General features: G+C 71.9%; 49 protein-coding genes, 2 pseudogenes and 1 riboswitch (1 of these 52 running past the window's edge). Of the genes and pseudogenes, 5 read left to right on the plus strand and 46 right to left on the minus strand.

The window, feature by feature from the left end; all coding sequences use genetic code 11:
- Nucleotides 1-136: 136 nt before the first annotated feature.
- Nucleotides 137-1,405, plus strand: coding sequence for an activator-dependent family glycosyltransferase (locus E1286_RS05555; RefSeq protein WP_281282623.1), 1,269 nt, complete (start codon nucleotides 137-139; stop codon nucleotides 1,403-1,405).
- Nucleotides 1,406-1,474: 69 nt separating this feature from the next.
- Nucleotides 1,475-2,791 (plus strand): MFS transporter, encoded by a 1,317-nt coding sequence (locus tag E1286_RS05560; RefSeq protein ID WP_132609352.1) that lies wholly within the window; start codon nucleotides 1,475-1,477, stop codon nucleotides 2,789-2,791.
- Between the two features lie 108 nt (nucleotides 2,792-2,899).
- Here E1286_RS05560 and E1286_RS05565 read toward each other — a convergent pair whose 3' ends face one another.
- From E1286_RS05565 to E1286_RS05590, 6 genes are read right to left on the minus strand one after another with little or no spacing between them, the layout of a single operon-like run.
- On the minus strand, nucleotides 2,900-3,913 hold the full coding sequence (locus tag E1286_RS05565; RefSeq protein WP_132609354.1) for an NAD-dependent epimerase/dehydratase family protein: 1,014 nt from the start codon (nucleotides 3,911-3,913) through the stop codon (nucleotides 2,900-2,902).
- Nucleotides 3,910-4,506, minus strand: a complete 597-nt coding sequence (locus tag E1286_RS05570; RefSeq protein WP_132609356.1) for a dTDP-4-dehydrorhamnose 3,5-epimerase family protein — start codon at nucleotides 4,504-4,506, stop codon at nucleotides 3,910-3,912. Before E1286_RS05570 ends, E1286_RS05565 begins: the two co-directional genes overlap by 4 nt.
- A gap of 45 nt (nucleotides 4,507-4,551) precedes the next feature.
- Complete coding sequence (locus E1286_RS05575; RefSeq protein ID WP_132609358.1) at nucleotides 4,552-5,265, minus strand: class I SAM-dependent DNA methyltransferase; 714 nt, start codon at nucleotides 5,263-5,265, stop codon at nucleotides 4,552-4,554.
- Between the two features lie 43 nt (nucleotides 5,266-5,308).
- On the minus strand, nucleotides 5,309-6,430 hold the full coding sequence (locus tag E1286_RS05580; protein ID WP_132609360.1) for a DegT/DnrJ/EryC1/StrS family aminotransferase: 1,122 nt from the start codon (nucleotides 6,428-6,430) through the stop codon (nucleotides 5,309-5,311).
- Nucleotides 6,427-7,779: an NDP-hexose 2,3-dehydratase family protein gene (locus E1286_RS05585; RefSeq protein WP_246074477.1), complete on the minus strand. Its 1,353-nt coding sequence runs from the start codon at nucleotides 7,777-7,779 to the stop codon at nucleotides 6,427-6,429. The genes E1286_RS05580 and E1286_RS05585 overlap by 4 nt, the downstream gene beginning before the upstream one ends.
- Complete coding sequence (locus E1286_RS05590) at nucleotides 7,776-8,990, minus strand: FAD-dependent oxidoreductase (RefSeq protein WP_132609362.1); 1,215 nt, start codon at nucleotides 8,988-8,990, stop codon at nucleotides 7,776-7,778. The genes E1286_RS05585 and E1286_RS05590 overlap by 4 nt, the downstream gene beginning before the upstream one ends.
- A gap of 94 nt (nucleotides 8,991-9,084) precedes the next feature.
- On the opposite strand from E1286_RS05590, the gene E1286_RS05595 reads away from it, so the two are divergent.
- A complete protein-coding gene (locus E1286_RS05595) occupies nucleotides 9,085-9,996 on the plus strand; it encodes a UbiA family prenyltransferase (RefSeq protein ID WP_223189573.1) in 912 nt (303 codons plus the stop codon).
- On the opposite strand, the gene E1286_RS05600 is transcribed toward E1286_RS05595, so the two are convergent.
- The 17 genes and pseudogenes from E1286_RS05600 to E1286_RS05680 form a co-directional block, all read right to left on the minus strand.
- A complete protein-coding gene (locus tag E1286_RS05600) occupies nucleotides 9,989-10,840 on the minus strand; it encodes a phytanoyl-CoA dioxygenase family protein (protein ID WP_132609366.1) in 852 nt (283 codons plus the stop codon). The two genes, E1286_RS05595 and E1286_RS05600, sit on opposite strands and share 8 nt — an antisense overlap.
- 28 nt (nucleotides 10,841-10,868) lie before the next feature.
- On the minus strand, nucleotides 10,869-11,708 hold the full coding sequence (locus tag E1286_RS05605) for a phytanoyl-CoA dioxygenase family protein (RefSeq protein ID WP_132609368.1): 840 nt from the start codon (nucleotides 11,706-11,708) through the stop codon (nucleotides 10,869-10,871).
- 31 nt (nucleotides 11,709-11,739) lie between these two features.
- Entirely contained in the window at nucleotides 11,740-12,936 is a 1,197-nt protein-coding gene (locus tag E1286_RS05610) for a cytochrome P450 (protein ID WP_132609370.1), read from the minus strand.
- A gap of 25 nt (nucleotides 12,937-12,961) precedes the next feature.
- The gene (locus E1286_RS05615; protein ID WP_165969591.1) at nucleotides 12,962-14,149 is read right to left on the minus strand and encodes a nucleotide disphospho-sugar-binding domain-containing protein; all 1,188 of its coding nucleotides are present in this window, start codon (nucleotides 14,147-14,149) and stop codon (nucleotides 12,962-12,964) included.
- Nucleotides 14,149-15,408: a cytochrome P450 gene (locus E1286_RS05620; RefSeq protein WP_132609374.1), complete on the minus strand. Its 1,260-nt coding sequence runs from the start codon at nucleotides 15,406-15,408 to the stop codon at nucleotides 14,149-14,151. The genes E1286_RS05615 and E1286_RS05620 overlap by 1 nt, the downstream gene beginning before the upstream one ends.
- 25 nt (nucleotides 15,409-15,433) lie before the next feature.
- Entirely contained in the window at nucleotides 15,434-16,621 is a 1,188-nt protein-coding gene (locus E1286_RS05625) for a cytochrome P450 (RefSeq protein ID WP_132609376.1), read from the minus strand.
- 26 nt (nucleotides 16,622-16,647) lie between these two features.
- On the minus strand, nucleotides 16,648-18,045 hold the full coding sequence (locus tag E1286_RS05630) for a cytochrome P450 (RefSeq protein WP_132609378.1): 1,398 nt from the start codon (nucleotides 18,043-18,045) through the stop codon (nucleotides 16,648-16,650).
- Nucleotides 18,045-19,754 (minus strand): prenyltransferase/squalene oxidase repeat-containing protein, encoded by a 1,710-nt coding sequence (locus E1286_RS05635; RefSeq protein WP_132609380.1) that lies wholly within the window; start codon nucleotides 19,752-19,754, stop codon nucleotides 18,045-18,047. The genes E1286_RS05630 and E1286_RS05635 overlap by 1 nt, the downstream gene beginning before the upstream one ends.
- A 60-nt stretch (nucleotides 19,755-19,814) precedes the next feature.
- A complete protein-coding gene (locus E1286_RS05640; RefSeq protein ID WP_132609382.1) occupies nucleotides 19,815-20,900 on the minus strand; it encodes an NAD-dependent epimerase/dehydratase family protein in 1,086 nt (361 codons plus the stop codon).
- Nucleotides 20,890-21,861: a polyprenyl synthetase family protein gene (locus E1286_RS05645; protein WP_165969592.1), complete on the minus strand. Its 972-nt coding sequence runs from the start codon at nucleotides 21,859-21,861 to the stop codon at nucleotides 20,890-20,892. Before E1286_RS05645 ends, E1286_RS05640 begins: the two co-directional genes overlap by 11 nt.
- Before the next feature lie 379 nt (nucleotides 21,862-22,240).
- Nucleotides 22,241-22,438: a ferredoxin gene (locus E1286_RS05650; protein WP_132609386.1), complete on the minus strand. Its 198-nt coding sequence runs from the start codon at nucleotides 22,436-22,438 to the stop codon at nucleotides 22,241-22,243.
- Between the two features lie 2 nt (nucleotides 22,439-22,440).
- Nucleotides 22,441-23,634 carry a cytochrome P450 gene (locus tag E1286_RS05655; RefSeq protein WP_132609388.1) on the minus strand — a complete coding sequence of 398 codons (1,194 nt, stop codon included), beginning with the start codon at nucleotides 23,632-23,634 and terminating at the stop codon, nucleotides 22,441-22,443.
- A gap of 54 nt (nucleotides 23,635-23,688) precedes the next feature.
- Nucleotides 23,689-24,858 carry a cytochrome P450 gene (locus E1286_RS05660; protein ID WP_246074479.1) on the minus strand — a complete coding sequence of 390 codons (1,170 nt, stop codon included), beginning with the start codon at nucleotides 24,856-24,858 and terminating at the stop codon, nucleotides 23,689-23,691.
- Entirely contained in the window at nucleotides 24,858-25,994 is a 1,137-nt protein-coding gene (ispG, locus tag E1286_RS05665) for a flavodoxin-dependent (E)-4-hydroxy-3-methylbut-2-enyl-diphosphate synthase (protein WP_132609392.1), read from the minus strand. Before ispG ends, E1286_RS05660 begins: the two co-directional genes overlap by 1 nt.
- A 166-nt stretch (nucleotides 25,995-26,160) precedes the next feature.
- Nucleotides 26,161-28,008: pseudogene (gene dxs, locus E1286_RS05670) on the minus strand (1-deoxy-D-xylulose-5-phosphate synthase); the annotation flags it as partial.
- Between the two features lie 73 nt (nucleotides 28,009-28,081).
- Entirely contained in the window at nucleotides 28,082-29,038 is a 957-nt protein-coding gene (locus E1286_RS05675; protein WP_132609396.1) for a 4-hydroxy-3-methylbut-2-enyl diphosphate reductase, read from the minus strand.
- Between the two features lie 217 nt (nucleotides 29,039-29,255).
- Nucleotides 29,256-30,296: an LLM class F420-dependent oxidoreductase gene (locus tag E1286_RS05680; protein WP_132609398.1), complete on the minus strand. Its 1,041-nt coding sequence runs from the start codon at nucleotides 30,294-30,296 to the stop codon at nucleotides 29,256-29,258.
- A gap of 93 nt (nucleotides 30,297-30,389) precedes the next feature.
- Here E1286_RS05680 and E1286_RS05685 point away from each other — a divergent pair, with 93 nt between their 5' ends.
- Nucleotides 30,390-31,277 carry an endonuclease/exonuclease/phosphatase family protein gene (locus E1286_RS05685; protein ID WP_132609400.1) on the plus strand — a complete coding sequence of 296 codons (888 nt, stop codon included), beginning with the start codon at nucleotides 30,390-30,392 and terminating at the stop codon, nucleotides 31,275-31,277.
- Here the strand turns inward: E1286_RS05685 and E1286_RS05690 are convergent.
- From E1286_RS05690 to ribD, 10 genes are all read right to left on the minus strand, one after another.
- Nucleotides 31,263-31,823: a nucleotidyltransferase family protein gene (locus E1286_RS05690; protein WP_132609402.1), complete on the minus strand. Its 561-nt coding sequence runs from the start codon at nucleotides 31,821-31,823 to the stop codon at nucleotides 31,263-31,265. The genes E1286_RS05685 and E1286_RS05690 overlap by 15 nt on opposite strands.
- The gene (locus E1286_RS05695; protein WP_132609404.1) at nucleotides 31,820-32,911 is read right to left on the minus strand and encodes an XdhC family protein; all 1,092 of its coding nucleotides are present in this window, start codon (nucleotides 32,909-32,911) and stop codon (nucleotides 31,820-31,822) included. Before E1286_RS05695 ends, E1286_RS05690 begins: the two co-directional genes overlap by 4 nt.
- Nucleotides 32,904-33,980, minus strand: a complete 1,077-nt coding sequence (locus E1286_RS05700; RefSeq protein WP_132609406.1) for a vWA domain-containing protein — start codon at nucleotides 33,978-33,980, stop codon at nucleotides 32,904-32,906. The genes E1286_RS05695 and E1286_RS05700 overlap by 8 nt, the downstream gene beginning before the upstream one ends.
- Nucleotides 33,973-34,851, minus strand: a complete 879-nt coding sequence (locus E1286_RS05705) for an AAA family ATPase (protein WP_132609408.1) — start codon at nucleotides 34,849-34,851, stop codon at nucleotides 33,973-33,975. The genes E1286_RS05700 and E1286_RS05705 overlap by 8 nt, the downstream gene beginning before the upstream one ends.
- Nucleotides 34,852-34,920: 69 nt before the next feature.
- Nucleotides 34,921-35,373: a PH domain-containing protein gene (locus tag E1286_RS05710; protein WP_132609410.1), complete on the minus strand. Its 453-nt coding sequence runs from the start codon at nucleotides 35,371-35,373 to the stop codon at nucleotides 34,921-34,923.
- 19 nt (nucleotides 35,374-35,392) lie between these two features.
- Nucleotides 35,393-35,860, minus strand: coding sequence for a 6,7-dimethyl-8-ribityllumazine synthase (gene ribH / locus E1286_RS05715; RefSeq protein ID WP_132609412.1), 468 nt, complete (start codon nucleotides 35,858-35,860; stop codon nucleotides 35,393-35,395).
- Nucleotides 35,857-37,074 (minus strand): bifunctional 3,4-dihydroxy-2-butanone-4-phosphate synthase/GTP cyclohydrolase II, encoded by a 1,218-nt coding sequence (locus E1286_RS05720; RefSeq protein WP_132609414.1) that lies wholly within the window; start codon nucleotides 37,072-37,074, stop codon nucleotides 35,857-35,859. Before E1286_RS05720 ends, ribH begins: the two co-directional genes overlap by 4 nt.
- Nucleotides 37,071-37,730 (minus strand): nicotinamide mononucleotide transporter family protein, encoded by a 660-nt coding sequence (locus tag E1286_RS05725; protein WP_132609416.1) that lies wholly within the window; start codon nucleotides 37,728-37,730, stop codon nucleotides 37,071-37,073. Before E1286_RS05725 ends, E1286_RS05720 begins: the two co-directional genes overlap by 4 nt.
- The gene (locus E1286_RS05730; RefSeq protein WP_132609418.1) at nucleotides 37,727-38,317 is read right to left on the minus strand and encodes a riboflavin synthase; all 591 of its coding nucleotides are present in this window, start codon (nucleotides 38,315-38,317) and stop codon (nucleotides 37,727-37,729) included. Before E1286_RS05730 ends, E1286_RS05725 begins: the two co-directional genes overlap by 4 nt.
- Entirely contained in the window at nucleotides 38,317-39,513 is a 1,197-nt protein-coding gene (gene ribD / locus E1286_RS05735; RefSeq protein WP_246074481.1) for a bifunctional diaminohydroxyphosphoribosylaminopyrimidine deaminase/5-amino-6-(5-phosphoribosylamino)uracil reductase RibD, read from the minus strand. Before ribD ends, E1286_RS05730 begins: the two co-directional genes overlap by 1 nt.
- A 105-nt stretch (nucleotides 39,514-39,618) precedes the next feature.
- A riboswitch (FMN riboswitch) is annotated at nucleotides 39,619-39,749 on the minus strand.
- A gap of 227 nt (nucleotides 39,750-39,976) precedes the next feature.
- On the opposite strand from ribD, the gene E1286_RS05740 reads away from it, so the two are divergent.
- Nucleotides 39,977-42,655: an RICIN domain-containing protein gene (locus E1286_RS05740; RefSeq protein WP_187368120.1), complete on the plus strand. Its 2,679-nt coding sequence runs from the start codon at nucleotides 39,977-39,979 to the stop codon at nucleotides 42,653-42,655.
- 99 nt (nucleotides 42,656-42,754) lie between these two features.
- Here the strand turns inward: E1286_RS05740 and E1286_RS05745 are convergent, their stop codons facing one another.
- From E1286_RS05745 to rpoZ, 13 genes and pseudogenes are all read right to left on the minus strand, one after another.
- A complete protein-coding gene (locus E1286_RS05745) occupies nucleotides 42,755-43,564 on the minus strand; it encodes an oxygenase MpaB family protein (RefSeq protein WP_132609420.1) in 810 nt (269 codons plus the stop codon).
- A 30-nt stretch (nucleotides 43,565-43,594) separates the two neighbouring features.
- Nucleotides 43,595-44,260 carry a ribulose-phosphate 3-epimerase gene (gene rpe / locus E1286_RS05750; RefSeq protein WP_132609422.1) on the minus strand — a complete coding sequence of 222 codons (666 nt, stop codon included), beginning with the start codon at nucleotides 44,258-44,260 and terminating at the stop codon, nucleotides 43,595-43,597.
- Nucleotides 44,261-44,303: 43 nt separating this feature from the next.
- Nucleotides 44,304-45,296 (minus strand): phosphatase PAP2 family protein, encoded by a 993-nt coding sequence (locus E1286_RS05755; RefSeq protein WP_165969594.1) that lies wholly within the window; start codon nucleotides 45,294-45,296, stop codon nucleotides 44,304-44,306.
- A 648-nt stretch (nucleotides 45,297-45,944) separates the two neighbouring features.
- A pseudogene (locus E1286_RS05760) lies at nucleotides 45,945-47,426 on the minus strand (RsmB/NOP family class I SAM-dependent RNA methyltransferase); the annotation flags it as partial.
- A 313-nt stretch (nucleotides 47,427-47,739) separates the two neighbouring features.
- Nucleotides 47,740-48,666, minus strand: coding sequence for a methionyl-tRNA formyltransferase (gene fmt, locus E1286_RS05765; protein WP_132609428.1), 927 nt, complete (start codon nucleotides 48,664-48,666; stop codon nucleotides 47,740-47,742).
- A gap of 4 nt (nucleotides 48,667-48,670) precedes the next feature.
- Nucleotides 48,671-49,219 carry a peptide deformylase gene (def, locus tag E1286_RS05770; protein ID WP_132609430.1) on the minus strand — a complete coding sequence of 183 codons (549 nt, stop codon included), beginning with the start codon at nucleotides 49,217-49,219 and terminating at the stop codon, nucleotides 48,671-48,673.
- 61 nt (nucleotides 49,220-49,280) lie between these two features.
- Nucleotides 49,281-50,627 carry a hypothetical protein gene (locus E1286_RS05775; protein WP_132609432.1) on the minus strand — a complete coding sequence of 449 codons (1,347 nt, stop codon included), beginning with the start codon at nucleotides 50,625-50,627 and terminating at the stop codon, nucleotides 49,281-49,283.
- A 37-nt stretch (nucleotides 50,628-50,664) separates the two neighbouring features.
- Entirely contained in the window at nucleotides 50,665-52,134 is a 1,470-nt protein-coding gene (locus E1286_RS05780) for a hypothetical protein (RefSeq protein ID WP_132609434.1), read from the minus strand.
- A gap of 49 nt (nucleotides 52,135-52,183) precedes the next feature.
- Nucleotides 52,184-54,436, minus strand: coding sequence for a primosomal protein N' (locus E1286_RS05785; protein WP_132609436.1), 2,253 nt, complete (start codon nucleotides 54,434-54,436; stop codon nucleotides 52,184-52,186).
- Between the two features lie 136 nt (nucleotides 54,437-54,572).
- Nucleotides 54,573-55,760: a methionine adenosyltransferase gene (gene metK, locus E1286_RS05790; RefSeq protein ID WP_132609438.1), complete on the minus strand. Its 1,188-nt coding sequence runs from the start codon at nucleotides 55,758-55,760 to the stop codon at nucleotides 54,573-54,575.
- 128 nt (nucleotides 55,761-55,888) lie between these two features.
- Complete coding sequence (locus E1286_RS05795) at nucleotides 55,889-56,251, minus strand: hypothetical protein (protein WP_165969595.1); 363 nt, start codon at nucleotides 56,249-56,251, stop codon at nucleotides 55,889-55,891.
- A gap of 125 nt (nucleotides 56,252-56,376) precedes the next feature.
- Entirely contained in the window at nucleotides 56,377-57,588 is a 1,212-nt protein-coding gene (gene coaBC, locus E1286_RS05800) for a bifunctional phosphopantothenoylcysteine decarboxylase/phosphopantothenate--cysteine ligase CoaBC (protein WP_132609440.1), read from the minus strand.
- 8 nt (nucleotides 57,589-57,596) lie between these two features.
- Nucleotides 57,597-57,671, minus strand: partial view of a DNA-directed RNA polymerase subunit omega gene (rpoZ, locus tag E1286_RS05805; RefSeq protein WP_043638590.1) — the end only. Its footprint extends 195 nt past the window's final position; 75 of the gene's 270 nt are visible here — the last part of the coding sequence; its start codon lies beyond the right edge, outside the window; it ends in the stop codon at nucleotides 57,597-57,599.

Genomic DNA, 57,671 nt, shown 5'->3' on the forward strand with positions numbered 1-57,671 from the left:
GTTAGGGGGCGATTAGGGGTGGGTCGCCACATCTTTGATCGATAGCCTGTTCGCGCAGGTGAAAGCCCGGAATCGGGCCGCATCCCACCTTCGCCGGTTTCCGGCGGCGAAGCAACGGCAAGGTTTGGAGTAAGTGGTGCGCGTACTAATCACATGCTATCCGGTGACTTCGCATTTCTATGTGCTGGTCCCGCTCGCCTGGGCCCTGCGCACGGCCGGCCACGAAGTGGTCGTGGCCGCCCGCCCGGACATCCACGACGACATTGTCAAGGCGGGTCTGACCGCCGTGACGGTCGGCGACGAGATGGACATGACGCGACTCGTCAGCTCGCTCGATGAGCTGCCGGACGACGGCACGCCGTACGGCATGGGCTACGACATCGCCGAGACCCGGCCGGAGCTGCTGACGCTCGACTACGTCAAGGGCGCGCTCGGCCTCCACTGCTGCATCATCCCCGACTACCTGGCCAACGAGGCGATGCTCACCGATCTCGTCGCGTTCGCCGAGCACTGGAAGCCGGACCTGGTGATCTGGGACTTCCTGACCTTCCCCGGCCCCATCACCGCCAAGGCCGTCGGCGCGGCGCACGCCCGCGTGCTCGTCGGCGTCGACCATGCCATGCGGATGCGCGCGCGGTTCCACGAGCTGCGCGCGCAGGATCCCGACGGGCCGCAGGACGACCCGGTGGCAGACTGGCTGGCCGCGCGGGGCGCGCCCTTCGGGGTGGACTTCGACGAGGAGCTGCTGACGGGCCAGGTGACGCTCGACCCGTACCCGCCGTTCCTCAGCATCCCGCTGGACCTGCCGACCGTACCCGTCCGGTTCACCTCCTACAACGGGTCGTCCACGTACCCGGACTGGCTGCTCGAACCGCCGACCCGCAAGCGCGTGTGCCTGTCGCTCGGGGCCAGCTCGCGCGTCGCCGGCGTCCACGACACCGACAAGATCCAGCAGCTGCTCCGGGCCATGGGAGAGCTGGACGCCGAGGTGATCGCCACTCTCAACGCAGACCAGCTGCAGGGCGTGACCGTGCCGGACAACGTCCGCGTCTTCGACTTCGTGCCGCTGAACGCCCTGCTGCCGAGCTGCGACGCCATCGTCAACCACGTCGGCTACGGCACGATGGGCACCGCCCTGATTCACGGCGTGCCCCAGGTCATGGCCCCGGAGAATCTGTGGGGCGAGTCGATGCTGGCGCGGCGCATCGAGGAGCGCGGCGCCGGCATCTGCATCCCGCCGGACGAGGTGACGCCCGAGTCGATCGCCGGCGCCCTGCGCCGCGTGCTGGAGGACCCGTCGTTCAAGACCGCCGCCGAGCAACTGCAGAAGGACCAGCAGACGGTGCCGACACCCGCGGAAGCCGTCCACGAGCTGGAGCGGCTGGTCGAACGGCGCCGCCGCTGACGTGACCGCGGGCGGGCCGGCCCGCCCGCGGTGCTCTCGACGAACCGTCGCGTCCCCCTGAGGAGCCTCATGTCATCGACCGTCCCACCCTCTCCAGCGTCCTCGCCCGCCGCGTCGTCCGCCCGCCCGTGGCGGACCGCCTTCCTGGCGGGAATGGGCGCCTACCTCGACGCCGGCGCCACCATCAGCACCGGCACGGTCCTCGTCCTGTACCAGTCAGCTCTGCAGCTCGACGACGCGACCATCGGCATGATCTCCGGCCTGCTCACGTTCTGCTTCGCCGCCGGCGCGGTCGTCGGCGGCCGGCTCGGCGACCGGTTCGGCCGGCGCCGGGTGTTCATCCTGACGATGTCGCTCTACGTGGTCGGCATGGCGGTCCTCACCGGCGCCGCCGCGCCGGCCATGCTGTACGCCGGCGTGGTGCTGGTCGGCTTCGCCATCGGCGCGGATGTGCCGGTGTCGCTGGCCTTGATCGCGGAGGAGGCGCCGAAGGGCAAGAAGGGCCGGATGATCGGGCTGTCCGGCCTGCTCTGGCTGATCGGCACGATCGTGCCCGGCATCCTCACCATCGTGGTCTCCCACATGGGCGCGATGGGCGCCCGGATCCTGTACGGACAGCTGCTGGTCACCGCGGTCATCGTGCTGGTGTTCCGGCTGGGCCTGCGCGAGTCGGCCGAGTGGTCGGCCGCGCAGCGCCGCACCGCGGACCTGATCGATGCCGGCCGCTCGGAGGAGATCCAGTTCGCCGCCCTGCGGCAGCTCTTCGCGCCGCCGGTGGTCATCACCGTGCTGGCGACGGGCCTGTACTACGCGATCTGGAACCTCGACGCGAACACCTTCGGCCAGTTCAGCACCTTCATCTGGGTCAACCTGGCGCACCAGAGCGTCGAGTCGCTGGCGATCTTCGGCTTCGTCGCCCTGCCGATCTCCCTCGCCGGCATGCTGATCTTCCTGCGCGTCGTGGACCGGCCGGCGCGCCGGGGCTGGTTCGTCTTCGGCACGGTCGTCTCAGTGATCGGCTTCGCGTTGCCGCTGCTTCTCGGGCCCACGGCGGTGGCCATCGCGGGAACGCTGATCCTGTCGGCGGTGGGCGCGTCGTTCTCCGGGGACCTGATGTACAAGGTGTGGACCCAGGAGCTGGTGCCCACCCTGCTGCGCAGCACCGCTCAGGGCATCACGCTGGGGTTCGCGCGGGTGCTCGCGGCGCTGTTCGCGGTGGTGACGCCGACCCTGGCGACCAACAACCCGACGGTGCTGTTCTCGCTGCTGCTGAGCTTCTCCGTGGTGGCCGCGGGCATCGGCCTGTACTGGATCCCGCGCCTGCCGAAGGCGACCGAGCTGGAGAGTCCGGTCGCCGCCACCCCGCCCGCCGGGACGCCGGTCTGATCCCGCTCACGGTACGGCCCTGGACAGGGGGTGTCCCGCCCGGCGACATGCGCACCGGGCGGGACACCCGCGTGCCGGCACCCCGCGGTCCCCGCCCGGCCGGCTCTGTCATCGGGTAGGAACGGACGATGACGCGAGGGCGGCGACGGTGCGGGTCAGGGCCTCGCGCAACGGCACCTCCGGGCGCCAGCCGGTGACCCGGCGAAACGCCGAGGAGTCGACCTCCACGCTGTGGAAGTCGGTGCTGCGCGCCGCGCCCGCGGGCGGCTCGACGACCGTCACCGGCACCGGCGGCAGGCCGGTGTGCTCGGACACCACCTCGGCGATCAGCGCGAACACGTCGCCGAGCCGCCGGGCCGCGCCGGTGCCCAGCAGCCAGTGCCTGCCTGCCAGCGGCTCGACGTTGTCCAGCGCGGCGGCGAAGGCGCGGACCACGTCGTCGACGTAGAGCAGGTCACGCAGGACCGAGCCGTCGTTCCACATCGTCAGCGGCCGGCCCTCGAGCGCGCGGCGCGCCATCGCGGACACCACTCCCCTGTCGGCCGCCGTCGAGTCCGCGCCATGGCCGAACACTGTGGGCAGTCGCAGGGAGATCCCGCGCACCGCGCCCTCGGCCGTGGCCTTCTTGACGACCTCCTCGGCACGCAACTTCTGCCGGTCGTAGGCCGTCTCCGGCAGGTCCGGCTCCGTGCCGTCGATCCGTATCCGTTCCGTCGCGCCGGCCTGCGCCGTCGTCCCGGCGAACAGCACGGCCGGCGGTCCGGCCGTGCTGCCGGCCGTGCCGTCCGCGAGCACGTCCACGAGGTCGCGGACGAGGCCGACGTTGACGCGCTCGGACTCGGGGTCGTCGTCGGCGCCGCGCCAGCTCTTGCCGCCTGACAGTGCCGCGACCAGGTGGACGACCGCGTCCGCGTCCCGTACGGCCTCAGCGAGCCGGTCCTTGACGGTCAGGTCGGCCGAGCGCGACTCGACGTCGGCGACCGGGGCGGAGGGCAGGAGCGGCGGCCGCCGTGCCACGGTCCGCAGCCGGACCGGCCGCTTGGCCAGCTCCCTGGTGACGGCCGAGCCGATGAACCCGGACGCGCCGAGGACCACCACCAGCGGCCGGTCGGCCGCCGTCACGACCGGCCCTCGATCGCCAGGCAGGTGGCGTACTCGGGCAGCATGCCGCGGACACGCGCCTCGGCCAGCGTGGGGGCGGCGGTGTCGCGCTCGGACATGATCGGCGCGGGCTCGGCGGGGATCGGCAGTCCCAGCGCCGGGTCCAGCGGCGTCAGGGCCAGCTCATGTTCCGGCACGTATGCGCTGGAGACGAGGTACGACATGACCGTGTCGTCCTCCAGCGCGACGAAGGCGTGGCCGACGCCTACGGGCAGGTACGTGGCACGGAAGTCGTCCTGGTCGAGCGTCACCGAGTCCCAGCGGCCGAACGTCGGCGAGCCCACCCTGATGTCGACGACGATGTCCAGCGCCCTGCCGCGCGGGCAGTACACGTACTTGGCCGAGCCCGGGGGCGTCACGGTGAAGTGCACGCCGCGGACCACGCCCCGGCGTGACCTGCTGTGGTTGCTCTGCGCGACGCGGAACAGCGGCCGGCCCACCGCCTCGGCGAACGCCGCCTCCTGGAACGGCGACAGGAACAGCCCCCGCTCGTCCGGGAAGACCTGGGGGGTGAACTCGAACGCGCCGTCCACGTTCAACGCACGTGCCTTCATACTCGCCCTTCCTCGACATCCGTGGCTTGCTGCGACGACCGTGGCTCAGCCACGGCAGGCGACGAAGAGGCCGCGGCCGGAGTGCAGGCCCTCGATGTACTCGACGGCGAGACCGGCCCCGGCGAACGCCGCCTCGTACTCCGCCCGGCTGAACAGCCGGCCCAGGTGAACCTCCGAGAAGTGCCGCACGCCATCGCCCGGGGTGGCGATCACGTGGTGCACCTCCGTACGCGAGCAGTCGCCCTCGCGCCTGCCGTGAGACACCCGGGCGACGGTCCGCTCGCCGACGGTCACCACGTCGCCCGCGACGTAGCCGTCACTGAAGGTCTCGGGGAACCACCACGGGTCCACCGCGACCACACCGCCCGGCGACAGGTGACGGGCGAAGCATTGCAGGGTCCGCGTCAGCTCCGCGGCGGATTCCACATGCCCGATCGCCCCGGTCATGCAGGTCACCACGTCGAAGCGACGACCGAGGTCGAAGGCGCGCATGTCGCCGTGGTACCAGACGCACGGCAGGTCCTTGACCCGGGCCACGGCCAGCATGTCCTGCGACAGCTCCAGCCCGGCCACATCCTCGAACAGGTCCGCGAACTCCTCCAGGTGGGCGCCGGTGCCGCAGCCGACGTCCAGCAGCGACCGGGCGTCCGGCAGCAGCGAGCGGGCGCGGCGGGCGACCTCCTCGGCCTCCGCCCGGTAGTCCCGGCCGCGGCCCCGGTACATCAGGTCAGAAATCTCCGCATAGTCCGTGCCGTACACGTTTCTCCTCTTCCATTCGATTTCCGGTCGTGTCCCGCACCGGTCAGAGCCGTTCCAGCACCTGGCGGAGCGCGCTGATCACCTTGTCCTGCAGGTCCGGGGTGAGGGAGGCGTACATGGGCAGGGAGAAGATCTCCTTGGCCAGCGACTCGGTGACGGGCAGCGACCCGGTGGCGTAACCGAGGTGGGCGAAGCCCGTCATCGTGTGGACCGGCCACGGATAGCTGATGTTGAGCGAGATGTCGTAGCCCTTGAGCGCCTCGATGATGGCGTCCCGCCGTGGGTGGCGGACCACGTAGACGTAGTAGACGTGGTCGTTGCCCGGAGCGATGGCCGGCAGCACCAGGCCGCTCTCCCCCGTCAGGTCGCCCAGTCCTTCGGCGTAGCGACGGGCGACCTCGCGCCGCGCGGCGATGTAACCGTCGAGACGGCGCAGCTTGCGGCGCAGGATCTCGGCCTGCACGGCGTCCAGCCGGCAGTTGTGCCCTGGGGTCGCCACCACGTAGTAGGTCTCCTCCATGCCGTAGTAGCGCAGGCGGCGCAGGTTCCGGTCGACGTCGTCGCGGGCCGTGACGACGGCGCCGCCGTCGCCGTAGGCGCCGAGGACCTTCGTCGGGTAGAAGGAGAAGGCCGCCGCGTCGCCCATGGTGCCGGCCAGCCGGCCGTGATGGCGCGCACCGTGAGCCTGGGCGCAGTCCTCCAGCAGCGCCAGCCCGTGTGCCTCGGCCAGGCGCCGCAGCGGCGCCATGTCGACGCACTGCCCGTACAGGTGCACCGGCACGACGGCCCGCGTGCGCGGGGTGACGGCGGCCTCGACCTGGGCGGTGTCCATGAGATACGTGACGGGATCGACGTCGACGAAGACCGGGGTGGCACCCGCCTCGTCGATGGCCACGACGGTGGGCGCGGCCGTGTTGGACACGGTGATCACCTCGTCACCACGGCCCACGCCGAGCGCCTCCAGGCCGAGCTTGACCGCGTTGGTGCCGTTGTCCACGCCGACGCAGTGCGGCAGGCCGTGGTAGGCGGCGTACTCCCGCTCGAACCCCTCCACGCTGGGGCCCAGCACGAGCCGGCCGGAGCCGAACACGGTCTGCACGGCGTCGAGGATGTCCTCGCGCTCCTCGTGGTACTCCTCCAGGTAGCCCCACACGTAGGTGGTCACTGTTCAGCCTCCCGTGCTGTCTCGTCGGCCGCGGCGAAGCCCAGGAGCGTGAGCAAGGTGCGCACCTGGACGTTGAGGTGGTTGGCGTAGCACACCAAGGTCGTCAGCTGCCGCGCGGTCACCCACGCGAAGCGGTCGGGGACGTCGAGCGGGAAGTCCTCGCCGACGTCCACGATCAGGTAGCGGTTGCGAGCGTGGTAGAAGCGCCCGCCCTCCTCCGACTGGACGGTGTCGAGGAGGATCCGCTCGGGTGGGGCCGACAACACCTCGCCCAGGAACGCCGGCCGGCGGTTCGCGGGCAGGCCCGCGTAGCTGCCGGGCTGGCACTGGACGGTGGGCGCCATCTCGACGGCGTCGAGGCAGCCCGCCTCGGACCGGGCCTGGACGAGGTAGTGCCGGGTGCCGTCGACGCGGCGCGACAGCAGGGCGACGACCCCGGTGCCGGTCGGCGCCAGCATGGGCTGTGACCAGCGCTCGACCTCACGGCCGGTGGCCTCCACGTCGACGCCGATGACCGCGAAGTGCCGGTGCTCGCAGTGGTGGATCGACTCGGGGGTGCGCACCCAGTCGCGGACCTCGCGCAGCGGGATGCGCCGCCGGACGGTGGCGTCCCCGGCCTTGGCCTCGGTGAACCAGCTCAGCAGCTCGCGGTCGTCGTGGTGGGGGCGTTCTGGACCGCTGGGCAGCCGTGCGGCGACCAGGCCGGACAGCACGCTGCGGGCGTCCATGCCGACCAGGTCGTCACGCCGCAGCAGCGGGCCGAGGTCGTCCAGCGGCACCCAGTGGTGGCCGGGGAGCACGGGCACGTCGTCGCCCGGGGCGAGCAGGACGGCCATGTTGCGATTGCGCTTGGCGAGGAACCAGGACGCCTGCTCCGACTGGAGGGAGTCGAACAGGATTCGCCCGCGCCGGCGGCGGGTCGTTCCGAGGAACCTGTCGAGGTAGGGCACCGGCAGGCCGCCGTGGACGCGGGTGTAGTTGCTCCGGGTGGCCTGCACGGTGGGGGCGAGCTGGGTGCCGCCGGCGTTGCCCGGCTCGACCTTGGCCTGGAACAGGCCGTGCAGCCGACCGTCGACCTCCTTCAGCAGCAGCCCGAGCACGCCGTACTCCGGCTGGACGACCAGGGGCTGGTCCCAGGCATCGAACTCCAGTGACGAGTCGCGGATCCGGATGCCCTCCACGGTGAAGAACCGGCCGCTGCGGTGCCGCAGGTCGCCGGTCTCCGGGTCGGTGCGCCACTCACGCAACGTGTCCAGGGGGACCCGGCGCACGCGCAGCGTGTTCTCCCGGCGGCGCTCGGCGAGCCACGCGTCCACCGAGGGCACCTCCAGACGCGCCGGCGCCGTCACCGCGCGGTCCTGGCCGCCGGAGGGGTCCAGCCGGCCATGGAGTCCATGAAGCGCCGGGAGACCACCTCGGGCAGGAAGCCGCCGAGCCAGACGCCGCCGTTGCGGGCGGCCACGGCGAGCGGAGCTCTCATCTCGGCGAACCGGCCCATCCGGCGCGACATGCGGCTCATCCGGATGGTGCGGGGACGCCGGACGCGGTCGTAGCGGGCGAGGCCGGCGCGCAGCGCGTCCCAGTCGCCGGCGTCGCCGACGGTGTGGGCGAGCTCCACGGCGTCCTCCAGCGCCAGGTTGGCCACGCCCACGTTGGGCGCCATCGGGTGTGCGGCGTCGCCGACCAGGACGACCCGGCCGCGGGCGAAGCCGTCCAGCGGACGCGGCAGCTCCTCGATCTGGTCGAAGTAGGTGGTCTCGTGGGTCGCCCGGCACAGCATGAGCGGGATGGGGTCGTGCCAGTCTCCGAACAGCCGAGCCGGCCCGTCCGGGGAGTCGCGGACCGAGCGCCAGAGCGAGGAGCAGGCCAAGGCGGAGAAGTGCACCCGGTCGCCGGGTAACGGCAGGATCGACAGGCGCAGTCCCGCGCCCCACGTCTCAGCGGCGACGGGCGCCATCCCCGAGGCGGGGACGACGGCGCGCCAGCTGACGGCGCCGCAGGAGCGGACCGGAGGGTGGTCCGGGTACAGGCAGCGCCGCACGGCGGACCGGATGCCGTCGGCGCCGACGACCAGGTCGGAGGTCAGGGACTCGCCGGCGACGATCAGCTCGGCCGGGGTGGCCGCGTCGCCGGGCCTGATGTCCTCCACGCGAGCTCCGTAGCGCACGGTCCCCTCCGGCAGCGCCGCCTCCAGCGCCTGTGCCAGGTCGGTGCGCAGCAGGGAGCGGATCGACTCGCCGTAGCGCCGTTCGACGAACTCCAGCCGGCTGCGGGCGATGAACCTGCCGCTGGGCGCCCGCACGCCGCCTTCCTCCTGGACCACCGAGCACCGCCGCACGCTCTCCCCCACGCCGAGGGCGTTGAGGGCGTGCAGGCCGTTGGGGGTCAGTCCGATGCCGCCGCCGGTCGTCCGCAGGACGGGGCTCCGCTCGAATACGCGCACGGACCATCCCCGATTGGCCAGACCTATCGCAGTGGCGAGGCCGGCGATACCGGCCCCGACGATATGCGCGGTCCGCGTTTTTTTATTCATCCGAGAAACTCCCGTTCCCAGCGGCATATCGGTATAGTACTCAGTTATGTCTGGTTCTTTCGGTATTCGCGTGCGATTCTTCGCCCATCTGGAGGCGTGCCGACCCGACACAGTTTTCTACGTGGGATTAGTGGGAATGAGCGGCGCCATTCTTACCGATCCGGGAGCGGGGCCGGGCAGCCTATTACTCGCCTGGCTCGTCCCCACCCTCGCCTGGATAGCCTCGTTGTACGGCGGCGACTATTTCGACCGCGAACTCGACGCGAAAGTCAAGCCACACCGCCCGGTACCGTCCGGGCGCATTCCCGCGGCCACCGCCAAATACCTCATGATGGCGCTGATCGGGACCGGGGCGGTCCTCGCGGCGCTGGCCAATCCGTTCACCTTCCTCCTGGTGATCCCCGCCACCGTCTTCGGCATCGCGTACGCGAAGGTGCTGAAGGGGCGCGGCCTGTGGGGGAACGTCAGCCGCGGCCTGCCGACCGCGCTGACGCTGCTGTTCGGGTCGATGATGGTGCAGCCGCTGCCGGAGCCCGTGCTGCTGCCGCTGGCCCTGATGTTCTGGGTGCACGACTCGGGCTCCAACCTGCTGGGGGCGCTGTGCGACCGCGACGGTGACCGCGCCGGCGGCTACTTCAGCTACCCCGTCAAGCGTGGCGACGACGCGACCGTCCGCGCGCTGACGATGTTCTATCTCGGCTGGGTGTCCATCGGGCTGGGCTGGCCGCTGATCTCGCCGGCCACGAGCGGCGTCGATCTCCCCGTCTATTACCTCGCCCTTCTTCCGGCCGTGATTCTCGGCGGAATATCGCTCAAGCGGATCCTGGAGGCGCCCCGGCCCTTTCCGCGCCAGGTCGGGCTGCGCGCCCATGAGATCGTGGTTCTCGACCGGATATTCCTGGGTTCCTTCTTGATGGCGGCCGCCGGGCAGGTGGCCTTCGCCGTCGCCGTGGCGGCGCCATCGTTGCTTGCCACCGTCGTCGCGCGGCGGCTGATGCGGAGCCGGTACGAGCCGACTCCGCAGGTCAGCTGACGCGCAGCGCGTTCTTCGGGTCGCCCCCCTTGTACAGGCCGAGCACCAGCTCGTGGGAATAGCCGAGCAGTTCCTGGACGTCTTCCGCCAATTCCGCCGCCACGCGCGGCGGAACGCTGAGCGTGCTGTTCTCGATCGGGCGCAACCAGGCGACCTGGTAGGCCATCGAGAAGAAGTGCCGCACGTCGGAGTCGGTGGTGTTCGCGCCGCCGGCGTGGAACAGGTCGGCGCGGAACAGCAGCACGTCGCCCCGGTTCATCTCGGCCTGCACCGCGCCCTCCCAGCCGGGCGCCGCGTCGCTCGCCAGGCCGCCGTGGCTGTCGAGCACCACCCAGGTGGCCCCGTTGGCGGCGGTGAAGTCCGTCATCGCGGCGATGGCCGTCAACATGATCGGGTGCTCGCCCACCGGCATGTGCGGCCAGGCGACCGTGTCGCGGTGCAGCCCCTGCGCGGGCGCTCCGGGCCGGCGCTCGATGTACTCCGTCAGCGTCAGCAGGACGGTGTCCGACAGCGGCTTGAGCAGCCTGCGGGCACAGCCCAGGATGTCCGGATGGACGACCATCCCGGCGGCGCACGGGATGGCGCCGACGAGCAGGTGCAGCGCCGTGGCCGTGTCGGGACCCTGGTAGGTGCCGAGCATCGAGCGGGTCGTGTACTCCCACTCCTCCGGGTGGCTGCGCTTGTGCTCGGCGATCTGCCCGAGCAGGGTGTCGCACTCCTGCTCGGTGTAGGCATCGCAGAGGATGACCGCGCCGCGGTTCTTGACCGCGTCGTCCAGCTCCGCCGGGTCGTAGGGCGGCTTCAGGCGTGGGATGACGGCCGTGCCCGCGGTCGTTTCTGTCATGACAGTGCCTCCGTTGTCTCCATGGTTTTCAGCGGGCGGCCAGCGCGTTGCCGGGGTCTCCGCCCTTGTAGAGGCCGAGCACGTCTTCCGGCACGTAGCCGAGCAGTTCCCGCAGCTCCTCCGGCAGCTCGGCCGCCATGTCCGGCGGAACGCTCAGCGTGCCGTTGTCGACCGTACGCAGCCAGCCGACCTGGTATCCGGTCGAGAAGATGTGTCGCACGTCCGAGTCGCTGTGGTTCGCGCCACCGGCGTGGAAGAGGTCCGCGCGGAACATCAGCGCGTCGCCCTGTCCCATCTCGGCCTGCACCGCGCTGCTCCAGTCCGGCGCCGGATCGGTGGCCGGACCGCCATGGCTGTCGAGAACCGCCCAGGTCCCGCCGTTCTCGGCGGTGAAGGGGCTCATGGCGGCCATCACCGTGAGTGCGATCGGGTGCTCGCCGACGGGGACGTGCCGCCAGGAGAAGGTGTCGCGGTGCAGCTCCTGCCGGGGCGCGCCAGGCCGGCGGGCCATGTACTCGGCCACGGTCATCAGCACGGTGCTCGACTTGGGGCGCAGCAGCCGGCGCGCGCACCCCAGCAGGTCCTCGTGCAGCACCATGGAGGCCGCGCACGGCACCCTTCCGATGAGTGCGTGCAGCGAGGAGGTCGTCTCGCCCTGGAAACTCGCGAGGACGGAACCGGCCGCGTAGTCGGCCTCCTCCGGATGGGTCCGCAGGAATGCGGACACCTGGGTGAGGAACGTCTCGCACTCCTCGCGCGAGTACGCCTCGACGAGGATCGCGGCGCCGCGGTTCTTGACCGCGTCGTCCAGCTCCTCCGGGTCGTAGGGGCGCTTGAGTCGCGGGACCGCGCCCGGCTGGGTACTCATGCTGTTCACAACGGCCTCTCGGTTCGGATGTTCACCAGGTGACGGGGAGCCGCTTGATGCTGACGTCCATCCCGTCGCAGCTCCACTCAAGTTCGGCGGGCGGCACGGCCAGCCGGATGCCGGGGATCTTCGTGATGAGGGTGCCCAGCGCCACCTCCAGCTCCATGCGCGCCAGCGCGGCGCCGAGACAGTGATGGATGCCGTGCCCGAACGCCAGGTGCGGCCCGCGCTCGGCGCCCGCGGAGATCGCGGTGGGGTCCGGGAAGGCCCCCGGGTCGCGGTTGGCGCCGGCACGCGAGATGATCACGGTGTCGCCCCGGGCGATGCGCACGCCGCAGATCTCCACGTCCTGCTGGGCGATGCGGTTGATGCCGACCTCCTCGTCCTGCAGGCGCAGCAGCTCCTCGACAAGCCGGGTCGTCTCGATCTGGCCGGCCCGCACCTGAGCCATCACCTGCGGGCTGCCCAGCAGCCTGAGCAGCGCGTGCGAGATCGCCGAGGCCGTGGTGACGTACCCGGCCATGAGCAGGCCCATGGCCATGGCCGCGATCTCCAGCCGGGTGAGCCCGTCCGGCTCGCCCGAGTGCCGGGCGAGGTCGCTGACGAGGTCGGTGCCGTCCGGCTTGCCGTCCACGAGCTTGACGACGAACTGCTGCAGGTCGAGGAAGGCCGCGCCCATCTCCTCGTCCGAGCCGCCCTCGACGGAGCGCAGGATGAGGTCCGACCAGCGGCGGAACCGTCCCCGGTCCTCGGCGGCGATGCCGAGCAGCTCGGAGATCATCGTGATCGGCAGGGGGTAGGCCAGCGCCTCCATGACGTCGGCCTCCGGTCCCCTGGCCAGCATCTGGTCGACGAGGTCGGCGGCCACCGGCATCGCGCGCCGCCGCAGCTCGGCCACCCGGCGGGCGGTGAACGCCCGGGTGACGCTGCGACGCAGCCGGGTGTGCTCCGGTGGGTCCTTCAGGAACATGAACCCGGCCGCGAGGTTGTCCTCGCTCTCGGTCATCGGCACCGTACCCGGGTACTGGGTGCCGAAGGCCGGGTGCCCGAGCAGCGTCCTGACCTCGTCGTAGCGGGTGACCAGCCAAGCCTGTCGGCCGTCGGCCAGCTGGACCCGGTGCAGCGGCCCTGCCGCGCGCAACTCCGCGAGGGCCGGCGGCGGCTCGATCGCCGAGGTCCGGGGGAACGGATAGGCGGGCAGGGGCGTTGCCGCGTGTTCGTCCTGCATGATGTGCGTTACCTGTCCCCTCGTCTCAGCTTTCCGCTTGCCCGGCCAGCTCGCGCTCGACCGTGTCGGCGAACTCGCCGCCGCGTCGGTCGCTGAGCAGCGTGCGCCGGAACTCCGCCAGCCGGCGTGCCATGTCGGCGTCGTCCACCACGCTCTTGACGGTCTTCGCCAGTTCCGCACCGGTGAACGGCTCGCGCAGCCGTACGCCCAGGCCGAGCCGCTCCACACTGTCGGCGACGGCGTGCTGCTCGCCGATCTGCGGCGCGATCAGCACCGGCACGCCCTGCGCGAGCGCCTCCACCGTGCTGGTCAGACCGCCATGGGAGATGGACACCGCCGCGTGCTGGAGCGTGTCGATCATCGGCAACCTGGCGCGCATCAACACCCGGCCGGAGACCGGCCCGACGTCCTCGGGCCGCACCTTGTCACCGAGCGCCACGGCGGCATGCCAGCCGAGCTGCTCGAGGCCCTCGACGCAGGCCCGGAAGAAGCCGGTCTTGTTCTGCTCGTTGAACACCGTGCCGAGCGAGACCGCGGCCAGCGGCCTGGCCGCGCGCAGCCACGGCACATCCGGCGACTCCTCGGGCGGCCGGATGCACGGCGCCACGAACGTGTAGCGGGAGTCGAACGTCTCGCCGCGCGGCTGCAACGAGCGCGGGAACAGCGCGATGTTGCGCTCGGCCTGGCTCTCGAAGAATTCCATCGGCGAGATCGAGCCGAGGCCGACGCCGTCGAGGAAGTCCGCCGCCTCCGCGAAGAAGCCGCGCATCGACTCCTCGTCGTCGGTACGGGACTGGTAGTCCTGGTGCAGCGAGAAGTGCTCGTTGGAGGCGAAGATCGGCCACGTGCGGACCAGCGGGAGGTCGAAACGACGGCTGACGAGCCAGCCCGCCATGTTGAGCACGTCGGAGACCAGCAGGTCGGGCGGGTCGGCGCGGACGACTCGTTCCAGGGCCGCGAACGAGGCCCTGGTCTCCTGGAGCATGAGCCGCAGCACCTTGCTCATGTCGGCCAGCTCGGCCCGGCCGACGTCGGAGTCCATCGGCGAGTCGTACGGGACGGGGTCGGCGACCTTGGCCACCTCTGCGGCGAAGCGCGGCGAGGCCAGGCAACTCACCCGGTGACCGCGCCGGCGCAGCTCGGCCGCGCCGTACAGGACGGGGTAGGTGTGGCCCCACGCCGGGATCGTGGCGAACAGGATGTGACGTCCCATCACACCTCTCCCCCGGCCGGGGCGAGGCTCACGCCCACCATCAGACGCTCGGGGAAGCGGTCGCCCAGCATGTTCTGCCGCCACGGGACCTCGTCCCAGCGCTCCAGCAGCTCGAAGCAGATGCCTGACTCCACCAGGGCGTCCACCGCGATCTGCAGTTCGAGCCGGGCGAGGTTGGCGCCCAGGCATCGATGGATCCCGAAGCCGAAGGCGATGTGCCGGGACAGGCCCTCCCGGTGCGGATCGAACGTGCCGGGCCGGTCGAACATCGACTCGTCCCGGTTGGCGGCGATCAGCGGCGCCACCACGATGTCGCCCTTGTTGATGGTGGTGCCGCCGACCTCGAAGCTGCCGGCGGCGAAGCGCGGCATGGACTCGCCGTTGTCGCCGGACTGGATCCGCAGCACTTCCTCGACGAACAGCTTGGATTGCTCCCGCACGTCGGGCGCGGCCCGCAGCCGGTCCATCCAGCCGTCCTCGACCAGATGCCGGACGGCGACCGCGATCGCGTTGGCGGTGCTGACGTAGCCGGCGACGGGCAGCCCGAGCACCATGGTGGTGACCTCGACGTCGGTCAGCTTCTCGTCGACCGTCTGGGAGCTGATCAGGTGGCCGATGAGGTCGGCACGCGGGTCGTGGTTCTCCCGGCGCCTGCGGGCGATCAGCGCCATCACGTAGTCGTTGAGCGTGTGCCAGCCCTCTCTCGCCTCCGCGCCGCCGTTCTCGTGCATGGGGACGAGGAGCTTGTCGGACCCGCGACGGAACATGTCGCGGTCGGGGGCCGGCACGCCGACCACCTCGCCGATGACGTTGATGGTCAGCGGCTTGGCGAAGCGCTCCATGAGGTCGATCGGCCCGTCCGCGGTCTTCATCGACTCGATGAGCGCGTACGCCGTCTTCTGGATGGCGTCCCGATACTGCTCGACCCGGCCGACCGCGAAGGGACCGGCGACCAGGCCGCGCAGCCGGGTGTGCTCGGGCGGGTCCTGGAAGATCGACTCGTTGGCCTCGTAGGTGCCGCTGCCGCTCTCCATGTCGATCGGCTGGACGCTGAACGTCTGACTGCCCAGCACGGCCCGGATGTCCTTGTACCGAGTCACCAGCCAGGCCGGCTCGCCGCCCGCGGTCCGCACGCGGGAGACGGGACATTCGGCGCGCAGGGCGCTCCAGTCCATGTGATCGATGTCGACGGGCCGGAACCGCTCGACCGGCGGCGGCTCACGGGACATCTTGACCTCTGCTGGCTCTTCCGATGCCATCGTTGTCTCCTTAATCCACCGTCAGTCACTGCACCGTAAGCATCAGTTTCGAAGGCCCGCGGACCATCATCCCGGCCTTCCACTCGACGGATCCTGGCTCGTCCGGCAGCCGCAGCGCCGGCAGGGCGGCCGTCAGCACCTCCAGCGCGACCTGCAGCTCCAGGCGGGCCAAGGGGGCGCCGAGGCAGTAGTGGGCGCCCAGGCCGAACCCCAGGTGCGGGTTGGGGGCGCGGGTCAGGTCCAGGCGGTGCGGGTCGGCGAAGACCGCCGGGTCGCGGTTGGCGATGACCGTGGCCGCCACGACCGGGGCGCCGGCCGGGATACGGGTCCCGCTCAGGGTGACCTCCTCCAGGGTGAAGCGCGGCGAGGCGCCGTTGGCCTCCATCGGCACGTACCGCATGAGCTCCTCGACCGCCGAGGGGATGACCGACGGGCGGGAGACCAGCTCGCGGTAGCGGGATGGAGTTTCCAGCAGCACGTACAGGAAGTTGGGCAGCTCGGTGGAGGTGGTCTCGTAACCGGCGGCCAGCACGGTCATGACGACCATCACCAGCTCGTCGTCCGTCACCGCGCCGGTCTCGGACTGGGAGGCGACCATGGCGGAGATGAGGTCGCCCTGGGGGTCCGCACGCCGCTCGGCCAGCAGGCCGGAGATGTACTCCCACAGGTTCCCGGCCGCGCTCAGCCGCTCCTCCTCCGAGATGGAGGTGGTGGCGAGGCCCGCCTCGGCCCACTGCCGGAACCGGCCGCGGTCGCCGTAGGGCACGCCGAGCAGCTCGCAGATCATCCTCAAGGTGAACGGGACGGCGAAGTCCTCGACCCCGTCGAACGGCTCACCGCCGGCGATCGCCTCCTTGGCCAGCTCGGTGGCGATGACCGTGGCCCGCTCGCGCAGCCGCGCCACCCGCCGGGCGGTGAACGCGTACTGGCACACCGAGCGCACGCGCGTGTGCTCCGGCGGGTCCATGGCGACGATCCCGCCGCTGAAGTTCTCGACCGTGACTCGGGGGACGTCGCGCTCCAGCGACAACGCGCGGGAGAAGCGGCCGTCCGACAAGACGGTCCGGACGTCCTCGTAGCGGGTGACCAGCCAGGCCGGCTCGCCGTACGGGAACACGACCTGGCTGACCGGCTCCTCCGCCTGGAGCCTGGCGTACTCCGGGTCCAGCTCCAGACGCTCGGCCCGGGGAAACGGAAAGACGTGGGGTTCCATCGTGGCTCTACTCCCGTGTCGGCCTGTCATCGTTCATCGCCCGGGCCCCGCAGGGCCGGGGAGCCCTGCCGGGGCAGGCGGTTCTCCACGATCGTCACCTCCGCGCCCCGCCGCGGCACGAGCATCGGCCCCTTGGGCCGCACCCGCTCCGCGGCTCGCCGCCGCGGTTCCACCCGCACATGGCGCAGGATGCCGCTGATGACGGTGCGCATCTCCACCATGGCCAGGGACGCGCCGAGGCAACGGTGGCTGCCGCCGCCGAAGGGCATGAAGTGCGCGCTGGACGGCTCCACCGGGTGGAACCTGTCGATGGAGTAGGCGTCGGGCCGCTCGTACAGCTCCGGCGACAGATGAAGCAACCCGAGGGAGACGGCGAACATCGTCCCGGCGGGGAAGACGTAGCCGGCCTCGCGCCATTCGCCGATCGCGACGCGCCCGATGTCCATCGTGGTCGGCCGGGCGCGGATCGCCTCGTGGATCGCCGCGTCGACGACGGTCCAGTCGCCCGCCCGCACCGCGGCGACGACCCGCTCCAGCGCGCCGGGCGTGCGGGTGACCCGCTCGAAGAACCAGGCGAGCTGGGTGGCGGTCGTCTCCTGGCCGACGGTGAGCAGGGTGACCAGGTGGTCGCGCAGCTCGGCGTCCGTCACGCCGTCCCCGTCGCCGTCGTGCGCGAGCAGCAGCGACACGACGTCCTTGCCGCCAGGGCCGTGGCTGGCCCGGCGGTCGCGGATCTCCGCGTAGATGATCTCGTCGACCTCGGCCAGCAGCCGCTGGAAGCGTGCCCACGGCCCTACCCCGCCGAACGGCCGGCGGATCGCCGGCAGCAGGATGATCAGCGGGTTGATGTCCAGCAGGCGCGGCACGAGGACACGTAGCCGCTCCAGCCGGGAGGAGTCGGTGATGCCGAAGACCGCCCGCATCATGACCTCCAGCGTGACGCGCTGGAAGCAGTCGAGGAGGCGCACGGTGGAGCCAGGCGCCCACTCGCGGATCTCTTCCTCCACGATCTGCTCCATGAGCCCGACGTACTCGGCGACGTTGCCGCCGTGGAGCGGACGGATGAGGACGCGGCGGCGGGCGGTGTGCTCGTGGCCGTCGGACATCAGCAGCGAGTGCCTGCCGACCACGAACTTGATCGACTCGTTGGCGGCGGCCGCGTCGAAGTTGTCCGCGTCGTCGCGCAGGATCCGGCGGATGCCCTCGGGCGTGCAGATGTACACCACGTTGCCGAAGCCGAGGATCCGTGCGGTGAACAGCGGGCCGTAGCGCTCGGCGCAGGACCTGCCGAACCTCGTCGGCGCCGCCGCCCACAACACCGTCTGCACGACGGCGGGCAGCCGCGGCCCCGGCGGCAGGCCACCGGCCCGGCCGCGCGCCGCCGGCCGTGCCTGGCGGGCCTGCCGTCTGTCCCGCGCGAACATCACTGCGGCTCGCCTCCGGGGACCGCCATGAGCTTGAGCCACCTGCCGATGGCTCTGAGCGTGAACGTGTGGGCGATCAGGTCGTCGGTGTAGCACAGGTCGTCGAAGTAGAGGCCGACGACGCTCGGCCGCCACGTCCCCTCGTCGTCTTGATGCCGGAGCAGCCAGTCGATGCCGCGCAGGATGGCGGGGCTGCGCGGGTCCTCACCCGCCTTGAGCAGCGCGAAGATCGCCCAGCCGGTCTCCTCGGCGGTGCGCCCCTCCGGGGGGAGCTCGTGGTGGCGCGGCCAGCCGCCGTCGTCGGCCTGGTTGTCCAGCAGCCACTGCCGGGCCGCACGCGCCACGGGGTCGGCGCCCTGGCCGGTGTCGACGAACGTCTCCAGCAGGCGGCTGGTGCCGTGCGTGTTGTCGCGGAACCAGATGGACTCGATGGAGCCGTCGTCCTTCTGGTGGGCGCGCAGGTAGGCCAGCGCCCGCCCGACCGGCGAGCCGGGCGTGTCGGGCTCGCCGTACCGTTTGAGTGCCATGACGACGTGGGAGGTCACCCCGGCGCACGGGCGGTCGTTCATGATGTGGGTGTTGCGGACCCACTCCGACCAGGAGCCGTCGGTGTTCTGCTGCTTGCGCAGCCAGCCGATGCCGAGCCGGACCGCGGGGTGGTTGCGTGGCACGCCGAGGTCGGCCAGCACGCCCAGCACCACCGCGGTGTCCTCCGACTCCGGCCAGCCCGAGGGCAAGGCCCAGCTCCAGCCGCCGGCGGGCATGCCCAGCGACGGGAACGGCTTGTTCCACTGGCTGCGCAGCAGCCACTCGCGTGTGCCCTTCAGCAGCGGCTGGGCGGCGACGTCCTCGAACTCGGCGAGAGCCATGATCGAGTAAGCGGTGACGGAGATCTCGAGGTCCCGGTCGATGGCCCAGGAGCCGTCCTCGCGCTGCGTCTCCAGCAGGTAGGCGAGGGAGCTGAGCTGGACGTCCACGCCGACCCCGGCCTTCTTCAGGCCCAGGTAGACGAACCCGGCGATCATCGGGCATTCCTCGATGCCGCCGTTGGTGCCGGCCACGTCGCGCAGCCAGTTCAGCGCCATCGGCTCGGCGATGCGGCCGAGCAGCTTGCGCGGCAGCGACCGGTTCATGGTGCGGGCCTGCATGATGCCGAGCCCGAGGATCGCGGGCAGCGCGATGGAGACCTTGTTGCGCAGGTTGGCCGGCAGCAGCATGATCTCGACGGGCTGGTCGGGTTGCTGCTGGAAGTCGCGCAGGCCCACCAGACCCCAGATCGTGGGCAGCGCCGCCGGCCAGGTCTTGGGCGCCTCACCGCGCAGGCCCGGGATGACGTTCATCCCGTCGTTCTCGTCGATGAAGGTGTGGGCGCGGGCTATCGCCCCCCGCGAATCCTCCCGGTCGATCTCATGCAACGCCGCCAGCCCGAACGCGGTCATGCCGGGGCTGCTGGGCGCCTCGGCGTCGGCCATGCTCCACCCGCCGTCCTCGCGCTGGTGCGTGCGCAGCCAGCGCACCGCGGCCGCGATGCGGTCGGCGTAGGCATGCCGGTCGGCTCGGTACAGCGACAGCGCGCCGAGCGCGGTCGCGATGGTGGACGAGGAGAGCCGGTCCACCCAGGACCCGTCCTCACGCTGCCGGTCGTAGAGGTGTGTGATCGCGCTTTCGGCTGCTTTCTTGGCCCGCGTGTGCAGGTGCTCGACGTCCATCGTCTCCCCTCTCCCCTATCACCCGAAGTCACCGTCAGGTCGGCTGCCGTCGTCCGGCCGTCAACCGGAGGGCGTGGCGGCGGTCGGCTCCAGCGGGCGGGCGATCCGCCGCTCCCGCATCACCGCGGCGATCGTGCGCCGCAGTCCCTCGGCCAGGTCGACCTCGTTGCGGAAGCCCAGCAGCGTGCTGAGCTTGGTGGCGTCGCAGTGCTGATGCCGGAGCTGGCTGGCCCCGGAGCCGGCGACCACCTCGTAGCCATTGGCCCGGATCAGCTCTGCCCGTTCCGGGTCGTGCGGCCGGCACTCCTCGCTGGAGCGGCGGATCAGCTCCTCCACCAGGTCGACCGTGGTCCGGTGCGCCGCCGGCGCCATGTTGAACACCTCGCCGCGGGCCCGCGGGCTGAGCGCGATCGCGGTCAGCGCGCGGCAGACGTCGCCTACGTAGACGTAGTCACGCCGGTGCCGCAGTGAGCCCTCGTAGACGAGCGGCGGTTTGGGCTCGGCCGGGTCGAAGAGCCGGCTCAGCGAGCGCGGCACTATACGGGAGCCGGCGTCGTCGTCGCCGGGGCCGAACACATTGCACAGGCGCAGCACGGACACCGGCAGGCCGAGCTCGTCGCCGTACATCCGCACCAGGCCGTCCGCCGACAGCTTGCCGACGTCGTAGACGCCGCGGGCGCCGAGGACGGACATCTCCGTGTAGGCGTCCTCGAGCAGCTCCCCGTAGACCTTGTCGGTCGAGGCGAAAACGAACCTGTCCAGGTCGGGGCAGGCGACCCGGACCGCTTCGAGCAGGTTGATGGTGCCCGTGACGTTGGCCATGAGTGAGCCGTGCGGGTCGAGGTAACCCGAATCGACGGTGGAGGAGGCGGCCAGGTGGAACACCACGCTCGGCCGGGCCGCGCCGACGGCGTCGCGGCACTGCTCGAAGTCGGTGATGTCCAGCTGGACGTGGGCCGCCCGCGGGTCGAGCCGCCGGTTGGCCGGGCACCCGGCACGGTCGAACACGGTCACCCGGAAACCGCGCCGGGCCAGGTGGGCGGTCAGGTGGCTGCCGATGAAGCCGCAGCCGCCCGTGATCACCACGTGCCCGCGCGCGTCGTCGTCCGGTGTGTCACGCGTCCGGTCGGCCGGGTCAGCGGTCACGGTCGATCGCCTCCTCGGCGAAACGGGCCAGGCGCTCGCGGCTCAGTGTCACCGGAAGCCCGGCCAGCGCATCGACCGCCTGCCGGCTGTAGTGCGCCGCCAGCCGCTCGGTGCCGGCGAGCGCCCCCGTTCGCTCCAGGATCGTGATGAGCGCCTGCCGGTTGGCGGTCGGATCGCCTTCGCCGGACAGCCCGTCCGTGATGGCCAGCCGATCCATGGAGTCGCCGAGCTCGTAGGCGAGGATGACGGGCAGCGTCAGCCTCCCGTTGCGCACGTCGCTGGTGTCGGGTTTGCCCATGACGCCGGTCTCGCGGGTGTAGGAGAGCAGGTCGTCGTGGATCTGGAAGGCGATGCCGAGGTTCTCCGCGTAGCGGCTGAGCGCCTCGACCATGGCGTCGTCGCCACCGCCGAGCAGGGCGCCGCATTCGCAGGCGCCCTTGAAGAGCGAGGCCGTCTTGAGGCCGGCCATCGTGAGGTACGCCTCACGGTCGAAGTCCATGCGCTCGCAGATCTCGGCTTCCATGATCTGGCCGCGGCACAACTCGATGCCACGCCGGGCCACGACGTCGAACGCGGCCACGATCCGGCTGTCGGCCGCACCGGTCTTGCGGCACTCGGCCAGACTGAGGAACAGGTCGAAGATCAGGGCGTCGCCGGCGACGATGGCGTTGTCCACCCCGAACTGGTGCTGGACGGATGGTTTGCCCCGGCGGATCTCGTCGTCGTCGATGATGTCGTCGTGCACGAGACTCGCGACATGGCCGGACTCGGCGCCCATGGCCGCGGGCAGGACGACACGGGCGTCACCTCCCACCGCCAGAGCCGACTCCAGAACGAGGATGGGGCGGAACATCTTGCCGGACGGCACCAGCGCGTGGGAGCACATCGAGTCGAGGGAGCTGTGCCCTCCCGTCCACCGGCCGGTCAGGCCCGCGCTCACCTCCATGATGAGCGGCGCCACTCCGTTTATCGACGACAAGACGTTGCGGGCTTGCAGATCACCTTCTATACCACTCTTAGCCATGCTCACGCATAACCTCGTCTTCCTTAGGCCGGAAGATTTTTAAGTAGCGTATGCGAGCGGCCGTTGATCGAACCTGGATGGAAACTGCATCGCGGTTGTGCCCCGTAATGGCCTCGACCTCCGCCTTGTCACCCGGCCGTCGAGGCGAGCGGCAATATGAAGGGGAAAACCCGCACGCCGGGCGACACACTTTCCGCGGGAATTTGCCGAAAAGAAGCGAGGCGCCCCCCGAAAACGGCCGCAGGAAATCGTCAAGATTTCACGTGCCGCGCGGAGGACACCTCGCGTTGCTGTTTTTCCGACGACCGCCGGAGGGTCAATCGTCGGCCAGCGTGATGGCGCCGGACGGGCAGGAGTCCACCACCCGCCGCACCAGGTGGAGCCGGTCGTCGGCCGGGCGCTCCACGACGAGCACCACGGTGCCGTCCTCCTCGCTCTGCTCGAACAGGTCGTGCGCGGTCAACGCGCACATCCCGGCCCCGACGCACACGTCCTTGTCAGCGACGATTCTCATGATCACCACGCTACCGGGAGCTTCTTGACACCATGCACGATCATCATGTCCTTCGTGGGCACGTCCTCGGGCGCGCAGGCCAGCCGCAGCGTGGGGAAACGCTCCAGCAGAGCGGGGAAGGCGATGCGCATCTCGATGCGGGCCAGCTGCTGGCCCAGGCACTGGTGGGGCCCGTACCCGAACGTCAGGTGGCCCTGCGCGGATCCGGTGATGTCGAGGCGCTCGGGGTCGGTGAACCGCTTCGGGTCCCGGTTGGCCGCAGGCAGCGAGACCACCACCACCTGCCCCTTCCGCACCAGGGCGCCCTCGACCTCCACATCCTCCAGCGCCGCCCGCAGCGGGCCGAAGTGGATGATGGTCAGGTGCCGCAGCAGTTCCTCGACGGCGCCGTCGATCAGGGAGGGGTCGCCTCGCAGCAGGGCCAGTTGGTCAGGGTGGCTCAGCAGCGCGAACGTGCCGAGCCCGAGCATGTTCGCGGTCGTCTCGAAGCCGGCGCCGAACAGGATGAAGCCGATGTTGGTCAGCTCCTCGTCCGACAGCTCGCCACTGTCGACCAGGCCGCTGAAGAAGTCCTCCCCGGGTGCCTTGCGCTTGTCGGCGATGAGCCCGGCCAGGAATTCGAGGAACGCGGTGTAGGCCTCCATGGCCTCCTCACCGGGGGCGTCGGTGTCCACCATCGTGCCCAGGTGGTTCTGGAACTCCTCCAGGCGCGCGTAAGGGACGCCGAACAGCTCGCAGATCACCCGGGACGGCACCGGCAGGGCGAACTCCCGCACCAGGTCGACGGGAGACCCGGCCGCCTCCATCCGGTCCAGGCAGGTCTGGGTGACCTCGGCGATGCGCGGCTCCAGCTGCTTCAGCCGGCGGGCCGTGAACTGGGCGATGAGCAGCCGCCGGTAGCGCGTGTGCTCGGGCGGGTCCATCCGCAGGAACTCGCCGGCCTCCGGCGGGCCGCCGGCGATCTCGTGCGCGAAGCCCAGGTCGAGGGGGACGTGCATCAGTTCGCGCCGCGCGCTGAAGCGCGGGTCGGCCAGCACCGTGCGGGCGGCCTCGTAGCCGGTGGCCAGCCATCCGACGTGCCCGTCGACGAAGCTCAGCGGCGTCATGGGCGCCTGCTCGCGCAGGCCGGCCAGGGCTCGCGGCGGGTCGAACGGGCCCGGGCGGTCGAAGGGCAGGGCGATGGGGCATTGTTCCATGTCATGTGCTTTCGGTTGGGGGCTGCGCGAACCGGTCGCCGGAGAAGTGAGCCGTCACCACTCGACGGGGAGGCTGAGCAGGACGCCGGTCGAGGAGTGCGGGCTGCGCTGCAGCTTCTCCACCGGCACGGCCAGCCGCATGTCCGGGAAGCGCCGGGTGAGGTCGGCGAAGACGGCCTGAAGCTCGATACGGGCGAGCTGCGCGCCGATGCAGTAGCGCGCGCCGAAACCGAAGGTGAGGTGGGGGCTGTCCTTGCGTGACGCGTCGAAGCGGTCGGGGTCGGCGAAGACCGCGCCGTCGTGGTTGCCCGCCCCGATGTCGAGGATGACCAGATCCCCGGCGCGTACGGTGACCTCGCCCACGGTCAGGTCCTCGCGGGCGTAGCGCGGGATCCCGGGACCGCCCAGACTGGGCGCGCGCAGGATCTCCTCCACCGCGGACGGGACGAGCGAGGGGTCGTCGTGCAGTGCCCGCCACTGGCCGGGATCGGCAAGGAGGCACGCGGCACCCAGGCCGATCTGCGACACCGTGGTCTCATGCCCGGCGAACAGCAGCATCATGGTGTGCATGGCGATCTCATCGTCCGACAGGTCTCCGGACTGGAGCATGCGGGAGATGACATCGTCGGCCGCTTCGTCCCGTTTGCGCTCTACCAGCCGCTTGCCGTACTCGTACAGCTCCATGAGCCCCTGCTCGGAGCGGGCCGGGTCCAGGATGTCGCCGGCGGCGCGCGACAACTTGGAGAACTCGTCGCGGTCCTCGTACGGCACGCCGAGCAGCTCACAGATCACCAGCACGGGCAGCGGCCCGGCCAGGGCCTCCTGCAGGTCGGCCGGGGAGCCGTGCCGCTCCAGCTCGTCGAGCAGGTCGGTGGTGAGGGCCTCGACGCGCGGCCGGAGTGCTCGCATGCGGCCCGGCGCGAAGTGCGGCTGGAGCTGCGCGCGCACCCGCGCCTCGTCGTCGTGCTCGGTGTCGAAGTCTCCCATGGGGCCGCTGAACAGCATCCAGTCGCCGAGGCGCGAGGCCTTGTCGGGTTCCCGGTGGGCGCGGCCCAGCCGCGGGTCGGCGATCAGGGCCCGGATCTCCTCGTACCCGGTGACCAGCCATGCCGGGTGCCCCACCCGGGTCCGCACGGGATGAATGACGCCGCGGGATTGCAGATCGCGCAGCGCCGGCGGGACGGCCAGCGGGTGCACCTGTTCGAGCGGGAGTTGCACGGTCATCACGATGTCCATTCGTCGCTGTCTTGTCCGGCTTCGCCGGCGATTCTCATGGCCTCGTCGATCAGTGCCTCGGCGATGCGCGACTCAGGTACCGTCTTGACGACCTTCCCCTTGACGAAGATCTGGCCCTTGCCGTTGCCGGCCGCCACCCCGATGTCGGCTTCCCTGGCTTCTCCCGGGCCGTTGACGACGCAGCCCATCACGGCCACCCGGAGCGGTATCTCCATCTCGTCCAGGGCCGCGGTGACCTCCTCGGCGAGCTTGTACACGTCCACCTGCGCCCGGCCGCAGGATGGGCAGGACACGATCTCGAGCTTGCGCGGGCGCAGGTTGAGCGACTGCAGGATCTGGACGCCGACCTTGACCTCCTCGACCGGCGGGGCCGACAGGGAGACGCGGATGGTGTCGCCGATCCCCTCGGCGAGCAGCGTGCCGAACGCGACCGCCGACTTGACGGTGCCCTGCAGCGGCGGGCCGGCCTCGGTGACTCCCAGGTGCAGCGGGTAGTCGCAGGCGGCCGACAACCGGCGGTAGGCCTCCACCATCACGACAGGGTCGTGGTGCTTCACCGAGATCTTGATGTCGTGGAAGTCGTGTTCGGCGAAGAGCGACGCCTCCCACAGCGCCGACTCCACCAGTGCCTGCGGCGTGGCTTTGCCGTGCTTGGCCAGCAGCCGGGGATCCAGCGATCCCGCGTTCACGCCGATGCGGATGGGCGTGCCGTGGTCCCTGGCCGCCCGCGCGATCTCGGCGACCTTGTCGTCGAACTTCTTGATGTTGCCCGGATTGACCCGGACGGCCGCGCAGCCGGCCTCGATGGCGGCGAAGACGTACCTCGGCTGGAAGTGGATGTCGGCGATGACGGGGATCGGGGACTTGGTCGCGATGATCGGCAGCGCGTCGGCGTCGTCCTGCGACGGGCAGGCGACCCGGACGATGTCGCACCCGGCCGCGGTGAGCTCGGCGATCTGCTGCAGGGTCGCGTTGACGTCGGCCGTGACCGTCGTCGTCATGGACTGCACGGACACAGGCGATTCGCTGCCCACGCCCACCGAACCCACCCGGAGCTGCCGGGTGGGCTGTCGCTCGCCGAGCACCACGGATGGCGGGGCGGGCATCCCGAGATCAACTCTCATCAGAGCGCTGCCTCCTTCAGTGCGTCTGGTCGCCGACGCCCCTGTGGCCTGAGTAGCCGTTCGAGGCGAGGACCTGGCGGGCCCTGCCCGCCAGGCGCGGGTCGGCGATGAGTTTGGCCAGCCATGGGCTGACGTGTGTGGGCGCGGCGAGACGGCGATTCTTCCCGGCGAGCCGGTGCAGCACGGCGGCGGAGACGTCCTCCACGGTCAGGCCGCACTCGGCGAGCACCTCGGCACGTTTGCCGTGCTGCAGGAAGCGCCTGGGGATGCCGAAGTCCGCCACCGGTGTGCCGACGCCCGCGTCGCGCAGCTCCTGAGCGACGGCGGACCCGAACCCGCCGGCCCGCAGGCCGTCCTCGACGGTGACGACCAGCCGGTACCGGCGGGCCATATCGGGGATGGCCGCGTTGACCGGCTTGACCCATCTCGGGTCCACCACCGTGACGCCGAAGCCCTCCTCACCGATGCGCGCGGCGACGCCCAGCGCCAGTCCCGCCATCGCGCCCACCGACAGGACGAGCACGTCCCGGCCGGCGTCGCGGCGCAGCACCGCCATCCCGTCCGCCTCGTCCACGGCCGGGATGTCCGGCCCGACCGCACCCTTGGGGAAGCGCACGACGGCAGGCCCGCCGGTGACGCGGAGCGCCTCGCGCAGTTCCTCACGCAGGGTGCGCGCGTCGCGGGGGGCGGCGATGCGCAGACCGGGAACGGCCTGCAGCATCGCCACGTCCCACATCCCGTTGTGCGACGGGCCGTCGTCTCCCGTCACGCCGGCCCGGTCCAGCACGAACACCACCGGGCACCCGTGCAGGGCCACGTCCATCAGCACCTGGTCGAAGGCGCGGTTGAGGAAGGTCGCGTACACCGCCACCACGGGCCGCAGCCCCGCCATGGCGAGACCGGCGGCGGAGGTCACCGCGTGCTGCTCGGCGATGCCGACGTCGAAGACGCGCTCCGGGAACCGCTCGGCGAAGGCGTCCAGCCCGGTCGGCCCCAGCATCGCGGCGGTGATGCCGACGATCTCCGGCCGCCGCTCGGCGAGCGTGACCAGCTCGGCGCCGAACACCGACGTCCACGACCGGCCTGCCGCGGTGGTCGGCCTGCCGGTGGTCGGGTCCATCACGCGCACGGCGTGGAAGCAGTCCGCCTTGTCGTTCTCCGCGTGCGGGTAACCGTTGCCCTTGCGGGTCAGGCAGTGCACGAGCACCGGCCCGTCGAATGCCGCGGCCTGCCGCAGCGCGGTCTCCACCGCCTCGATGTCGTGCCCGTCGATCGGGCCGAGGTACTTCAGCCCCAGATCCTCGAACATGCCCTGCGGGGCGACCAGGTCCTTCACGCCCGTCTTGATGGCGTGCAGCGTGTCGTACACCACCGGTGTGGGCTGCAGCAGGCGCTTGCTCCAGTCCAGGAAGCGCTCGTACCCGCGGGTGGTGCGCAGCGTCGCCAGGTGGTCGGCAAGCCCGCCGATCGTCGGCGCGTACGACCGGCCGTTGTCGTTGACCACGATGACGAGAGGCAGATCCTTGGCGGCGGCGATGTTGTTGAGCGCCTCCCAGGCCATGCCGCCGGTCAGCGCACCGTCGCCGATGACCGCCACGACCTTGCGGTCGGTTACTCCGCGCAGCCGGTATCCCTTGGCCAGGCCGTCCGCGTAGGACAGAGCGGTGGAGGCGTGGGAGTTCTCGACGATGTCGTGCTCCGACTCGGCACCGCACGGGTAGCCGGACAACCCGCCCCGCTGCCGCAGGCCGGAGAAGTCGTGCCGGCCCGTCACGATCTTGTGCACGTAGGCCTGGTGGCCGGTGTCCCACACGATGCGGTCGCGGGGGGAGTCGAACACGCGATGCAGGGCCAGGGTGAGCTCGACGGTCCCCAGGTTGGGTCCCAGATGGCCACCCGTCCTCGACACCTGCTCGACCAGGAACCGCCTGATCTCCCCGGAGAGCGTCAGCAGTTCTTCCCCTGACAGGACACGGAGGTCCTGCGGTCCCCGGATGGACTCCAGCAGTCCCATGTACGCGCTCCCTTCGTTCGGCCGGCGGAAACTCGGTTGCGGAAAGTCGACCCGGGCGGGCGGGTGCCGGAGGTCATGGTCCCGCCCCACCGCCCTCGGCCAGCCGCATCGGCATGAAGAACACGACGTCCTCGGTCGCGCCGCTCTCCACCTCGATGTCGTGGAAGCCACAGGCGGACAGCCGTTCCAGCACCTGGTCCACCAGGACCTCGGGAACGCTCGCGCCGGAGCTGACACCCACGGAGGTCACCCCGTCGAGCCACCGCTCGTCCAACCGCGACACGTCGGGCACGAGGAACGACCGCACGCCGTTGTCACGTGCCACGTCGACCATGCGCTGGGAATTGCTGGAGTTCTCCGAGCCGACCACGAGCACCAGCTCGCAGCGCGCGGCCAGGGATTTGATCCCGTTCTGCCGGTTCTGACTGGCGTAGCAGATGGTCTCGCTGCTGGGCTCGGCCAGGTTGGGGAACCGCTCGCGTACACGGCTGATGATGCCGCTCGTCTCGTCCACCGCGAGCGTCGTCTGGGTCACGTAGCCGACGGCGGTGGCGGGATCCAGGTCCAGCCGGTCGACGTCCTCGGCGGACTCGACGACGATCGTTCGCTCCGGCGCCTCGCCGCGGATGCCCTCCACCTCTTCGTGGTCGGCGTGGCCGATCAGCAGCAGGACGCGGTCGTCACGCGCGAAGCGGCGGGCCTGCTGATGCACCTTGGACACCAGAGGACAGGTCGCGTCGACGACGTCCAGCCGGCGGCTCTCGGCGCGGGCCCGCACCTGCGGGGAGACGCCGTGGGCGGAGAAGATGCAGATCGCGCCTTCGGGGACCTCCGTCTCGGAGTCGACGAACCGGGCGCCCCTGGCCTCCAGCCGGTCGACGACGTGGCGGTTGTGCACGATCTCCTTGCGCACGTAGACCGGGGGCCCGTAGAGGTCCAGGGCCCGCTCCACCATCGCGATGGCGCGCTCGACGCCCGCGCAGAAACCTCGTGGCTGGGCTAGGACGACCTTCTTCCGTGCTGAAGCCATATACACCGCCGCTCGGGCGCCCGCGCACGATCTGCCGGGTCCACGTCTGGAAGCTCCTGACCGGATTCATGATCGATGCTACGGCAGCGGCCGGCCACCACCCTGCAGCCGACCTGCACGACCGCGGCACGCCGGGCGCCGTCCGGACCTGCGGTGACACCCCGCCGGCCCGGACACCGGAGCACACGCGGGGGGCAAGACGCTCAGGACGTGCCGATCAGGATGCGATGTCCTTGATCTTCTCGATCAGCCGCACCCGGTCCTCGTGCGTCCTGCCGAACGGTGCCACGTTCAGCGTGCTCACCCCGGACTCCTTCAGCGCCTGGACGCGGTCGCGGACGAAGCCCTCGCTGCCGATCAGCGAGGTGCGCTCCAGCAGCTCGGCCGGCACCAGGGCGGCCGCCTCGTCCTTCTTGCCCTCCAGGTAGAGGTCCTGGATCTGCTCGGCCTGCCTCTCGTAGCCGTAGCGGCGGGCCAGGTCGTTGTAGAAGTTCTTGCCCTTGGCGCCCATGCCGCCGATGTACAGGGCCGCCATCGGCCGCCCGAACTCCCGCAGCCCCGCCACGTCTTCGCCGATCGCGAGGGACGCCTGCGCGATCACGTCGAGCTCGCCCAGCTCGGGGTCGCGCCTGGCCTTGCCCGCGGCCAGCGACGGGCCCCAGACGTCGGCGGCCTTCTCGGGCAGGTAGAAGATCGGCTCCCAGCCTTCGGCCAGCTCCGCGGTCAGCTCGACGTTCTTGGGGCCGATGGCGGCGACCACGATCGGGACGCGGGGGCGTACGGGGTGGTTGATGAGCTTGAGCGGCTTGCCCAGGCCGGTGCCCTGGTCGGGCGGGAGCGGCAGGGTGTAGTGCTTGCCGGCGTGCTCGACGCGCTCGCGCCGCCACACCTTACGGCAGATCTCGATGACCTCCCGCGTCCGCCCCAGTGGCGCGGTATACGGTACCCCGTGGAACCCCTCGATCACCTGCGGCCCCGAGGCGCCGATGCCGAGCGTGAAGCGCCCGTCGGAGACGAAGTCGAGACCCGCGGCCGTCATGGCCAGCAGCGTCGGCGTGCGGGAGTAGATGGGCAGGATGCCCGAGGCGATCTCCAGCCGCTCGGTCTTGGCCGCGATGTATCCCATCTGGCTGACCGCGTCGAACGAGTACGCCTCGGCCACGAACACGATGTCCAGCCCGGCCTTCTCGTAGTCGGCCAGTTCGGCGACCGTCTCCTTGAAACCGCCCGAGTAGTTGAGTGCCATACCGATCCGCATGCCGGGCTCCCTGTGAACCGAATGTTGTTCCGTTTCGACGCGGACAGGTTATCGCGTCCACGTGCCGGGACGGCAGCCGCTAGCGTAGATCGCGTGCTGAGTCGGGTCGTCGTCATCGTGTCCGCCGTGGTGGCCGGGGCCCTGGCGGGGCATGCGCTGATCCCCGCCTTCGGCGGGTTCACCCCGGTCCTGGAGAGCATGCTGCCCTGGGTCGGGCTGGCCGTTCCCCTGCTGCTTCTCCTCGCCGCGCTGGCACGCTCCACAGTGGCCGCCGTCGCGGCTCTGGTGCCGGGCCTGGTGTGGGCCGCGATGTTCGGCTCCACGCTGCTGGCCACGCCGCCGGGCGGCCGCAGCGACCTGGCCGTCGGCACGGTCAACGTGGGCGTGCGCAACAACGCCTCGGGCGAGGCCGTCCGCCAGATCGCCCAAGACCTCGACCTGCTGGCCGCGCAGGAGCTGACGGCCGGCGGCCCGGCGGCCAAGCAGCTCAACAAGATGTTCAAATATCGCTATCCGGTCAGCACGGTCGGGCTGTGGAGCCGCTACCCGATCAGCGACGCCAGGCCCCTCGACGTCGGCCTGGGCTGGCCCCGGGCGCTGCGCGCGGTCGTCAGCACCCCCCAGGGCAAGGTGACCGTCTACGTCATGCACCTGGCCTCGGCCAGGCCCGGGCAGACCACCTCGCGCGACGCCTCGCTGGCCCGGGCGCGCAAGCTCATCGACGCCGACCGCAGCAAGCGCATCCTGCTGCTCGGCGACCTCAACACCGCCACCACCGACCGCGGCATGCGCGGGCTGACGCCGCCGCTGGTCGACGCGCAGCGGGTGGCGGGCGACGGGTTCGGCTTCACGTGGCCGGCCGCGTTCCCGATCACGCGGCCCGACCACATCCTGTTCCGCGGCATGACCGCGACCAAGGCGGGCGTGGCTCCGGCCACGGGCAGCGACCACCGGGCGGCGATCGCGTCACTCCGCCTCTAGCAGGTCCAGGTCGGCGGGGGTGTCGATGTCGGCCGGGTCGCCGTAGGCGTCGCACGGCACCTCGGTGACCAGCCCGGGATGGGCCTTCAGGTACGGCCGCGCCCCGACGTCCCCCACGGCCAGCTCGGCCACCCCCGCGAAGTGCTCGCGGCCGATCAGCACGGGGTTGCGGCGCCGGCCACCGTACGTGGCGACCGCGAGGCCGGCGCCGGAGGCGATCAGCGCGCGTACCGCCTCCGGGCGGATCAGCGGCTGGTCGACCAGCGCGACCACCACCGCCCCGGCCTGCGGGGGCAGCGCGGCGAGGCCGGCGCGCAGCGACGAGCCCATGCCGGAGGCCCACTCCGGGTTGTGCACGGTCACCGCGCCGCACACCTGCGCCACGGCCGCGCCGAGCACGACCACGACGGGGTGGCAGCCGCCCTCGGCCAGCAGGCGCACGCCCCGGTCCACCAGCCGCTCGCCCGCGTACTCGACCAGCGCCTTGGGTCGGCCCAGCCGCGAGCCCCGGCCGGCGGCCAGCAGCAGCCCCGCGACCTCGCTCACGCCGACTCGTGGTGGATGCGGCCCTCCGTGGCGGACAGCGGGCGTCCGGAGCCGCCCCAGCGCAGCTGGATCAGCTCGGCGGCGATGGACACGGCGGTCTCCTCGGGGGTGCGCGCGCCGAGGTCGAGGCCGATGGGCGAGCGCAGCCGGGCCAGTTCGTCGCCGGTCAGCCCGGCCTCGCGCAGCCGTTCCAGGCGGTCCTCGTGCGTTCGGCGCGAGCCCATGGCGCCCACGTAGCCGGCGCCCGTGCGCAGCGCCACCTCCAGCAGCGGCACGTCGAACTTTGGGTCGTGGGTGAGCACGCAGATCACCGTGCGCTCGTCCACGTCGACGGAGGCGAGGTAGTCGTGCGGCCACTTGACCACGACCTCGTCGGCGTCGGGGAACCGCTTGGCGGTGGCGAACACCGGCCGCGCGTCGCACACCGTGACGTGGTAGCCGAGGAACTTGCCCACCCGGGCCACCGCCGCGGCGAAGTCGATCGCCCCGAACACCAGCATCCGCGGCGGCGGCGCGAACGAGTGCACGAAGACCGCCAGGTCGTCCAGCCGCCGCTCTCCCTGCGGCCCGTAGCGGCGCAGGCCGGTCAGGCCCTGGGCGAGCATGCCGCGGGCGTCGTCGTCCACGGCGTCGTCGAGGCGGCCGAGGCCGAGGGTACCGGAGGAGCGGTCGGGCCAGATGATCCGGCGGGCGCCGACCCGGCCCGGCCCCGACACGACGGTGGCCACGGCGACGGGCTCGTGCGCCTGCACCGACGCGGCGATCTCGCCCAGCTCGGGGAACGCCTCCCGCGAGACCGGCTCCACGAAGATGTCGATGATGCCGCCGCAGGTCAGCCCCACGGAGAAGGCGTCGTCGTCGCTGACGCCGTAGCGCTGCAGGACCGGCTCGCCGAGGTCGGTGGCCAGCTCGAACACCGCGCCCTCGATACAGCCGCCCGAGACGCTGCCGACCACCTCGTCGCCGCGCACGGCCATGGACGCGCCCGGCGGCCGGGGCGCGCTGCTCCACGTGCCCACCACCGTCGCCAGTCCGAAGCGGGTGCCGGACCGCCACCACTCCATGATCTCCGGCAGCACGTCACGCATGGGCGAGCCTTTCGCTGAGTTGCTCGTAGGCGGCCAGGCTGTGCCCGGCCACCAGGTCGTCGAGGTACGGCAAAGCGGCCCGCATCCCGCCCGTGAGCGGCTGGTAGTCCGCGTACCCCTTGTGAGGATTGACCCAGATTACGCGGTATGCCTGACGGGACAGCCGGGCCATCTGCGTCCCCAGCAGCTCGGGGTCACCGCGTTCCCAGCCGTCGGAGGCGATCACCGCGATCTCTCCCCTCGCGCTGGAACGGGTGAGGAACTCGCGCAGCTCCTCGCCGAGCCGGGTGCCGCCGCTCCAGTCGGGGACGGTCTTGGACACCGCGTTGAGCGCGGTGCCGGGGTCGCGGTGGCGCAGTTCGGCGGTGATCGGGGTGAGCCGGGTGCCGACCGAGTAGACGCGGGTGGCCCGGGGCTCGCTCCTGACCAGCGCGTGCGCGAAGCGCAGCAGCGTCTCGGCGTACGGCGCCATCGAACCGCTGACGTCCACGAAGAGCACGACCTTGCGCGGACGCGTGGTGTGCCGGCGGTGGCGCAGCCGGGCCACGTCGCCCTTCCTGAGCGCCTCGCGGATGGTGCGGCGCCGGTCGAGCACGCCCCGGTGGGAGCCCTCGAACCGCCGCGAGCGCCGCCGGGCCCGCCCGCCGCGCAGCAGGGCCAACATCCGGTGCACCTCCTCGCGCTCGGCCTCCGACAGCCGGGCCACGTCGCGGTGGCGCAGCACCTCGATCCGGCTCGCGGTCGCGGGCGCCGCCGTGCCGTCGTCGTCGCCCGTCTCTCCGTCGCCGTCGCGCGTGGCCAGGTGCCGGGTGACGCTCACGGTGGCCGTACGGGTGGAAACGGCCCGCAGCCCGCCGAAGTAGGCGGCGAAGCAACGGTCGTAGCGGGGCAGGTCGTCGGGCGTGGCGCAGAGCGTCAGCCGCCCGGCCCAGTAGACCTCGCCGGGGTCGGTCACGTCGAGGTGGTCGAGGGCCTTGAGCAGGTTCCGGGTGCGTTCGTGGTCGGCCCCGACACCCGCGGCGCGCAACGTCCTGGCGAACCCCGTCATGGTCGCGGCCAGCTCATCCATGGCCCTGCAGCCCGCCGAGCAGCCCGTTGCCCATGACGGTGGCGACGTCCTCGCGGTATTTCAGCGCCGCCCCGAGCGTGGCCGCCGCCAGGCCGGGGTCGAGCTCCCTGGCGCCGAGCGTCAGCAGCGCCTCTGTCCAGTCGAGCGTCTCGGCCACGCCCGGCGGCTTGACCAGGCCGGCCTGCCGCAGCCGCTCGGCCGCCCGCGCCACCTGCGTGGCCAGCGTCTCGGTGCAGGCGGGCAGGCGCCGCAGCAGGATGGCGACCTCCCGGTCGAACGCCGGGTGCTCCAGCCAGTGGTAGAGGCAGCGCCGCTTGAGCGCGTCGTGCACCTCGCGGGTGCGGTTGGAGGTGACGACCACGACCGGTGGCGTCTTGGCGCGGATCGTGCCGAGCTCGGGGACGGAGATCGTGAAGTCGGAGAGCACCTCGAGCAGGAACGCCTCGAACTCGTCGTCGGCGCGGTCGATCTCGTCCACCAGCAGCACGCTGGGCTGCGTCTCGATCGCCTTCAGCAGCGGCCGGGCGATGAGGAAGCGGCGGTCGTAGATCTCGCCCTCCAGCCGCCCCACGTCGGTGATGCCGGCGGCCTCGGCGGCCTTGAGGTGGAGCAGCTGGCGGGCGAAGTCCCAGTCGTACAGGGCCTGGGCGGCGTCGAGCCCCTCGTAGCACTGCAGCCGGATGAGCGGCGCCTCCAGCAGCGCGGCGAGCGTCTTGGCCAGCTCGGTCTTGCCGACCCCCGCCTCCCCTTCGAGGAAGAGCGGCCGCCCCATCCGCAGGGCGAGGAAGGCGGCCGTGGCCAGCCCCTCGTCGGCCAGGTAGGCCTGCCGGTCGAGCAGCTCGACGAGCTTCGCCGGCGACTCGATGTCCATTGCCCTGATTGTCCGCCCCAGCACCCCTTCAGGCTACGTCGGCGGCGGGCCGCGGGCATCACGGGATCGTCACTTCTCGCGCGCTTCGCCCCGCTCGCGGATCAGGGCCTCCAGCTCGGCGGTGGCCTGGCGGGCGCGGGCCTTCTCCGACCCCTGGATGCCCATCGCGCCGATGGTGCGCCCGTCGGAGAAGTCGATGCGCGGCCAGGGGTCGCCCACCAGGAGCGTCACCTCCAGGGCCTCCGCCCAGGAGTACCGGTGGGTGCGGACGGCGTTGACGATGGTCAGGCCCTCCTCGTCGGCCTCCACCCGCACCCGGCCGAGCAGATGCAGCACGTACGCCACCGCGCACCCGAACGCCACGATCGCCAGCCGGTCGGCCAGCTGGAACGGCTCGGCGATGTGGACGGCCATCACCACCGCCCCCACGACGATCAGCACGGCGAAGCCGTAGGCGACGATCCTTCCCCGGCGGGGGCGCCAGGTCACGGGCAGGGGCGGCGGCTTGACGAGCTCGGGCACGAGGGAAACCTACCGCAGCTCAGCGGAGGTCCCGAAGGAGGAGGGCGGTCTCCAACGCGGCAACCGTGGATTCGTACCCCTTGTCCTCTTTGCTGCCCGGAATGCCGGACCGGTCGAGGGCCTGGTCGATCGTGTCGCACGTGAGCACGCCGTTGCCGACCGGCGTCTCCTCATCCAGCGAGATCCGGGTCAGCCCCGAGGTCACCGAGTCGCAGACGTAGTCGAAGTGGGCGGTCTCGCCACGGATGACCGCGCCCAGCGCCACCACCGCGTCGCAGCGGCGGGCCAGCGCCTGGGCCACCACCGGGATCTCCAGCGAGCCCGGCACCCGCAGCACCGTCGCCACGGCGCCGCTGTCGTCGCACGCCTGCACCGCCCGCGACACCAGCTGGTCAGTGATCTTGGCGTGCCAACTGGCCGCCACGATCCCCACCGTCAGCCCCGACGCGTCGGGCACCGAGATGCCCGGACGTCCTTCCCCGCTCATGAAGCCTCCGAGATGTCGTGGCCAAGCCGGTCCCGCTTGGCCTTGAGGTAGCGCTCGTTGTAGGGGTTCATGGCCACGGGCATCGGCTCGCGCCCGAGGACCTTGATGCCGTAGCCGTCCATGCCCTTGAGCTTGGCCGGGTTGTTGGTGAGCAGCCGCACCGACTTGACGCCGAGGTCGGCCAGGATCTGCCCGGCGTTGGAGAACTCCCGCGCGTCGACCGGCAGCCCCAGCTCGAGGTTGGCGTCGACGGTGTCGCTGCCGTTGTCCTGCAGGCTGTAGGCCTTGAGCTTGGCCAGCAGGCCGATCCCCCGGCCCTCGTGGCCGCGCAGGTAGACCACCACGCCCCTGCCCTCCTGCGCGATGGCCGACATGGCGCTGTCGAGCTGCACGCCGCAGTCACAGCGCAGCGAGCCGAGCACGTCGCCGGTCAGGCACTCCGAATGCGCCCGCACCAGGATGTTCTCGCCGTCGCCCAGATCGCCGAAGGCGAGCGCGACGTGCTCGCCGCCGTCGAGCGCGCTGGCGTACCCGTAGGCCCGCCACATCCCGTACGCGTTGGGCAGCCGCGTCTCGGCGACCCGGGTGACCATGCTCTCGGCCCGCCGGCGGTAGTCGACGAGCTGCTCGATGGAGACCAGCGCCAGGTCGTGCTCGTCGGCGAAGCGGCGCAGCTCGGGCAGCCGGGCCATGGTGCCGTCGTCGTTGACCACCTCGGCCAGCGCCCCGGCCGGCGACAACCCGGCGAGCCTGGCCAGGTCGACGGCCGCCTCGGTGTGGCCGCGCCGGGCCAGCACCCCGCCCTCGCGGTAGCGCAGCGGGAAGACGTGGCCGGGGCGTACCAGCTCGTTGGGCTCGGTGGCGGAGTCGGCGAGCGTGCGGATGGTCCTGGCCCGGTCGGCCGCGGAGATGCCGGTGGTGACGCCGTCGCGGGCGTCCACGGTGATCGTGTACGCCGTGCGCAGGCGCTCCTTGTTGTGCACGACCATGAGCGGCAGCCCCAGCCGGTCGAGCTCCTTGCCCTCCATGGCCACGCAGATCATGCCACTGGTGTGACGGATGGTGAACGAGCACAGCTCCGGCGTGGCCTTGGCCGCGGCGAAGATGAGGTCGCCCTCGTTCTCGCGGTGCTCGTCGTCGACGACCACGACGGGCTTGCCGGCGCGGATGTCCTCGATGGCCCGCTCGATCGGGTCGAGCGTGATGTCCGTCATCGCGCCACCGCCACGGCCAGGGCCGCCGTCCGGTACTCACGCAGCCACTTCATGAACCCGATCACCACCAGAACGAAGAAGATCCCGTACACGGCCCCGGAGACCACCAGGCCCGAGCTGAACGCGAGCGGCACCCCGACGATGTCGACGGCCACCCACACGATCCAGAAGTCCACCAGCGCCCTGCCCTGCGCCCACGTGGCCAGCGCGCTGCCGACGAAGATGTAGGCGTCGGCCGCCACCAGGAACGCGCCCTTGGGCAGCGGCTCGTGGGCGCCCCACGACAGCCCGGTCACGTAGAACAGCAGCCCGACCAGGACGGTGCCCGCCAGCAGGGCGCCGATCAGCATCGAGCGCTCCCACCACCGCGCGGGGCGGATGGCCAGCTTCGCGCCGTTCTGTGTGCCGCGCCGCCAGGCCCACCAGCCGTAGACGGCCAGGCCGGCGAACAACGCCTGCTTGAGCGCGTTGCCGGTGATCTGGGCGTTGACGGAGGCGATGAACAGCAGCACCGAGCCGGCGAACTGCACCGGCCATGTCCACATCGACGCGCGCATGGCCAGCAGGACCGTGGCCAGGGCGGCGATGTTGCCGACCAGGTCGGTCCAGAGCACGTGCGTGCCGAATATCTCGAATCCGGCCTCGGCCCAGCTCACTGCCTGGCCACCAGCCTCTCCACGTACTTCGCGATCACGTCGACCTCGAGGTTCACCATGTCGCCCACCCGGCGGTCGCCGAGGGTGGTCAGCTTCAGCGTGGTGGGGATGAGGCTCACGCCGAAGCTTTCGTCGTCAACCGTCGTGACCGTCAAACTGATTCCGTCGATGGCGATCGAGCCCTTCTCCGCGACGTAGCGGGCGAGCGCCTCCGGCAGCGAGAAGCGCAGATTGTCCCAGTTGTCGCCGGGCTCGCGGGAGAGCAGCACGGCGGTGCCGTCGACGTGGCCCTGCACGATGTGACCGCCCAGGCGCTGGTCGGCGCGTACGGCGCGCTCCAGGTTCACCGCCGAGCCCTCCGCCAGCGCGCCCAGGGAGCTGCGGTCGAGTGACTCCTTCATCACGTCGACGGTGAACACGTCGTCCTCGACCGTCACGACCGTGAGGCACACTCCGCTGACGGCGATCGAGTCGCCGTGCGCGGCGTCGGAGGTGACGAGCGGGCCGCGCACCGAGAGCCGGGCTCCGCCGCCCGCGTGCTCGATGGCCACCACGTCGCCTTTTTCCTCGATGATTCCGGTGAACATCACTGCTCCTTGCCGGGGTGAAGGGCGGGCCGGGCGATCAGCCGTACATCCGGGCCCATGGGTGAGATCTCGTCAAAAGTCAGGCGGTGGAGGTCGGCGATCGTGCCCGCCCCGGCCGCTCCGAGCGCGGCCGGGCCGGAGCCGAGCAGCGCGGGGGCAAGGTAGGCCACCACACGGTCGACCAGGCCCCGCGCGACGAACGCGCCGGCCAGCGTCGGGCCGCCCTCCAGGAACACGCTGACCACGTCGCGCGCGGCCAGCTCGCGCAGCAGGGCGTGCAGGTCGAGGCCGCCGTCGTGGCGCGGCAGGCGCAGCAGGTCGGCCTTGAGGTCGGTGCCGGCGTCCTCGGCCACCGCGACCAGCGTCGGCGCGGCGTCGTCGAGGACGCGGGCCGCCTGCGGCGTCCTGGCGTCGGTGTCGACCACGACGCGCAGCGGGACGCGCACGGCGCTCCCCGAGCGGGTCGCTCCAGAGCGTGCCGCCTCAGAGCCCGCCGTCTCAGGACGGGCCGTCTCAGGACGGGTCATCTCAGGACGGGTCATCTCAGGACGCGCCTTCTCTGGACGGGCCGTCAGGCGGGGGTCGTCGGCCAGCACCGTGCCGACGCCCGCCATGATCGCGTCGGCGCCGGCACGCATGCGGTGCACGTCGGCCCGCGCCTCGGGTGAGGTGATCCACTGGCTGGTGCCGTCTTCGGCGGCCGACCTGCCGTCGAGCGTGGCGGCGAACTTCCACGTCACGTGGGCCCGGCCGAGCCGGGCGTAGGTGAGCCACTCCTCGTTGACCCGCTCGGCCGGCTCGGTGAGCACCCCGGAGGTCACCGCGACCCCGTGGGCCCGCAGCCGAGCCGCGCCGCCCGCCGCCTTGGGGTTGGGGTCGGGCACGGCGACCACCACGCGGGCCACACCCGCCTCCAGCAGCGCCCGGCTGCACGGCCCCGTGCGGCCGGTGTGGTCGCAGGGCTCCAGAGTGACGTACGCCGTGCCGCCGCGGGCCCGCTCCCCCGCCTGCGCCAGGGCCACGACCTCGGCGTGCGGACCGCCCGCGTACGCGTGGAAGCCCTCACCCGCGACCCGCCCCTCGGCGTCGAGCACGACGCAACCCACGACGGGGTTGGGACTGGTGCTGCCATGGCCGAGACGCGCCAGCTCGACGGCGCGCGCCATGGGGGCGGCGTCGTGCGCCGGAATCTCCACCCGGGTCTCCTACTCGCCAGTAGCTCCAAGCCACGGCGGGCCCCGGGGGATCATCGTGATGCGCGAATGCACCACGTCAGGCGCCCGGCTGGGACGCCGGACACCGCGCGCGCTTCCTCCCATCCGGACTTTAACCGTCGGTCCCGGAATTTCACCGGGTCAACCGGCCGATGGCATCGGCCGGGTCGCGGACTGTCACCGCCGGTTCGGACTTTCACCGACCCCGGAGCACGCTAGCTCTTTCGGATACCAGTGTGCCATGCCGCCCCACGAGCCCGCGACGGCCCCTCCACCGCCGCGTACGCGCAGGCGAGAGCGTTCCGCCGCCACTGAGTCTCCGGGGCCGAGCGCGTATTACTGCGCAGAGCGCCGGCCGCGGCCCTGCCATCATGCGAGATCGTCCGAACGAGCGACACCCCCGCCATGAACGCCGTCCCGGCGCGTGGCGACGAGGAGAGATTCTGTGAGTACCGAGTACGCGAGGGGCATCCAACCCTCGCGACGGCGGATCCGGTCGTACGGCCTCATCATGGCCGCAGCGGCCCTGGCGGCCATGGGCTCTCTAGCGGCCGCACCGGCCTCGGCGGCCACTGCCCAGACGGTCACCCCCGTCACGGCGGCGGCCGCGCCGCCCAGCGGCTCGACCACCGTGGTCAACAAGAACAGCGGCAAGTGCGTGGACGCCTTCGCGGCCGCGACCGCGGACGGCACCGCCGTCCAGCAGTACCGCTGCAACGACACCGACGCGCAGCTCTGGCGGTTCCAGCCCACCGACAGCGGCTACTACCGCGTCGGGTCGGCCCTGAACCCCGCGCAGGTCTGGGACGACAAGGACGTCTCGCCCTCCGACGGCGGCCAGATCCAGCTGTGGTCCTACTCCAACGGCGCCAACCAGCAGTGGAAGCCGGTCGACGAGGGGAACGGGTCGTTCCACTTCGTCAACCGCTTCAGCGGCAAGTGCCTCGACGTCCCCGCCGCCTCGACCGCGGACTCCGTCCGCCTCCAGCAGTACACCTGCAACGGATCGGCGGCGCAGTCGTTCAGCATGGGCGCCCCCGCCGCACCGGCTCCGGCACCGGGAACCCCCGACTTGGGCCCGAACGTCCTCGTCTTCGACCCGTCGACGCCGGCCGCCACCATCCAGAGCGCGGTCAACAGCGTCTTCGGCAAGCAGGAGCGCAACCAGTTCGGCAGCCAGCGTCACGCCCTGCTGTTCAAGCCGGGCTCCTACGACGTCAACGTGAACGTCGGCTTCTACACCCAGGTCCTCGGCCTCGGCCTGTCGCCCGACGACGTCACGATCAAGGGCACCGTGCACGCCGAGGCCGACTGGTTCGACGGCAACGCCACGCAGAACTTCTGGCGGGGCGCCGAGAACCTCTCGGTCACCCCGCCCAACGCCAGTGACCGCTGGGCGGTCTCGCAGGCCGCGCCGTACCGCCGGATGCACCTGCGCGGCAACCTCGCCCTCGACGACGGCGGCTGGTCGAGCGGCGGTCTCATCGCCGACTCGAAGATCGACGGCAGGGTCAACTCCGGCTCGCAGCAGCAGTGGCTGACCCGCGGCTCCCAGATCGGCGGCTGGTCCGGCGACAACTGGAACCACGTCTTCGCCGGTGTCAGCGGCGCGCCCGCCACCGCCTTCCCCACGCCGTCGTACACCACCGTCGGCAAGACGCCGGTGACCCGCGAGAAGCCGTTCCTGTACGTCGACCAGGCCGGCGACTATCAGGTCTTCGTGCCCGCGCTGCGGCACGACGCCCAGGGCGCCAGCTGGACCTCCGGCACGACGGCGGGCGCCTCGATCCCGATCGGCGAGTTCTTCATCGCCAAGCCGGGCGACACGGCGGCCGACCTCAACGCGGCCCTGGAGGCGGGCAAGAACCTGCTGTTCACGCCCGGCGTCTACCACCTCACCGACACGATCAAGGTGACCCGTCCCGACACCGTGGTGCTCGGCCTCGGCCTCGCGACCCTGCAGGCGGACAACGGCGTCATGGCCATGTCGGTCGCCGACGTCGACGGCGTCAAGATCGCCGGCCTGCTCATCGAGGCCGGCACGACGAAGTCGCCGCTGCTGATGCAGGTCGGCCCGGCAGGCGCCGGCGCGAGCCACGCGGACAACCCGACGTCTCTGCACGACGTGTACTTCCGCATCGGCGGCCCGATCGCGGGCAAGGCCACCCAGTCCCTCGTGATCAACAGCTCGGACGTGATCGGCGACCACATGTGGCTGTGGCGGGCGGACCATTCCGACAACGAGCACCCCGGCACCGTGGGCTGGACGACCAACACCGCGGACACCGGCCTGGTCGTCAACGGCGACGACGTCACGATGTACGGCCTGTTCGTCGAGCACTACCAGAAGTACCAGGTGATCTGGAACGGCGACGGCGGCCGGACGTACTTCTTCCAGAACGAGCTCCCCTACGACCCGCCGAACCAGTCGGCCTGGATGAACGGGACCACCAAGGGCTACGCGGCCTACAAGGTGGCCGACTCGGTCACCGCCCACGAGGCCTGGGGCCTGGGCAGCTACGCGTTCTTCGACGTGAACCCCGGTGTCGTGGAGGCGCACTCCTTCGAGGTGCCGGACAAGCCGGACGTGACGTTCCACAGCCTGATCACCGTCTCGCTCGGCGGCAAGGGAACCATCTCCCACGTGGTCAACAACACCGGCAAGGCCGCCGACTCGGGCAGCACCGAGTCCACGCTGAAGAGCTACCCGGCCGGATCGACCGGCACGATCACCAACCGGGCCACCGGCAAGTGCATCGGCGCAGCCGGCGGCAACACCGCCGACGGCACCGCGGTCGACCTCTACTCCTGCGTGGGCGACGCCACCCAGCAGTGGACCGTGAGCTCGGACGGCTCCATCCGCACCGCCGGCAAGTGCCTCGACGTCGCGAACTCCGCCACCGGCGACGGCGCCAGGGTCCAGCTCTACGCCTGCAACGGCAGCGACGCGCAGAAGTGGTACTTCACCCCCGCTTTCGACATCGTCAACCCGCACGCCGACAAGTGCCTCGACCTGACCGGCAACTCCACCGCCGACTTCACCAAGGTGCAGCTCTGGAGCTGCACCGGCGCCCCGAACCAGAAGTGGGCCGCGCCCAGCGGTCTGCCGTCGGGCGCGTCCTGACCTGACCCGGACCCGCTTCCCGGCGGGTCCGTGAGCCCTTCGCCGAGAGGCCCGTCACGCGATGACGGGCCTCTCTCGTCGTGCCGGCGTGGCTTGGACTCAGGCGGCCATGATGCGCTGCGCCCGGCGCGCCGCGGGGCTGTAGCGGACCTGCCCGGGGACCAGGCCGAGCCCGGTGTGCAGGGCGCGCAGCGTGGCGGTGGCCCACAGGTCGCCGAAGGGCGTGGCGGGCAGGCCGTACAGACGTCTCGCCCAGCGCGGCAGCGTCTCGAACGACAGGAACGTCAGCGCGGGCAGCGCCGGCTTGAGCGGCGTCAGCAGCAGCGGCAGCGGCGCGTTGAGCGACAGCCGCAGCGGGTGGGACGCCTCGGGGACGAACCGCAGCCCCGGCCGCTGCGCCTCGATGTAGTCGTGCAGCTCGGCCACCGACCCCGGCACGTCGTCCGCCTTCAGCCCCACCACCTCGGCGGCCCGCCGCCACTCAGCGACGAACGCGTCGGCCTCGTCGTCGGTCAGCCGCACCCCGGCGCGCCGGGCGACCGACAGGTAGGAGTCGACCTCGCCCACGTGCACCCAGCGCAGCGCGTCGGGTTCGTCCAGACGGTACGTGGCGCCGGTGTCGGGGTCGTGGGCGGTGAGCGTGGCGTGGATCTTGCGAACCCGGCGGCCGGCGCGCTCGACCTCCTTGGTGCTGCCGTACGTACGGACCCGGACGAACTCCGTGGTCCGCACGAACCGCGACCAGGCCTCGTTGGGGTCGAGAAGCGCGGAGTTCTGCAGGACGCCGCGCATCGCCCGCGGGTGCAGCCCCTGCATGAGCAGCGCGCGGATGCCGCCCACCAGCAGGATCGGCTCACCCATCACCCGCCAGGTCACCGAGCGGGGACCGAAGATCCCATGGTCGCCCATACGTCAGAAACTACCCGGACGGGCAGGGGTTCATGTAGCAAGCGCACGATTGGCCGCGGCGCGCAGGGAATCGACGGCGGCCTGCGGGTCGGAGGCGCCGTAGACGGCGCTGCCCGCCACGAACACGTCGGCTCCGGCCTGCGCGCAGCGCTCGATGGTGCCGGCGTCGACCCCGCCGTCGACCTGCAGCCAGATCCGGCCGCCATGGCGCTCGACGAGCTCGCGGGCCCGGCGCACCTTCGGCAGCACGACGTCGAGGAACTTCTGCCCGCCGAAGCCGGGCTCGACGGTCATGAGCAGCAGCATGTCGATCTCACCGAGCAGGTCGGCGTACGGATCGACGGGGGTGGCCGGGTTGAGCGCGAGGCCCGCCCTGGCGCCGAGCGAGCGGATCTCGCGCAGCGTGCGGATCGGGGCCCTGGCCGCCTCGGCGTGGATGGTCACGCTGCCGGCCCCCGCCTCCGCGTACTGCGGCGCCCAGCGGTCGGGGTCGGCGATCATGAGGTGGCAGTCGAGGGGCGTCGCGGTCGCCTTGCGCAGCGCCTCCACCACGGGCAGCCCGAGCGTCAGGTTGGGCACGAAGTGGTAGTCCATGACGTCGACGTGCAGCCAGTCGGCGTTGGGCACGGCGGCGGCCTCGTCGGCCAGCCTGGCGAAGTCGGCGGCGAGGATGCTGGGCGAGATCTGTACGGCCATGATGGCTCAGTCTATTGACATCCTCCGGCCCCGGCGGAGCAGGCTACCTCGCGACTTCGTGGGGAACGGGGCGCCGCCGCCGCGCCGGCGACATGAGGCCCAGCTTGATGAACAACAACGGCGCGCCCACCTGCACCCACAGCGTCAGCAGGGCGTAACTCACGTAGGTGGCGGCGAGGGTCTCGGGGAGCACTTCGCGTTCGGCGTACCAGATGAGCAGCGCCACCGTCATGCCCAGCGCCCAGCGGGCGGTGCGCACGGCGGGCGGCCCGCCCGCGTCGAACCACCCCAGCCGGTACATGATCGACGCGCCGGCCAGCGTGCCGAGCAGCACGCCCGACATGACGACGACGGTCTCCAGGCTCCCGGGATCGACCATCCCCGCGGGCCCCCACGCCCGCGGACGCGTCCACCCCGCGTACGGGGCGTTGGCCAGCAAGGCCGCGCCGATCAGCGCGCCCGACAGAAGCACGGAGACGCCCAGCTGCGCCCACAGGGCCTGCCCCCGCCACCAGGTCACCGCGGGCCGCTCGGCCTTCCCGACGACCACCAGGACGGCCGCCCCGAGCGCCACACCCACCACCACGTCGGAGATGAAGTGCACCCCCAGGTACACCCGGCTCAAGCACACCAGAGCGATCACCGCTCCAGCCGTCACCCACGCCCAGGGCCGCCCCACCTCGCCCGCGACCCGTCCGAGCGCGGCCGTGCCCGTCTGCGCGTGCCCCGACGGCATCCCGAAGGAGTCCTCGACGGAGATCGCCCGTACCCTGGCGTCGATCCAGTACGGCCGCGGCTGGTGGAAGGCGAGCTTGGCGATCGCGTTCACCGCGGCCGCCAGCAGCACGGTCAGCCCGAGCCGCAGCGCGAACGCCGGATTGACACACCAGTAGAGCACCGGCAGACAGAGCAGGAAGAACGCGTCCGCCCCGAACACCGACACCAGCTCCAGCACGGGCCGTACCGCCTCGGGCCACTGCTGAAGCCAGACGATCGCCCCGAGTTCCGCCTCACGCAATTCATCCACAAATGCCACGCCGTCGATCTGACCACACCATCCCGCCATCCGTTCCAGATCACCGCGAAACGACACGCCGACACGTCACCCACTCACGCCGCGCCACCGCCGGCGGCCCGGCGGACGGCATCCGGCCCCTACCACATTCCGTGGACACCGGCGCCGCACCCCGGACACCGGCGCCGCCCCCCGGGAGCGGCACCGGCCCGGCAACGTCGCCAACGCTGAGCCCCGAACGCCACCGGTGGACCTCAGCGGAAGCCCGACCGGATCCTCGACGCGAGTCCACGACTCGACCCCCACCACAGCCTCTCCGAGGCCCGACACCGGGCCCGGCACATCAGCCGACGCCCGCCTTGCGCGTCGCGACGGTCGCCTCGGCCCCGCACCCGGCAGGGCCCGGGCGGCCATCAGACCGCTCCCGGAGCCGCCGGGATCCGTACGAAGTCGAGCACGACGACGTGCGTACTCCTCCACGCGCGACATGCTGCCGGCGGTGCCTGTGCCAGCGCGGCCACCGTGCCGAAGCCTTGCCGGCCGAGCCTCGCCGGACGACCGAAGCGGGGCGCCCGACCGGATCAACCGTCCACGGCTTGCTCGGTCCACCAGAGCCTCGCCGAGGGTCCGGCCGGCCCAGAGCCCCCGGCCGCGCCCGCAACCGTCCGGTCAGGGAAGCTTGCGCAGGAGGGCCAGGAACATGGCGTCGGTGCCGTGGCGGTGGGGCCAGAACTGGGCGTGCGGCCCGTCGCCGAGTGCGTCGACCTCGGGCAGGTAGGCGCGGGCGTCGAGCTGCTCGACGTCGTTCCTGCGCGCCAGCACGTCACCGATGACCACCCGGGTCTCCGCCAGGTGCGGCGAGCAGGTGACGTACGCCACGACACCGCCGGGCCGTACGGCGTCGAGGGCCGCGGCGAGCAGGCTGCGCTGCAACTTGCCCAGGTCGGCGATGCCGGCAGGGTCGCGCCGCCAGCGGGCCTCGGGCCGCCGCCGCAGCGCGCCCAGCCCGGTGCAGGGCGCGTCCAGCATGACCCGGTCGAACACCCCGGGCCGCCACGCGGGCTCGGTGCCGTCAGCGGTGATCACGGCCGCGTCCCGGGTGGTCTCCCACACCAGCCGCGCCCGGTGATGCTGCGCGTCGGACGCCAGCACCCGCGCCCCACCGGAGAACGCCTCAGGCCCGGTGCCCACGTCGGAGACCCCACCGCCGGCGCCCGCTGAAGCCGCACCGGCAACCCCGGCGGGCCCGGCCTGGCGGGCTGCCGGAGCTTCGTCTGACGCGTCGGCACCGCCCGGGGGCCGCATGCCGGCGAGGTCGCCGTGGGTGGCGATGGCGTCGAGGAGACCTGCCTTGCCGCCGGGGCCCGCGCACATGTCGAGCCACAGCTCGCCGCCTCCGTCGCCGTCGACCGGCACCCGGGTCAGGGCGAGGGCGACGAGCTGGCTGGCCTCGTCCTGTACGGCGGCGCGGGTCTCGGCCACGGCCTTGATCTGGCCGGGGTCACCTTCACGCAGGTAGGCGGCGTACGGTGAGTAGCGACCCGGCATGGTGCCGGCCGCCTCCAGCTCCTCCACGGAGCTGCGCCCAGGACGCGCCACCAGCGTCACCAGGGGCCGGGCGTTGTCGGCCTCCAGGAGCTCGGGCAGCTCCTCGGGCGACCCCAGCGCGTCGCGGAACGCCGAGACGATCCACCGGGGGTGACCGTGGGCGACGGCGAGGTGGCCGACCGGGTCGTCGGCCGGGTCGGGCGCGATGATCGGCAGCCACTCGTCGAGCGTCCTGGAGCCGATCTTGCGCAGCACCGCGTTGACGAACTTCGCCGCACCGGGGCCGATGCGCAGGCGTACGAGATCGACGGTGGTGCCGACGGCCGCGTGCGGCGGGACGCGCATGCGCAGCAGCTGGTGGGCGCCGAGCCGCAGCGCGTCGAGCACGTCGGGGTCGGGCTCCCGGTCGCTGCACATCTCGATGACGGCGTCGTACGTGCCGAGGCCGCGCAGCGTGCCGTAGGCGAGCTCGGTGGCCAGCGCGGCGTCGCGCCCCTTGATGCCACGGTCACGCAGCAGCCGCGGCAGCAGCAGGTTGGCGTAGGCGTCACGCTCTCCCACGGCGCGCAGGACGTCGAACGCCGCGTTGCGCGAGGGGTCGCGCGCCGGCCTCCGCGGCCCCCGCCCGTCTCCGCCACCGCCCCCTGGGGACCGCCGCGCTCCGCCGCCGGCCCCTTGAGAGCGTCCGGAACCGCCACCGGCTCCCTGGGACCGCCGCGGACCGCCACCCCCTTGGGACTGTGCGGAACCGGCCCCTGGGGAACGTCGCGGGCGGTCGTCGCCGCTTCCGGATCCCTGGTGCCCTCTGGTCGTCATGCGCTCAAACCTTCGCCTACGGCCTGGACGGCAGGCCGCCGGGCATCGTGTACGTGACTGGCCTCGATATTACCCTCCGCGCCCCAGAAGGCACGATCCGTCACGCGAAGACCTCTTTGCCCTCTGGGCGAACTCCGCGGGCCCACTCGCCCGCTCCCATCAGCCGCTTGCCCTGCGGCTGCACCTCGCCCAGCTCCACCGCGTCGGTGGCCGTGCCGACCAGCACCGTCGTCTTGGTCGCGATGATCTCGCCGGGCGCGAGCCGCTCGCCGGTGACCAGCCGGACCGGCCCCACCTTCACCCGCTGGCCGCGGAACTCCGTCCAGGCGCCGGGGTTGGGGGTGCAGGCCCGGATGAGCCGGTCGACGTGCATGGCGGGCTTGGCCCAGTCGATCCGGGCGTCGTCCACGTTGATCTTGGGTGCGATGGTCACGCCGTCGGCGGGCTGCGGCCTGGCCTCCAGGGTGCCGTCCTCGACGCCGTCGAGGGTGGCGGCGAGCAGCCCCGCCCCCGAGACCGACAGCCGCTCCAGCAGCGTGCCGCTCGTGTCGCCGGCGCGGATCTCCTCGGTCACGACGCCGTAGACCGGCCCGGCGTCCAGCTCCTTGACGAGCTGGAACGTGGTCGCGCCCGTGATCGCGTCGCCGTGCAGGATCGCGTGCTGCACCGGAGCGGCCCCGCGCCAGGCGGGCAGGATCGAGAAGTGCAGGTTGATCCAGCCGTGCCGGGGCACGTCGAGCGCCGACTGCGGCAGCAGCGCGCCGTAGGCGACCACCGGGCAGCAGTCGGGCTCCAGCGCCCGCAGCCGGTCGAGGAACGCGGGGTCACCGGCCTTGGGCGGGCGGAGCACCTCGATGCCCGCCTCCTCGGCGAGCGCGGCCACCGGCGACGGGTGGACCTTTCGGCCACGCCCCGACTGGGCGTCAGGACGGGTGACCACGGCCACGACCTCGTGGCGGGGCGAGTCGATCAGGGTGCGCAGGGACGGCAGCGCCGTCTCGGGTGTGCCCGCGAAGACCAGACGCATGCTCTCAGAGCGCCCTTCCGCCGGTCGGGTGGGGCGAGGCCTTGACCACGGGGGCGGACAGGCCGCTCCACTCCGCCTCGCGGACGGCCTTCATGGCGAGCTTGCGCTGCTTCGGGTCCATGCGGTCGATGAACAGGACGCCGTCGAGATGGTCGGTCTCGTGCTGGAAGCAGCGCGCCATCAGGTCGGTGCCCTCCAGCACGACCGGCTCGCCGTACACGTTGAAGCCCTTGGCCACGGCGCGGATGGCGCGCGGCGTCGGGAACGACAGGCCGGGGAAGGACAGGCAGCCCTCCTCGCCCTCCTCGTCGATCTCCGGCGACAGGTCGAGGTCGGGGTTGATCAGATGGCCGAGCTGCTCGTCGACGTAGTAGGTGAACACGCGCAGCCCGACGCCGATCTGCGGGGCCGCGAGGCCGGCGCCCGGGGCGTCCATCATCGTGTCGGTGAGGTCTTTGACCAGCTTGCGGAGCTCCTTGTCGAAGTCGACGACCGGGGCCGCCGGGGTACGCAGCACCGGATCTCCGAACAGCCGGATCGACTGGATCGCCAAGGGGTTCACTCCGTTCGTCGAGCGTGGATCAGCCGCCCAGTTTAGTGCAGGTATGGACCCTCTACCGGCCCGCGCCCCGCGAACGCGCGTGCGCCAGCGTACGGGCCTTCAGCGCGGCCTTGCGGGCCGCCTTCACCACGGCCTGGTCGTCGTGGGCGGCGGCGAGCATGTCGAGCACGGCGATCGTGTCGGGGTGGCCGACCGCGGGCATCTGGCCGACCAGCCGGATCAGGTCCTCGCCCGGCTCGGGCGTGTCGATGCGGCCGGCGGCGGGCCCTGACATGTGCATGAGGGCCGCGAGGGAGTCGACCGCGATCCAGGTGTGGTCGTCGGGGCCGAGCGTCGGCGCGTCGAGGTCGCGGATGTGCAGCCAGGAGGCGGCGTAGCGGCGCATGAGCGGGTGGTCGAGCGCCTGCCGGACGGGCGCCTCGGCCTCCGGCCCCAGCTCCTCCAGGATGGCGCCGACCGCGCCGCGCTGGCCGGCGGTGCCGGACGCGGCGATCTCGACGAGCTCGCGGGCGGCGGACTCGGGCGAGCGGCGCTCCAGCCACCCGGCGACGGCGCTCTGCGTGGCACTGCCGTTGACCAGGGCCGCCACCAGCTCGGCCGCCGACAGGTCGGCGAAGACCTCGACCTCGGCGGTGGTCGGCGCGTCGTGGCCCTCGCGCAGCAGGTCGCGGCGGATGGCCCACACCCCGAGCGGGGTGAGCGCGGTGCGCCCCGCCGCCGTCTGCTCGACCAGCCCGCAGTACGTCAGCAGCGACAGCGCCTCCAGCAGCTCGGCCGGCAGCGCGGCGGCCAGCTTGCGCATCTCGGCCGGGCCGGGCGCGCACGCCACCTCGTGGGACTGCAGGATGCCGCGCGCGAGGTTGGCGGTGGCGACGCCGGAGCGTACGGAGTAGATCGTGGCGAGCATCTCGGCCAGGTGGCCGTCGACCACGGCCGAGCCGGTCAGGCCGTCGTCGGCGCGGTCGAGGACGTCCATCACGACGCCGTCCCAGAACTCCAGCGTGGCTTCGACGGTGAGCCGCATCGACAGCGGCCCCCGCGACGCGCGCCCGCCGATGATCTGCAGCAGGCCGGTGTTGACCGCGACGATCCAGATCAGGCGCAGCCGGGAGGCCGGCACGCCGAGCTCCGCGGCGGCGGCCGCGGCGTCGGCCTCCGTCAGGTGCCCCTCGGGGACGACCGCGCGGGTGCCCGTCCAACCGGTGAGCCGGATCGCGTCGGCCACCAGCGGCACCTCGGGCACCGCCCGGGCCAGCTCGGCGTCGGGCGCCAGCGGGACCGGCGGGAACGTCAGCGCCTCCCGCTCCGCGCGAGTCTCCTCAAGGGGCCGCGGAGGCACGACGGCCTGCTCATCGATCAGCTTGCGCAGCTCGGCGAGTTCGAAGACGTTGTTTGCCACCCACGAAACTTACTGCACAGCGGTCACGTGAGCGTACTCAACGGATGGCTCGGGACCGGGCTTTGAACGCCGCCTTGCGCGCGGCCTTGGCGACCGTGCCGTCCGTGATGGAGCGCCCGAGGAGCTCCAGAACCTCGACCACGTCGGGATGGTCGACCCGCCACATCTCCTCGATCACGTGGGCGGGCGGGCCGGAGGCCGCCATGTTCTCGGCGAAGTTGTCCGGGTCCTCCTCGGCCGCGGGCATGGCCAGGGCGAGCATGTCGACGCTGACCCACAGCAGCTCCTCCTGGGTGAGCGAGGGCGCGGGCAGCCCCCTCGCGGCCAGCCAGTGGATGGCGTGCGGCCGCAGCTCCTGGTCGTCGAGGTAGGCGCGCACCTGGGCCTCCGCCCCGGAGCCGAGACGGTCGACGATGGTGATGGCGATGCCGCGGGCCACGGCGGGCGCGCCCGAGGCGGCGGCGAGCAGCTCGGCGGCGGCCTCGCCGGGATCGCGACCGGCCAGCCAGCGGGCGATGTCGGCCTCGGCCAGCTCGGTGGGCACGCCTTCGAGCAACCCTTCGATGAGCTCGTGCGCGTCGGCCTCGGCCAGGTCGGGGGCCAGCGGGGCGTCCATGCCGAGGGCCAGGTAATGTGCACGCAGCGCCCAGAGGGCGTACGGGGTGAGCTCGGCCGTGTCGCCGTCGGTGTCGACCATCCCGCACCAGACCAGCCGGTCGAGCACGGCGGGCAGGTCGGCGGGGGTGTCGCCGGAGATCTCGTCGAGGTAGTCGCCGATCACGGTGACGGGCACCCGCACCTGGAGGCGGTAGAGCATGTCGAACAGGTCGTAGAGGCCCTCGTCGAGCTCGGGCGAGCCGGTGACCGCGCCGCCGGTGTCGTGGTCGAGCATCCGGGCCACGCGCTCGGACCAGGCGTTCAGCGGGTCGCCGCCGGCGGGCAGCGGCTCCTCGGCCAGCATCGGCACGGTCGCGAGCCCCGCGCGCAGCTCCTCGGTCTCGGCCAGCCGCACGGCGGGCAGCGGCGTGCAGCCCGGGCAGTCGCAGGGTGCCTCGCCCAGGTCGGGCAGCTCGCCGGCGGGGATGGCGACCGACTGCTCGAGCGACTCGGGACCGATCGAGCTGAACAGGCTCTTGGCCATGCCGAAGTTCGCCGGGTCGGCGAGGGCCTCGACCATGCGCGGCGCGATGTCGTCGAGCCGCTCGTGCATGCGCGCGGCGGTCTGGGCGCTCACCTTGCCGGCCTCGCTCAGGTAGCCGACGAGTGTGCGGGCCGCGGCGACGGTCTCGGACGCGCTCTCGGGCGGCGCGATGACCTTGCGCGGGTAGATGGACAGCAGCAGCTCGTCAAAGGTCTCCGGGGTGAAGTCACCCAGTTCGTTGACGTTCAGATAGTCGCTGGCGTAGTCGCAGAGCAGGCGGACCTCGTCCGCGTCAACCTCGACGCCCCGCGTGCTCCCCCAAGCACGCAGGTCGTCGATGGCTTGGTTCACCCATTCGATCGACACAGAGGCACGCTAACGGCTGGCCAACGGATGAGCGAATCGGGGAAAGGGTCTAAATCAGGTCGAGGGGGTCGACACTCACCCTCACGACATCAGGCGTCTTGCGCGCCGCACGCACCCCGCTGGCCCCTTTGAGCGCGGCGGCCAGGGCTGCGCCGCCCGACCGGCGTATCCGGATCATGGCGCGTTCCTGCCCGGAGTCGTCCACCGGGACGGGGCCGAGCACCTGCGCCTCGGGCGGGAGGCGTACCTCGTCGAGCATCTGCCGGACCGCGGCGGGCGCGCCGGTGAGCGTGGCCATCCGCACGGCGGGCGGGAACCCCAGCTCGGCGCGGTCGCCGAGCTCCCGCTCGGCGTGACCGACCGGATCCCACCTGATCAGAGCCTGTACGGCGGGCAGCCCGGCGTCGCCGAGCACCACCAGCTCGGCGGCGGGGCGCAGCAGGGCGGCGGCGTTCATCCACCGGCGCACCGCCTCCTCGCCCGCCCGCAGGTCCGCCCGTCCGAGCAGGGCCCACCCGTCGAGCAGCACGGCCGCCGCGTAACCGCCCTCGGCCACGGGCTCGGCGCCCGGCGTGGCGACGACGAGCGCGCGGGCGTCGGCAACCGACGCGAGGACGCCGTCGCGCCCGGAGGTGCGCACCGGCACGGACGGGAAGGCCCGCCCCAGCTCCTCGGCGGTACGGCGGGCGCCGGTGACCACGGCGCGCAGCCGGGGGCTGCCGCAGGACGGGCAGCGCCACGCCGCGTCCACCCGGCCGCACCAGCGGCAGTAGGGGGCCGTGTGGCCGGCTCTCAGGGCGAGTGGCCCGTGGCAGCGCGGCTCCCCCTCGCCCGAGGGCGGAACCGCGTGGGTCTCCGCCATCATCCCGGCGGGCGCCTCCGGCCACCCGGCCGCCCTCCCACGCGTGCCGGCCTGGTCCTGGTCGTCCGGCGCCCGCTCCCCCGCGCCGCCCAGCTGGATCGCCCCCGCCATCGCCGAGCCGGCGTCCGGAGGCGCGACCTGCCTGGTCGGAGGCAGGACGCAGCGGGCGGGCGTACGGCAGTGGCGGCAGGCCAGGGCGGGCAGGTAGCCGCGCCTGGGCACCTGCACCAGCACCGGGCCGCGCTCCAGGCCGTGGCGCAGCGCCCGCCAGGCGATGCTGGGCAGCCGGGCCTGCCGTGCGGCCTGATCCTTGGCCAGCTCGGCGTCCTCTCCCGCGGGGCGTACGCGGGGCGCGAGACTCCTGATCGTCGTACGGGCGGCCACGATGGGCCGGGCCCAGCCGGTCGCGACGAGCTGGGTGGCCTCGGCGGTACGCGCGTAGCCGCCGATCAGCATGGCCGCCCCGGCCCGGTGGGCGCGCAGCCCGAGCACCTCGCGGGCGTGCGGGTAGGGGGCCAGCCGTTCGGCGTGCAGGTCGTCGCCGTCGTCCCAGATGGCCACCAGGCCGAGATCCGCGACGGGGGCGAACATGGCGGTACGGGTGCCGACGACGGCGCGTACGTGGCCTCTCAGCACCTTCAGCCACCGCCGGTAGCGCTCGGCCGGGCCGAGGTCGGCGGTGAGCGCAACGTGCCTGCCGGGGCCGAGCATCCGGGCGAACGCGACGTCGGCCAGCGCGACGTCCTTGCCGTCGGGCACCACGACGACCGCTCCCCTGCCGCCGTCGAGGGTGGCCAGCACCGCCTCGGCCAGCTCGGTCGCCCACCCCCTGGCCCCGGGCAGCGCCGACCACACGGCGCGGGGCGCGCGCCCGTCGCGCAACGCCTTCAGGAACGACCGCCCGGCGGCGTACGCGTCCCACGCGCTCGCCACTGAGGGGCCCGGCTCTGGGGAAGCCTCTTTCGCGGCCGCCGGAGCGGCCTCGGACGGCTCAGGGGCCGGTTCGGCTTCGGCCTTGGCGTGGCGCGGCGGGATCGCCAGGCGCAGCACGTCGGTGAGCGTGCCCGCGTACCGGTCGGCGACCGCCCTGGCCAGTCCGGCGATCTCCGGGGTGAGCACCCGCTCCGGGGAGACCACACGTTCCAGCGGGGTCAGTTTGCCCTCGTGGTCGCTCGCGCCGACACGTTCGAGCAGGAACCCGTCGACGAGCTTGCCCGCGAACCGCAGCCGCACCCGCACCCCGGGCTCGGCGGTCTCGTGCAGGGTGGCGGGCACCAGGTAGTCGAAGGGCCGGTCGAGGTGCGGGAGCGGGCTGTCGACCACGACCCTGGCCACGGGCCGCTCGGGCGCGGCGACGGGGGCCCCTCTGGTGTCCTTCGCCGACACCGGGGGCCGCACGGCTTCGAGCGGCAGGAGGGCGTCGTCGGAGGAGTGGGTCACGCCTAACGTCTACCAGACCCCGCCACCCGCGACGTCCACGCGCACGGCGACCACCTGCGGGAAACACGCAGACCGGTGCCGCGTCGTGGCGAAGCGGCACCGGTCGGGCGAGGCTCCCGCAGGGGGAGCCGGACGATCAGAGGCCGGCGGCGTTGCGCAGGGTCTCGGCGCGGTCGGTGGACTCCCAGGAGAAGCCCTCGCGGCCGAAGTGGCCGTAGGCGGCGGTCTCGGAGTAGATCGGGCGCAGCAGGTCGAGGTCGCGGATGATGGCGGCCGGGCGCAGGTCGAACACCTGGAGCACGGCCTCCTGGATCTTCTCCACGGGCACCTTCTCGGTGCCGAAGCACTCCACGAACAGACCCACCGGCTCGGCCTTGCCGATCGCGTACGCCACCTGCACCTCGCACCGGTCGGCGAGCCCGGCGGCCACGACGTTCTTGGCGACCCAGCGCATGGCGTAGGCGGCCGAGCGGTCGACCTTGGACGCGTCCTTGCCCGAGAAGGCGCCGCCGCCGTGGCGGGCCATGCCGCCGTAGGTGTCGATGATGATCTTGCGGCCGGTGAGGCCGGCGTCGCCCATCGGGCCGCCGATCTCGAAGCGGCCGGTCGGGTTGACCAGCAGGCGGTAGCCCTCGGTCTGCAGGTCGAGGTCGGCGAGCACGGGGTCGACCACGTGCTCCTTGATGTCGGGCGTCAGCATTTCCTTGAGGTCGATCTCGGCCGCGTGCTGCGTGGAGACGACCACGGTGTCGAGCCGGATCGGCGTGTCACCGTCGTATTCGATCGTCACCTGGGTCTTGCCGTCGGGACGGAGGTAGGGCACCGTGCCGGTCTTGCGCACCTCGGACAGCCGCTGGGCGAGCCGGTGGGCCAGCGTGATCGGCAGCGGCATCAGCTCGGGGGTCTCGCGGCAGGCGTAGCCGAACATGAGGCCCTGGTCGCCGGCGCCCTGGCGGTCGAGCTCGTCGTCGTCACCGTCGACGCGGTGCTCGTAGGCGTTGTCGACGCCCTGGGCGATGTCGGGCGACTGCGCTCCGATGGACACCGACACGCCGCACGAGGCGCCGTCGAAGCCCTTGTGGGAGGCGTCGTAGCCGATCTCCAGGATCTTCTCCCGGATGACGCCGGGGATGTCGACGTAGGTCTCGGTCGTGACCTCGCCTGCGACGTGGACCTGGCCGGTGGTGATCAGCGTCTCGACCGCGACCCGGCTCTTGGGGTCGTCCTTGAGCATGGCGTCGAGAATCGCGTCACTGATCTGGTCGGCGATCTTGTCCGGGTGGCCCTCTGTGACCGACTCGGAGGTGAACAGGCGACGTGACAACTCAGTGGCTCCTCATGCAGCGGCTGCTGACGAATGTTAGGCCCGGGGCGGATGGGCGTGCTCGGGCCTGGCCGAAGTCTAGCCCTACCGGGCACCGAGTCGCGAAACCGTCCACCTACTGTCTCCTATCACAGTTCGGGCAGCGGATCCGGCGGGAGACTCTCCGGCGCGAAGATCTCCGCGTCGGCGGCCGAGACCACCGAGGCGTACTCCTCGTCGAACTCGAACACCCGCGAGCCGAGCTCGATCACCGGCCCGGGCCGGATCGGGCCGAGCCTGGTGTGCCGCGGGAACTCCGCGACCACCGACACCGGCCGATCGGCGCGCAGCGTCCGGGTGGCGAGCACGGATATGGCCGAGGCGGTGACGACGACGAGGAAGTTCCCCGAGCCCGCCGGCCCCGCGGAGAAAGCCGGGAAGACGTAGTGGATCTCCCCTTGGTCGCCGAGCAACGTCCTACAACGATCCCTGACAGCAGAACCCACCGGCATTCCATCCCCCTTTGCCCCAAGTATCCGCAGGCGTACGGGGGTGTCGCAACAGGTGATCAGGTAACTGCTTATAAACGGATTGCACACTGAATGAGCGGCGTGTCCGTTTATCGATATCGGACGTGTCAGGAAAGGCGAGCGGCCACGAGGTCCCACACGGCGTCGGCCAGGTCTTCCTTGGGCCCGAACGGCACCTCGACCGGCTCTCCGCCCGCCACCAGCACGGTGGCCGCGTTGTCGGGGGTGCCGAACGCCAGCCCCTCCCCCACCTGGTTGACCACGAGCAGGTCGCAGCCCTTGCGGGCGAGCTTGGCCTGCCCGTTGGCGAGCACGTCGTCGGTCTCGGCCGCGAAACCGACGATCACGCCGGATCCCTCCGCACCGGCCCGCGCGGCCCCTGCCGCGCGGCGCCGCTCGCCCAGTTCGGCGAGGATGTCGGGGTTCTTCGCCAGCCGGATGGGCTCGGGCTCGCCGTCCGTTTTCTTGATCTTGGAGCCCTGGCGTGTCGCGGGCCGGAAGTCGGCTACCGCGGCGGCCATGACCACCGCGTCGGCGCCCGCCGAGGCCTCGAGCACCGCGTCGCGCAAGTCCGCGGTCGACTCCACCCGCACGATCTTGGCGCCGGCGGGGTCGGGCAGCGTCACGTTGGCCGCCACGAGGGTCACCTCGGCGCCCCGCGCGACGGCCGTGCGGGCGAGGGCGTAGCCCTGCAGGCCGGAGGAACGATTGCCGATGAAGCGCACGGGGTCGATCGCCTCGCGCGTGCCGCCGGCGGAGACCACGATCCTGCGCCCGGCGAGGTCGAGCGGCCGGCCGCGCAGCACGCGCAGGCAGACCTGGAAGATCTCGGCCGGGTCGGGCAGCCGCCCGGGGCCGGTGTCGGCGCCGGTGAGGCGCCCCACGGCGGGGTCGATGACGACGGCGCCGCGCTCGCGCAGCGTCGCGACGTTGGCCCGGGTCGCGGGGTGCTGCCACATCTCGGTGTGCATCGCGGGCGCGAACACCACCGGGCACGTGGCCGTCAGCAGCGTGTTGGTCAGCAGGTCGCCGGCCAGCCCGTGGGCCGCCCTGGCCAGCACGTCGGCGGTCGCGGGCGCCACGACGACGAGGTCGGCCCCCTTGCCGATCCGCACATGGGGGACCTCGTGAACGTCGTCCCACACCTCGGCCGAGACGGGGTTGCCCGACAGGGCGGCCCAGGTGGGCGCGCCCACGAACTTGAGGGCCTCGCGGGTCGGGACGACCCGCACCTCGTGCCCGGATTCGGTGAAGAGCCGCAGCAGCTCACACGCCTTGTACGCGGCGATGCCGCCGCTGACGCCCAGGACGACCTTCATCGAAGGGGTCAGACCGCGCCTTCGATGGGCTCGGCGTTGAGCAGCCCCTCGGAGACCTCGCGCAGTGCGATGGACAGCGGCTT

The organism is Nonomuraea terrae (assembly GCF_004348995.1).
Classification (GTDB): domain Bacteria; phylum Actinomycetota; class Actinomycetes; order Streptosporangiales; family Streptosporangiaceae; genus Nonomuraea; species Nonomuraea terrae.

Bases quoted from the DNA above. Each gene is read 5' to 3' on its own strand.
- E1286_RS05560 (WP_132609352.1), top strand. From the start codon at position 1,475: ATGTCATCGACCGTCCCACCCTCTCCAGCGTCCTCGCCCGCCGCGTCG.
- E1286_RS05570 (WP_132609356.1), bottom strand. From the start codon at position 4,506: ATGAAGGCACGTGCGTTGAACGTGGACGGCGCGTTCGAGTTCACCCCC.
- E1286_RS05590 (WP_132609362.1), bottom strand. From the start codon at position 8,990: ATGCCGCTGGGAACGGGAGTTTCTCGGATGAATAAAAAAACGCGGACC.
- E1286_RS05600 (WP_132609366.1), bottom strand. From the start codon at position 10,840: ATGACAGAAACGACCGCGGGCACGGCCGTCATCCCACGCCTGAAGCCG.
- E1286_RS05605 (WP_132609368.1), bottom strand. From the start codon at position 11,708: ATGAGTACCCAGCCGGGCGCGGTCCCGCGACTCAAGCGCCCCTACGAC.
- E1286_RS05610 (WP_132609370.1), bottom strand. From the start codon at position 12,936: ATGCAGGACGAACACGCGGCAACGCCCCTGCCCGCCTATCCGTTCCCC.
- E1286_RS05615 (WP_165969591.1), bottom strand. From the start codon at position 14,149: ATGGGACGTCACATCCTGTTCGCCACGATCCCGGCGTGGGGCCACACC.
- E1286_RS05620 (WP_132609374.1), bottom strand. From the start codon at position 15,408: ATGGCATCGGAAGAGCCAGCAGAGGTCAAGATGTCCCGTGAGCCGCCG.
- E1286_RS05625 (WP_132609376.1), bottom strand. From the start codon at position 16,621: ATGGAACCCCACGTCTTTCCGTTTCCCCGGGCCGAGCGTCTGGAGCTG.
- E1286_RS05630 (WP_132609378.1), bottom strand. From the start codon at position 18,045: ATGTTCGCGCGGGACAGACGGCAGGCCCGCCAGGCACGGCCGGCGGCG.
- E1286_RS05635 (WP_132609380.1), bottom strand. From the start codon at position 19,754: ATGGACGTCGAGCACCTGCACACGCGGGCCAAGAAAGCAGCCGAAAGC.
- E1286_RS05650 (WP_132609386.1), bottom strand. From the start codon at position 22,438: ATGAGAATCGTCGCTGACAAGGACGTGTGCGTCGGGGCCGGGATGTGC.
- E1286_RS05655 (WP_132609388.1), bottom strand. From the start codon at position 23,634: ATGGAACAATGCCCCATCGCCCTGCCCTTCGACCGCCCGGGCCCGTTC.
- E1286_RS05660 (WP_246074479.1), bottom strand. From the start codon at position 24,858: ATGACCGTGCAACTCCCGCTCGAACAGGTGCACCCGCTGGCCGTCCCG.
- ispG (WP_132609392.1), bottom strand. From the start codon at position 25,994: ATGAGAGTTGATCTCGGGATGCCCGCCCCGCCATCCGTGGTGCTCGGC.
- E1286_RS05675 (WP_132609396.1), bottom strand. From the start codon at position 29,038: ATGGCTTCAGCACGGAAGAAGGTCGTCCTAGCCCAGCCACGAGGTTTC.
- E1286_RS05680 (WP_132609398.1), bottom strand. From the start codon at position 30,296: ATGCGGATCGGTATGGCACTCAACTACTCGGGCGGTTTCAAGGAGACG.
- E1286_RS05695 (WP_132609404.1), bottom strand. From the start codon at position 32,911: ATGCGTGACGTGCTGCCGGAGATCATGGAGTGGTGGCGGTCCGGCACC.
- E1286_RS05700 (WP_132609406.1), bottom strand. From the start codon at position 33,980: ATGGATGAGCTGGCCGCGACCATGACGGGGTTCGCCAGGACGTTGCGC.
- E1286_RS05705 (WP_132609408.1), bottom strand. From the start codon at position 34,851: ATGGACATCGAGTCGCCGGCGAAGCTCGTCGAGCTGCTCGACCGGCAG.
- ribH (WP_132609412.1), bottom strand. From the start codon at position 35,860: ATGAGCGGGGAAGGACGTCCGGGCATCTCGGTGCCCGACGCGTCGGGG.
- E1286_RS05720 (WP_132609414.1), bottom strand. From the start codon at position 37,074: ATGACGGACATCACGCTCGACCCGATCGAGCGGGCCATCGAGGACATC.
- E1286_RS05730 (WP_132609418.1), bottom strand. From the start codon at position 38,317: ATGTTCACCGGAATCATCGAGGAAAAAGGCGACGTGGTGGCCATCGAG.
- E1286_RS05745 (WP_132609420.1), bottom strand. From the start codon at position 43,564: ATGGGCGACCATGGGATCTTCGGTCCCCGCTCGGTGACCTGGCGGGTG.
- rpe (WP_132609422.1), bottom strand. From the start codon at position 44,260: ATGGCCGTACAGATCTCGCCCAGCATCCTCGCCGCCGACTTCGCCAGG.
- fmt (WP_132609428.1), bottom strand. From the start codon at position 48,666: ATGCGTCTGGTCTTCGCGGGCACACCCGAGACGGCGCTGCCGTCCCTG.
- E1286_RS05795 (WP_165969595.1), bottom strand. From the start codon at position 56,251: ATGCCGGTGGGTTCTGCTGTCAGGGATCGTTGTAGGACGTTGCTCGGC.
- coaBC (WP_132609440.1), bottom strand. From the start codon at position 57,588: ATGAAGGTCGTCCTGGGCGTCAGCGGCGGCATCGCCGCGTACAAGGCG.